Annotated in this window: 52 protein-coding genes and 2 pseudogenes (1 of these 54 running past the window's edge); 24 read left to right on the top strand and 30 right to left on the bottom strand. The window is 50.3% G+C overall.

All coding sequences use genetic code 11. The features are described 5' to 3' along the window. From D9734_RS15695 to D9734_RS15710, 4 genes and pseudogenes are all read right to left on the bottom strand, one after another. Positions 1-1,532, bottom strand: a pseudogene (locus D9734_RS15695) (autotransporter domain-containing protein); the annotation flags it as partial. Positions 1,533-2,018: 486 nt separating this feature from the next. Next, entirely contained in the window at positions 2,019-2,342 is a 324-nt protein-coding gene (locus tag D9734_RS15700) for a YdbL family protein (RefSeq protein ID WP_130208906.1), read from the bottom strand. A gap of 7 nt (positions 2,343-2,349) precedes the next feature. Then, positions 2,350-2,535, bottom strand: a complete 186-nt coding sequence (locus tag D9734_RS15705; RefSeq protein ID WP_000706310.1) for a YnbE family lipoprotein — start codon at positions 2,533-2,535, stop codon at positions 2,350-2,352. Beyond that, positions 2,532-5,171 carry a YdbH family protein gene (locus D9734_RS15710; RefSeq protein WP_130208749.1) on the bottom strand — a complete coding sequence of 880 codons (2,640 nt, stop codon included), beginning with the start codon at positions 5,169-5,171 and terminating at the stop codon, positions 2,532-2,534. Before D9734_RS15710 ends, D9734_RS15705 begins: the two co-directional genes overlap by 4 nt. 207 nt (positions 5,172-5,378) lie before the next feature. Here D9734_RS15710 and ldhA point away from each other — a divergent pair, with 207 nt between their 5' ends. Further along, complete coding sequence (ldhA, locus tag D9734_RS15715; protein ID WP_064527367.1) at positions 5,379-6,368, top strand: D-lactate dehydrogenase; 990 nt, start codon at positions 5,379-5,381, stop codon at positions 6,366-6,368. Between the two features lie 141 nt (positions 6,369-6,509). After that, complete coding sequence (hslJ, locus tag D9734_RS15720; protein WP_130208751.1) at positions 6,510-6,932, top strand: heat shock protein HslJ; 423 nt, start codon at positions 6,510-6,512, stop codon at positions 6,930-6,932. On the opposite strand, the gene D9734_RS15725 is transcribed toward hslJ, so the two are convergent. After that, the gene (locus tag D9734_RS15725; protein WP_130208753.1) at positions 6,929-7,195 is read right to left on the bottom strand and encodes a DUF333 domain-containing protein; all 267 of its coding nucleotides are present in this window, start codon (positions 7,193-7,195) and stop codon (positions 6,929-6,931) included. The two genes, hslJ and D9734_RS15725, sit on opposite strands and share 4 nt — an antisense overlap. 272 nt (positions 7,196-7,467) lie before the next feature. Here D9734_RS15725 and nifJ point away from each other — a divergent pair, with 272 nt between their 5' ends. From nifJ to ttcA, 4 genes are all read left to right on the top strand, one after another. Beyond that, a complete protein-coding gene (gene nifJ / locus D9734_RS15730; protein ID WP_130208755.1) occupies positions 7,468-10,992 on the top strand; it encodes a pyruvate:ferredoxin (flavodoxin) oxidoreductase in 3,525 nt (1,174 codons plus the stop codon). Positions 10,993-11,357: 365 nt separating this feature from the next. Continuing rightward, positions 11,358-12,476: a porin OmpC gene (ompC, locus tag D9734_RS15735; protein ID WP_130208757.1), complete on the top strand. Its 1,119-nt coding sequence runs from the start codon at positions 11,358-11,360 to the stop codon at positions 12,474-12,476. Positions 12,477-12,615: 139 nt separating this feature from the next. After that, positions 12,616-13,050: a universal stress protein UspF gene (gene uspF / locus D9734_RS15740; RefSeq protein ID WP_130208759.1), complete on the top strand. Its 435-nt coding sequence runs from the start codon at positions 12,616-12,618 to the stop codon at positions 13,048-13,050. Between the two features lie 175 nt (positions 13,051-13,225). Then, on the top strand, positions 13,226-14,161 hold the full coding sequence (gene ttcA / locus D9734_RS15745; RefSeq protein WP_130208761.1) for a tRNA 2-thiocytidine(32) synthetase TtcA: 936 nt from the start codon (positions 13,226-13,228) through the stop codon (positions 14,159-14,161). A gap of 118 nt (positions 14,162-14,279) precedes the next feature. Here the strand turns inward: ttcA and dbpA are convergent, their stop codons facing one another. The 3 genes from dbpA to zntB form a co-directional block, all read right to left on the bottom strand. Next, complete coding sequence (gene dbpA, locus D9734_RS15750; RefSeq protein ID WP_130208763.1) at positions 14,280-15,653, bottom strand: ATP-dependent RNA helicase DbpA; 1,374 nt, start codon at positions 15,651-15,653, stop codon at positions 14,280-14,282. 29 nt (positions 15,654-15,682) lie between these two features. After that, entirely contained in the window at positions 15,683-15,856 is a 174-nt protein-coding gene (ynaL, locus tag D9734_RS23750; RefSeq protein ID WP_276320420.1) for a protein YnaL, read from the bottom strand. A gap of 274 nt (positions 15,857-16,130) precedes the next feature. After that, complete coding sequence (gene zntB, locus D9734_RS15755; protein ID WP_130208765.1) at positions 16,131-17,114, bottom strand: zinc transporter ZntB; 984 nt, start codon at positions 17,112-17,114, stop codon at positions 16,131-16,133. 256 nt (positions 17,115-17,370) lie between these two features. Here zntB and D9734_RS15760 point away from each other — a divergent pair, with 256 nt between their 5' ends. Continuing rightward, positions 17,371-18,603, top strand: a complete 1,233-nt coding sequence (locus tag D9734_RS15760) for a sensor domain-containing diguanylate cyclase (RefSeq protein ID WP_130208767.1) — start codon at positions 17,371-17,373, stop codon at positions 18,601-18,603. A gap of 30 nt (positions 18,604-18,633) precedes the next feature. On the opposite strand, the gene smrA is transcribed toward D9734_RS15760, so the two are convergent. Continuing rightward, the gene (smrA, locus tag D9734_RS15765) at positions 18,634-19,197 is read right to left on the bottom strand and encodes a DNA endonuclease SmrA (RefSeq protein WP_130208769.1); all 564 of its coding nucleotides are present in this window, start codon (positions 19,195-19,197) and stop codon (positions 18,634-18,636) included. A 654-nt stretch (positions 19,198-19,851) separates the two neighbouring features. On the opposite strand from smrA, the pseudogene D9734_RS23370 reads away from it, so the two are divergent. From D9734_RS23370 to uspE, 4 genes and pseudogenes are all read left to right on the top strand, one after another. Then, positions 19,852-19,964, top strand: a pseudogene (locus D9734_RS23370) (AbgT family transporter); the annotation flags it as partial. Between the two features lie 39 nt (positions 19,965-20,003). After that, the gene (gene ogt / locus D9734_RS15770) at positions 20,004-20,519 is read left to right on the top strand and encodes a methylated-DNA--[protein]-cysteine S-methyltransferase (RefSeq protein ID WP_130208908.1); all 516 of its coding nucleotides are present in this window, start codon (positions 20,004-20,006) and stop codon (positions 20,517-20,519) included. A 194-nt stretch (positions 20,520-20,713) separates the two neighbouring features. Beyond that, on the top strand, positions 20,714-21,466 hold the full coding sequence (gene fnr, locus D9734_RS15775) for a fumarate/nitrate reduction transcriptional regulator Fnr (protein WP_000611911.1): 753 nt from the start codon (positions 20,714-20,716) through the stop codon (positions 21,464-21,466). A gap of 150 nt (positions 21,467-21,616) precedes the next feature. Continuing rightward, positions 21,617-22,567: a universal stress protein UspE gene (gene uspE / locus D9734_RS15780; RefSeq protein ID WP_130208771.1), complete on the top strand. Its 951-nt coding sequence runs from the start codon at positions 21,617-21,619 to the stop codon at positions 22,565-22,567. A 50-nt stretch (positions 22,568-22,617) separates the two neighbouring features. Here the strand turns inward: uspE and D9734_RS15785 are convergent, their stop codons facing one another. Then, positions 22,618-22,875, bottom strand: a complete 258-nt coding sequence (locus D9734_RS15785) for a DUF2534 family protein (RefSeq protein WP_130208773.1) — start codon at positions 22,873-22,875, stop codon at positions 22,618-22,620. A gap of 243 nt (positions 22,876-23,118) precedes the next feature. Between D9734_RS15785 and ynaI the strand changes: the two genes are divergently transcribed. Further along, positions 23,119-24,150 (top strand): low conductance mechanosensitive channel YnaI, encoded by a 1,032-nt coding sequence (ynaI, locus tag D9734_RS15790; protein ID WP_130208775.1) that lies wholly within the window; start codon positions 23,119-23,121, stop codon positions 24,148-24,150. Positions 24,151-24,207: 57 nt separating this feature from the next. On the opposite strand, the gene D9734_RS15795 is transcribed toward ynaI, so the two are convergent. The 3 genes from D9734_RS15795 to mppA all read right to left on the bottom strand — a co-directional run bounded on the left by D9734_RS15795 (position 24,208) and on the right by mppA (position 29,017). Beyond that, positions 24,208-26,133 (bottom strand): GH25 family lysozyme, encoded by a 1,926-nt coding sequence (locus D9734_RS15795; RefSeq protein ID WP_130208777.1) that lies wholly within the window; start codon positions 26,131-26,133, stop codon positions 24,208-24,210. A gap of 3 nt (positions 26,134-26,136) precedes the next feature. Then, positions 26,137-27,123: a GH25 family lysozyme gene (locus D9734_RS15800; protein ID WP_130208779.1), complete on the bottom strand. Its 987-nt coding sequence runs from the start codon at positions 27,121-27,123 to the stop codon at positions 26,137-26,139. A 280-nt stretch (positions 27,124-27,403) separates the two neighbouring features. Beyond that, positions 27,404-29,017 carry a murein tripeptide ABC transporter substrate-binding protein MppA gene (gene mppA, locus D9734_RS15805; protein WP_130208781.1) on the bottom strand — a complete coding sequence of 538 codons (1,614 nt, stop codon included), beginning with the start codon at positions 29,015-29,017 and terminating at the stop codon, positions 27,404-27,406. 182 nt (positions 29,018-29,199) lie between these two features. Here mppA and mpaA point away from each other — a divergent pair, with 182 nt between their 5' ends. Then, a complete protein-coding gene (mpaA, locus tag D9734_RS15810; RefSeq protein WP_130208783.1) occupies positions 29,200-29,928 on the top strand; it encodes a murein tripeptide amidase MpaA in 729 nt (242 codons plus the stop codon). On the opposite strand, the gene ycjG is transcribed toward mpaA, so the two are convergent. Continuing rightward, entirely contained in the window at positions 29,903-30,868 is a 966-nt protein-coding gene (ycjG, locus tag D9734_RS15815) for an L-Ala-D/L-Glu epimerase (RefSeq protein ID WP_130208785.1), read from the bottom strand. The genes mpaA and ycjG overlap by 26 nt on opposite strands. Before the next feature lie 118 nt (positions 30,869-30,986). Between ycjG and tpx the strand changes: the two genes are divergently transcribed. Next, a complete protein-coding gene (gene tpx, locus D9734_RS15820) occupies positions 30,987-31,493 on the top strand; it encodes a thiol peroxidase (RefSeq protein WP_064527317.1) in 507 nt (168 codons plus the stop codon). A 44-nt stretch (positions 31,494-31,537) separates the two neighbouring features. Here the strand turns inward: tpx and tyrR are convergent, their stop codons facing one another. The 8 genes from tyrR to pspA form a co-directional block, all read right to left on the bottom strand. Then, positions 31,538-33,079: a transcriptional regulator TyrR gene (gene tyrR / locus D9734_RS15825; RefSeq protein ID WP_130208787.1), complete on the bottom strand. Its 1,542-nt coding sequence runs from the start codon at positions 33,077-33,079 to the stop codon at positions 31,538-31,540. Between the two features lie 146 nt (positions 33,080-33,225). After that, positions 33,226-34,287: a YcjF family protein gene (locus tag D9734_RS15830; protein WP_130208789.1), complete on the bottom strand. Its 1,062-nt coding sequence runs from the start codon at positions 34,285-34,287 to the stop codon at positions 33,226-33,228. Then, positions 34,284-35,681, bottom strand: a complete 1,398-nt coding sequence (locus tag D9734_RS15835) for a YcjX family protein (RefSeq protein WP_130208791.1) — start codon at positions 35,679-35,681, stop codon at positions 34,284-34,286. Before D9734_RS15835 ends, D9734_RS15830 begins: the two co-directional genes overlap by 4 nt. A gap of 118 nt (positions 35,682-35,799) precedes the next feature. After that, on the bottom strand, positions 35,800-36,114 hold the full coding sequence (gene pspE / locus D9734_RS15840) for a thiosulfate sulfurtransferase PspE (RefSeq protein ID WP_064527288.1): 315 nt from the start codon (positions 36,112-36,114) through the stop codon (positions 35,800-35,802). 74 nt (positions 36,115-36,188) lie between these two features. Beyond that, entirely contained in the window at positions 36,189-36,410 is a 222-nt protein-coding gene (gene pspD / locus D9734_RS15845; RefSeq protein ID WP_096839698.1) for a phage shock protein PspD, read from the bottom strand. A gap of 8 nt (positions 36,411-36,418) precedes the next feature. After that, entirely contained in the window at positions 36,419-36,778 is a 360-nt protein-coding gene (pspC, locus tag D9734_RS15850; RefSeq protein ID WP_130208793.1) for an envelope stress response membrane protein PspC, read from the bottom strand. Next, the gene (pspB, locus tag D9734_RS15855) at positions 36,778-37,002 is read right to left on the bottom strand and encodes an envelope stress response membrane protein PspB (protein ID WP_001274965.1); all 225 of its coding nucleotides are present in this window, start codon (positions 37,000-37,002) and stop codon (positions 36,778-36,780) included. Before pspB ends, pspC begins: the two co-directional genes overlap by 1 nt. A 53-nt stretch (positions 37,003-37,055) precedes the next feature. Beyond that, positions 37,056-37,724, bottom strand: a complete 669-nt coding sequence (gene pspA / locus D9734_RS15860) for a phage shock protein PspA (protein WP_000511019.1) — start codon at positions 37,722-37,724, stop codon at positions 37,056-37,058. A gap of 166 nt (positions 37,725-37,890) precedes the next feature. On the opposite strand from pspA, the gene pspF reads away from it, so the two are divergent. Continuing rightward, positions 37,891-38,868: a phage shock protein operon transcriptional activator gene (pspF, locus tag D9734_RS15865; protein ID WP_130208795.1), complete on the top strand. Its 978-nt coding sequence runs from the start codon at positions 37,891-37,893 to the stop codon at positions 38,866-38,868. A gap of 131 nt (positions 38,869-38,999) precedes the next feature. Here the strand turns inward: pspF and puuE are convergent, their stop codons facing one another. The 5 genes from puuE to puuD form a co-directional block, all read right to left on the bottom strand. Beyond that, entirely contained in the window at positions 39,000-40,265 is a 1,266-nt protein-coding gene (gene puuE, locus D9734_RS15870) for a 4-aminobutyrate transaminase (RefSeq protein WP_130208797.1), read from the bottom strand. A gap of 37 nt (positions 40,266-40,302) precedes the next feature. After that, positions 40,303-41,583, bottom strand: coding sequence for a gamma-glutamylputrescine oxidase (puuB, locus tag D9734_RS15875; RefSeq protein ID WP_130208799.1), 1,281 nt, complete (start codon positions 41,581-41,583; stop codon positions 40,303-40,305). 1 nt (position 41,584) lies between these two features. Beyond that, complete coding sequence (puuC, locus tag D9734_RS15880; protein ID WP_130208801.1) at positions 41,585-43,072, bottom strand: aldehyde dehydrogenase PuuC; 1,488 nt, start codon at positions 43,070-43,072, stop codon at positions 41,585-41,587. 164 nt (positions 43,073-43,236) lie between these two features. Next, positions 43,237-43,794, bottom strand: a complete 558-nt coding sequence (gene puuR, locus D9734_RS15885) for an HTH-type transcriptional regulator PuuR (RefSeq protein WP_001278727.1) — start codon at positions 43,792-43,794, stop codon at positions 43,237-43,239. Positions 43,795-43,819: 25 nt separating this feature from the next. Next, entirely contained in the window at positions 43,820-44,584 is a 765-nt protein-coding gene (puuD, locus tag D9734_RS15890; protein ID WP_130208803.1) for a gamma-glutamyl-gamma-aminobutyrate hydrolase, read from the bottom strand. 211 nt (positions 44,585-44,795) lie between these two features. On the opposite strand from puuD, the gene puuA reads away from it, so the two are divergent. The 9 genes from puuA (at position 44,796) to sapF (ending at position 53,877) form a co-directional block, all read left to right on the top strand. Then, a complete protein-coding gene (gene puuA, locus D9734_RS15895; RefSeq protein ID WP_130208805.1) occupies positions 44,796-46,214 on the top strand; it encodes a glutamate-putrescine ligase in 1,419 nt (472 codons plus the stop codon). A 148-nt stretch (positions 46,215-46,362) separates the two neighbouring features. Then, positions 46,363-46,527, top strand: a complete 165-nt coding sequence (locus tag D9734_RS15900) for a hypothetical protein (protein WP_130208911.1) — start codon at positions 46,363-46,365, stop codon at positions 46,525-46,527. Further along, a complete protein-coding gene (gene puuP / locus D9734_RS15905) occupies positions 46,517-47,902 on the top strand; it encodes a putrescine/proton symporter PuuP (protein ID WP_130208807.1) in 1,386 nt (461 codons plus the stop codon). Before D9734_RS15900 ends, puuP begins: the two co-directional genes overlap by 11 nt. Before the next feature lie 134 nt (positions 47,903-48,036). Then, positions 48,037-48,282, top strand: coding sequence for a YmjA family protein (locus D9734_RS15910; RefSeq protein WP_130208809.1), 246 nt, complete (start codon positions 48,037-48,039; stop codon positions 48,280-48,282). A gap of 312 nt (positions 48,283-48,594) precedes the next feature. Further along, a complete protein-coding gene (sapA, locus tag D9734_RS15915; protein ID WP_130208811.1) occupies positions 48,595-50,238 on the top strand; it encodes an ABC transporter substrate-binding protein SapA in 1,644 nt (547 codons plus the stop codon). Further along, positions 50,235-51,200, top strand: coding sequence for a putrescine export ABC transporter permease SapB (gene sapB, locus D9734_RS15920; protein WP_064527260.1), 966 nt, complete (start codon positions 50,235-50,237; stop codon positions 51,198-51,200). Before sapA ends, sapB begins: the two co-directional genes overlap by 4 nt. Next, positions 51,187-52,077, top strand: a complete 891-nt coding sequence (gene sapC / locus D9734_RS15925; protein ID WP_130208813.1) for a peptide ABC transporter permease SapC — start codon at positions 51,187-51,189, stop codon at positions 52,075-52,077. The genes sapB and sapC overlap by 14 nt, the downstream gene beginning before the upstream one ends. Next, positions 52,077-53,069, top strand: coding sequence for a peptide ABC transporter ATP-binding protein SapD (gene sapD, locus D9734_RS15930; RefSeq protein ID WP_001128856.1), 993 nt, complete (start codon positions 52,077-52,079; stop codon positions 53,067-53,069). The genes sapC and sapD overlap by 1 nt, the downstream gene beginning before the upstream one ends. A 1-nt stretch (position 53,070) precedes the next feature. After that, complete coding sequence (gene sapF / locus D9734_RS15935; RefSeq protein WP_000573415.1) at positions 53,071-53,877, top strand: peptide ABC transporter ATP-binding protein SapF; 807 nt, start codon at positions 53,071-53,073, stop codon at positions 53,875-53,877. Between the two features lie 52 nt (positions 53,878-53,929). On the opposite strand, the gene D9734_RS15940 is transcribed toward sapF, so the two are convergent. The 3 genes in view from D9734_RS15940 to D9734_RS15950 are tightly spaced (at most 8 nt apart) and all read right to left on the bottom strand, a layout consistent with a single transcriptional unit that may run on beyond the window. Further along, the gene (locus tag D9734_RS15940; RefSeq protein WP_130208815.1) at positions 53,930-55,093 is read right to left on the bottom strand and encodes a multidrug effflux MFS transporter; all 1,164 of its coding nucleotides are present in this window, start codon (positions 55,091-55,093) and stop codon (positions 53,930-53,932) included. A gap of 8 nt (positions 55,094-55,101) precedes the next feature. Beyond that, on the bottom strand, positions 55,102-56,475 hold the full coding sequence (locus D9734_RS15945; RefSeq protein ID WP_130208817.1) for a TolC family protein: 1,374 nt from the start codon (positions 56,473-56,475) through the stop codon (positions 55,102-55,104). Positions 56,476-56,478: 3 nt separating this feature from the next. Next, positions 56,479-57,671: the 3' portion of an efflux RND transporter permease subunit gene (locus D9734_RS15950; protein ID WP_165383291.1), read on the bottom strand. Its footprint extends 1,915 nt past the window's final position; the window shows 1,193 of its 3,108 coding nt (coding positions 1,916-3,108); the start codon falls outside the window, past its right edge — the gene reads right to left on this strand; its stop codon occupies positions 56,479-56,481.

Here is a 57,671-nt window from a genome sequence, read left to right on the forward strand (position 1 = left end):
CCGGTGCCGCCGTTGCTGATGGTGCTGTCGCCTTCGTTATTAACAACCGCCTGGTCGCCGTCGATCTGAATGCCGATGGACTCCGGATCGGTCACGGTCATGGTGCCGTTATTGTCCACCGTCGCGCTGTCGCCGGTGATATCAATCCCGTGACCACCGCCGCTGACATCCAGATCGCCGTCCTGAATAACTTTTCCGTTATTGCCGTTGATTTCCGTGCCGGTGGAGTCTTTACCGTCAACGGTGGTTTTGCCGCCGTTATTCGCCGTGGCGTCGTCACCGTTAATTTGCGTACCGGTGCCGCCGTTGCTGATGGTGCTGTCGCCTTCGTTATTAACAACCGCCTGGTCGCCGTCGATCTGAATGCCGATGGACTCCGGATCGGTCACGGTCATGGTGCCGTTATTGTCCACCGTCGCGCTGTCGCCGGTGATATCAATCCCGTGACCACCGCCGCTGACATCCAGATCGCCGTCCTGAATAACGGTGCCATTATTACCGTTGATTTCCGTGCCAGTGGCATCGTTGCCATCAACGGTGGTTTTGCCGCCGTTATTCGCCGTGGCGTCGTCACCGTTAATTTGCGTACCGGTGCCACCGTTGCTGATGGTGCTGTCGCCTTCGTTATTAACAACCGCCTGGTCGCCGTCGATCTGAATGCCGATAGATTCCGGGTCAGTGACGGTCATGGTGCCGGTATTGTCCACCGTCGCGCTGTCGCCGGTGATATCAATCCCGTGACCGCCGCCGCTGACATCCAGATCGCCGTCCTGAATAACTTTCCCGTTATTGCCGTTGATTTCCGTGCCAGTGGCATCTTTATCGTCAACGGTGGTTTTGCCGTTGTTATTTATTGTGGCATTATCACCCGTAATTATGAGTTCACCATTGTGATTATATTGCCACGTTATTGCGCCATCTGGGCTCACCCCTTCAAGGGCTACGGTATTATTTGCTTCATCAATCTGCCAAAGATTAATCGTTGCCTTACGCCCATTGCTATCTTGCAGAGAAATAGTCCCGTCAGCATTTTCGCTGTAAGTAAAAACGGTATCGCGAATCGTTAACGTTTTTGCTGTTTTATCGAAGATAACGTCATTATTGAACGAAATGGGTTTGGGGGGCGTAGGGGGATCATCTTGACCATCGTCCGGGATTATATCATCTCCGCCAGGCGTTGGCGGAACGGGAGTCTCGTCGGAATCATCATCGGGTGGTGTTGGCGGTACAGGGGCATTGTTGCGATGATGATGATTACCATCGTCGTTTAGTTCGACGACAGCCAGCGCGGTGATTAACGCAAAGGCACCAGAGGCAACCCACGGCATAAGGTTTTGTTGTACTTGTGGAGAACATTCGGGAGGGATTTGCTTTAACGCTTCCGGAGTCAGCTTGTCAGGGTCTGCCGGACAAGTCACATTGGTATTTTTCTTTTCGCCTGTGGCCGTTTCTGTCTCTGTAATATCAGCCGCCCAACCCTGACCACTCAGAGCTAATGCAATACAGGCTGATAATAGGGTTTTCCTTTGCATAATAAATCCTTCTGACAAATATAAAGAATGCCAGGATTTATAAAAATTGTTGAAATCAACAACCTTTACAAATACCTGACCATGAAACATTCAAAAAACATATGCAAGGCATTCTATATTGCTATTTGAACATTATTCAATCTATTTTGTCAGTATCGACTAATTATAGTTTCAATGAATATTTAAATCATAAAAAGATAATTTTTATATATAATTAAAAACCATCTCAATGATGATAAAGATCTCGATATTAAATTCACAAAAAGAATATTATAAGCTCTCAATATTGATTGAGATGATTTATTTAATGGGAAGCAATTCACTATAGTTGCGAACGCATCTCCTTTAAGACATTCATCTTTTTCTCAGAAATGTCGGTGTAATCGATGTTCTCCTTTTCAGCGACACAGTGCACTATGATCTTGTGAACTAATACCCTATTTTTCACCGACTACTACCAAATGGTGTTTGAACTACAGTTGTATGTTATTTCCGTACCCACATACCATTTATGCCCTGCACGTATTCACCGTGTTTTGCCTTTTCCACCAGCTTCGTCCCTGCCAGATTCGCCACTTCCTCCAATGGGATATTATGGCTTTCAGCGAGCTTCTGATAACTCTCTTTCCGTGCCTGGTTGATATTTGCTACCAGCTCGCGTGTTTCCGGATCAGTGCTTATAGCCGCAAGGTAGCCATTATGCCTTTCACCTACCCGCCCCTGACTTCTGGCTTCATTCAGGGTTAATGCCATCGCACTACTGCTCAGCAGACCAATAATCCATACTGCTATGAGTAATGTTCTATTCATCATTACCTCAAAAAAGATCGCTACGGGTTTTGAGCAAATCTTCAACATCTTTGTCCGCCTTGATGATGATCTCGTGCTCAATTTTAACGTTCATATTAATGGTGATTGGCTCTTTCGGTGCAGCCACTTCAATGCGCGGCGTACAGCCAACCAACATAAAAGAGGACGCGAACGCGGCTATCACTATTTTCATTGTTTTTCCTCACACTCTTTTCCTGATGGGCAGCCAGTTTCCGGGAGTCGGGCATTCTGTTCCAGCCATGCCTGGAGATTATCGCCAAAGCGTAAACTGCGCCACAGCGTGAAAATATTCTCTTCATGGCTGTAATTGAGATTTACCGTACCGGTTTTACCATCGACGCGACTATTACCACTGATCGTCGCCTGCATGGTTAACACGCCGAGATTATCTAAATTAATTTTTGTCGATGAACGGCTAATTTCCATATAGCGCAACCAGTTGATGGCAGTTCCTGCGGTCATATTGTCTTTTGCCACTGCATCGGCGGTGTCTTTATCCAGGCGCAAAGTCATGGGACCTGCGTTTGCCAGCCAGCCATCTTTCACAATCCATTTTTCATTGTTAAGCCATAGCGGCAATGCACCACTAAATGCCCCTGACATCGCGAATTGCTTCGGATTGACGGCGCTAACCAGTTCACTGGAAGAGAGATTATTCAGTCGCAACAGCGCCGGATCGTGTTGCGGCATACGTAATTGTTTCATCAGCACGTTACCGCCCAAAACATCAACACTCACATCGGTCAGTAACAAGGGTTCATCTTCGGTCCACGGATAACGGCCCTGAAGATCGGCAGAGATATTTTTTGCCGTCACCAGGTTAACCACTTCAGCAATACGTAATGACACAGGCCGCCGCGTTCCCAGGTGCCACGCACCGTCGGCAAAACGAAATGGCAAAACAAAGTCGACACCGTTGACCTGGTTGTCTGGCATCCACGCGCTGCCACCTTTCAACACGCCATGCCCACCCGCACGGAAGCCCTGCTCAGGCGCAGCAGAAAATGCCACCTGGGCATACAACTCGCCATCGCGTAAGTTCATCTTCCAGTCTGGTGGCACCAGCGGCTGGAATACGGTCAGTGATTGTTTAGGCCACCAGGCGTTGCCGCGCAGGCGAATACCGTCCCAGCGACCATTCACCCGTACCGGACCAATCTCACCAGCATGTAAATCCCCTTTGAAGAGGAAATACGTCGGATCGCGCCCATCGACACTAAATTTTAACGTTGATGGCGGTAACACACTGCCGCCCGTGAAAAGTGTTTGTCCTGCATCCAGCGAAAGCGCGCCACTAAAAGACGGATTCTGGGCGTCGCGCACCCAGACAACGGGTTTATCAAGAATTAAGCGCGGTGTTTCCACGGTCATCGTGCCATATTGCAACTGATCGAACCCGGTTGAGAGATCGGTCAGCGTAATCGTGCTGTCCTGCCACTCACCTTTTCCTGCAACATCCCAGGTGGCGTGCATTGGGGTAAAACTGCCCTTGCCCCAGTAACGCCACTGCCAGCGGCCAGCGTCAGGAAGAAAATCATTCGCCAGTCCATCCATATGCAGCACAAAGTCGCCCAATTCATTTTCATGAGCCTGCAAAATAGCCTGCAAGCGCCCGTCAACGCCACGTTGAGTGACTTTTACCCCTGCTAAAGGCCAACGGATTTCATCGATGTCCAGCGAATCGATGACTCTCCCCTTTGAACGTAATAACGCTCCCGGTTCAAAGGCCAGCGTTGGGTCAGCCAGACTTCCGCTTAAGTAAGCAGGTAAGCGAGCATATAAAATGAGATCTGCCTGCTTCGCTTCACCGGTCAGTTGCAGCGGCATCTGACTGTTATCCATGCTTAATTTTCCTGGGCCGAAATTAAGCACCGCGTTACCCTTACCCGCTTGCCCCTGGGTCAGCACACTCAGTCGACCACTCACCAACGCGTTCTCAAGGCCTGCCTGCCAGTTGTCGACTTTGATACCCAGCCGCCCACTCAGGGGAAAACCTTCATACGGCCAGCTCCAGCGACCATCGCTAACGGTCAACTGTTGACGGGTAATTTCCCACGGCAAATCGAGCAACGGATCGCCGTTATCTCGAGCCATTACAATCAATTGCCCACTATTTTCCTGCCACTCCAACTCGGCATCCACCAGTGACGGTTCCTGTGGCAGGTTCAACGTTGCTGTAGCATGACCACTTACCGGAAGCCCATCCGGCACAAGCGGCATGGTAAATTCTCCCACCAGTTTTACTGGCGGCTGATTTGCAAAGGCGGCAACATCCAGTTCACTGATCGTGAGTTGCTGCCCTTTAAGTTGGCCTTGAAATTTAACTTTTTCGCCCTGATAACGCAGTTGCTGGATATCGGAGGTCAACGATAGAGAGAGTTTTCCCTGCCATTCCTGCCAGGGTGAAAAAATCAGTTTATCAATATTGATCCAGGTGTTAGGCAGCATGGATTGCCACTGCGCAAGAGTTTTCGGTGCGGCTGGCGAGGGTTCTTCCTGTGGCAATTTCGCCAGGCAAGTGGAGTCAAGTTCTACTGTACCGACGTTCAATAACCAGCGACTGGGATGCGAAAGGCTGGCATCGGTGATATGTGCCAACTGGCAATCCGCCACCAAATAACGGAGATCGGGAATAATTAAACCTTTACGCGTAATGCGTGGGCTTTCATCCAATGCAATGCGTGTACCGAGCGGTAGCCAGATACCCGCCAGCGTGGGAACCCACAGCCCGAGCGTCATCAGCAGCGTCAACGGCACAAGAATAATCAGTAATAGCAGCGCGAGAACGGCTTTATATTTACCCAACATGGGTAGTTAATATCCTGATTTAGCGAAAAATTAAGCAGTCAATACAGGTATTGTGGCATGTTTAACCGTTCAGTTGAAGGTTGCGCCTACACTAAGCATAGATGTTCCTGGAATTTTCAATATCGCCATAACTTTCAATTAAATTTTAAATTTTGTAAAATATTTTTAGTAGCTTAAATGTGATTCAACATCACTGGAGAAAGTCTTATGAAACTCGCCGTATATAGCACAAAACAGTACGACAAAAAGTACCTGCAACAGGTGAACGAGTCCTTTGGCTTTGAGCTGGAATTTTTTGACTTTCTGCTGACGGAAAAAACGGCAAAAACCGCCAACGGTTGCGAAGCAGTATGTATTTTCGTAAACGACGACGGCAGCCGTCCGGTGCTGGAGGAGCTGAAAAAGCACGGCGTTAAGTATATCGCCCTGCGCTGTGCCGGTTTCAATAACGTCGACCTCGACGCGGCAAAAGAGCTGGGGTTCAAAGTGGTGCGTGTCCCGGCTTACGATCCGGAAGCCGTCGCTGAACATGCGATTGGTATGATGATGACGCTGAACCGTCGTATTCACCGCGCGTATCAGCGTACCCGTGACGCCAACTTCTCTCTGGAGGGGCTTACTGGTTTTACTATGTACGGTAAAACGGCGGGGGTGATTGGCACCGGTAAAATCGGTGTGGCAATGCTGCGTATACTGAAAGGTTTTGGTATGCGCCTGTTGGCATTCGATCCGTATCCAAGTGCAGCAGCGCTGGAACTCGGCGTGGAATATGTCGATCTGCCGACCTTATTCTCTGAATCAGACGTTATCTCCCTGCACTGCCCGCTGACGCCGGAGAACTACCACCTGCTGAATGAAGCGGCGTTCGATCAGATGAAAAATGGCGTAATGATCATCAACACCAGCCGTGGTGCGCTGATTGATTCACAAGCCGCGATTGAAGCACTGAAAAACCAGAAAATTGGCTCGCTGGGAATGGACGTGTATGAGAATGAACGCGATCTGTTCTTTGAAGATAAATCCAACGATGTGATTCAGGATGATGTTTTCCGTCGTCTGTCAGCCTGCCATAACGTACTGTTCACCGGACACCAGGCGTTCCTGACGGCAGAAGCCCTGACCAGTATTTCCCAGACAACGCTGCAAAATTTGAGCAATCTGGAAAAAGGCGAACCCTGCCCGAACGAACTGGTTTAATTTTGCGGCTCCCCTGCAAGTCAGGGGAGCTTATTCAGATAATCCCCAAAGATCTTTCATCCACTATCCTTAAAATACGTTTGAAGGACGGATAAGGCGCGTCGCGTTGCATCCGGCATATACCTTAAGTTGAGAACCACAATGAAGAAAGTTGCCGCGCTAGTCGCGCTAAGCCTGCTGATGGCGGGATGTGTAAGTAATGACAAAATTGCTGTAACGCCAGAACAGTTACAGCATCACCGTTTCGTACTGGAAAGTGTAAATGGTCAACCTGTTGCCAGCGAGAAAAACCCGCCAGAAATCAGCTTTGGTGAAAAGATGATGATTTCTGGCAACATGTGCAACCGCTTTAGCGGCGAAGGTAAACTTTCGGACGGGGAACTAAAAGTTAAAGGACTGGCAATGACTCGTATGATGTGTGCCAATCCACAGCTTAACGAACTCGATAACACCATCCGCGAAATGCTGAAAGAAGGTGCGCAAGTGGATCTGACCGCGAATCAGTTAACGCTGGCGACCGCAAAACAGACATTAACGTATAAGCTGGCGGATTTAATGAATTAATAATTGCCACAACTTCCGGCGGCAAGCGACTGTTCGCTACAGCGTTTGCCGTTGGGCAATGCACACATCCCGATCGCTGTACCATCCAGTTGACGGGCAACGGAAAGCGAACCGCCAATCATCGCACAATTTGCCTCTCCGCTACTCGACATTGACGCTTTTAAACCTGGGGCCACATGCGCCGCGGTCGCCTGCTGAACAGGTTCACTACTACACGCCGACAACAATAAAACAGCAGCCCCTACGTACAACATTACTCGCATCTTTACTTCCTCAAATCTTTAAGTCCAACGACACCGCCGTAATAATAGGCAGCTCAGGCGGCTACGTCGAGAACTGTATTGTGAATTGCAACGTATTGTTACTATTTTGTGGCTATTTTTTTGTACCGGATTTGATCAAAACATTCATTACGCTGATATAGAGAACACAAAAGCGAAAATGCAGCAGAAAGCCATTTGCTAAAATTAAAAGATTACTACTGGGCGCGCAGCTTTTTCGTGCGCCCCTCATTTGCGCAATGTAAGGGTGTCGTATGATCACAATTGACGGAAATGGCGCGGTAGCTTCGGTGGCATTTCGCACCAGTGAAGTTATCGCCATTTACCCTATTACCCCGAGTTCCACGATGGCTGAACAGGCTGATGCCTGGGCCGGAAACGGCCTGAAGAACGTATGGGGAGATACACCTCGTGTGGTTGAAATGCAGTCAGAAGCTGGCGCTATCGCAACTGTGCATGGTGCTTTGCAAACAGGCGCTCTTTCGACATCATTTACATCGTCGCAAGGTTTACTGCTGATGATCCCGACGCTGTATAAACTGGCAGGTGAGCTGACGCCGTTTGTACTGCATGTGGCAGCGCGTACTGTGGCCACTCATGCGCTCTCTATTTTTGGCGATCATTCAGATGTGATGGCGGTACGTCAGACTGGCTGCGCCATGCTGTGTGCAGCAAACGTGCAGGAAGCCCAAGACTTTGCTCTCATTTCGCACATCGCAACACTGAAAAGCCGCGTGCCATTTATTCATTTCTTTGATGGTTTCCGCACTTCCCACGAAATCAACAAAATTGTCCCACTGGCCGACGACACTATTCTTGAGCTAATGCCCCAGGCAGAAATTGATGCTCATCGCATTCGCGCACTTAACCCGGAACATCCGGTAATCCGCGGTACGTCGGCTAATCCGGACACTTACTTCCAGTCACGTGAGGCCACTAACCCGTGGTACAACGCGGTCTATGACCATGTTGAACAGGCGATGGCTGATTTCGCTGCCGCGACAGGTCGCCAGTATCAGCCGTTTGAGTATTATGGTCATCCGCAAGCGGAACGGGTAATTATCCTGATGGGGTCGGCCATCGGCACCTGTGAAGAAGTCGTGGACGAATTGCTGACCCGTGGCGAAAAAGTGGGCGTACTAAAAGTGCGACTTTACCGCCCTTTCTCCGCCAGACACTTACTGCAAGCATTGCCGAACTCTGTACGTACTGTGGCGGTGCTGGATCGCACCAAAGAGCCTGGTGCGCAGGCAGAACCCCTGTATCTGGATGTAATGACGGCGCTGGCTGAAGCCTTTAATAATGGCGAGCGCGAAACACTGCCACGCGTCATTGGCGGGCGCTATGGTCTTTCATCCAAAGAATTTGGCCCAGACTGTGTACTGGCGGTATTCGCCGAACTCAACGCAGCTAAACCGAAAGCTCGCTTTACGGTTGGTATTTACGATGATGTGACTAATCTGTCACTGCCGTTGCCGGAAAACACCCTGCCAAATTCAGCGAAACTGGAAGCACTCTTTTACGGGCTGGGTAGCGACGGCAGCGTTTCCGCAACTAAAAACAATATCAAAATTATCGGTAACTCCACGCCGTGGTATGCCCAGGGCTATTTTGTTTACGACTCTAAAAAAGCGGGTGGCCTGACGGTTTCCCATCTGCGCGTAAGCGAGCAGCCCATCCGTTCCGCGTATTTGATTTCGCAAGCTGATTTTGTTGGCTGCCACCAGTTGCAGTTTATCGACAAATATCAAATGGCCGAGCGTTTAAAACCTGGTGGCATTTTCCTGCTTAACACACCGTACAGCGCCGATGAAGTGTGGTCGCGGCTGCCGCAAGAAGTTCAGGCTGTGTTGAATCAGAAAAAAGCGCGCTTCTATGTGATTAACGCGGCGAAAATCGCCCGCGAATGTGGCCTGGCGGCCCGTATTAATACCGTCATGCAGATGGCTTTTTTCCACCTGACGCAAATTTTGCCTGGCGATAGCGCCCTCGCAGAATTGCAGGGCGCCATTGCCAAAAGTTACAGCAGCAAAGGCCAGGATCTGGTGGAACGCAACTGGCAAGCTCTGGCGCTGGCGCGCGAGTCCGTTGAAGAAGTACCACTGCAACCGGTAAATCCGCAAAGTGCCAACCGTCCACCAGTGGTATCTGATGCCGCACCTGATTTTGTCAAAACGGTTACCGCTGCGATGCTCGCCGGACTTGGCGACGCCCTCCCCGTTTCGGCGCTGCCGCCAGACGGCACCTGGCCGATGGGCACTACTCGCTGGGAAAAACGCAACATTGCCGAAGAGATCCCTATCTGGAAAGAGGAACTCTGTACTCAATGTAACCACTGCGTCGCGGCTTGCCCACACTCCGCCATTCGCGCGAAAGTCGTACCGCCCGAAGCGATGGAAAACGCTCCGACCAGCCTGCATTCACTGGATGTGAAATCTCGTGATATGCGCGGGCAGAAATATGTGTTGCAGGTCGCACCGGAAGACTGCACCGGTTGTAACCTGTGCGTAGAAGTTTGCCCGGCGAAAGACCGACAAAATCCAGAGATCAAAGCCATCAATATGATGTCGCGTCTGGAACATGTGGAAGAAGAGAAAATCAATTACGACTTCTTCCTGAATTTACCAGAAATCGACCGTAGCAAACTGGAACGTATTGATATTCGTACTTCGCAGTTGATCACTCCGCTGTTTGAATATTCTGGCGCTTGCTCCGGTTGTGGTGAGACGCCGTATATCAAATTGCTCACTCAGCTCTATGGCGATCGGATGTTGATTGCCAACGCTACTGGTTGTTCTTCTATTTACGGCGGCAACCTGCCCTCCACGCCATATACCACTGATGCCAACGGTCGTGGACCGGCATGGGCGAACTCGCTATTTGAAGATAATGCCGAATTCGGCCTTGGTTTCCGCCTGACAGTCGATCAACACCGTGTCCGCGTGCTGCGTCTGCTGGATCAATTTGCTGATAAAATCCCTGCTGAGTTACTGACTGCGTTGAAATCAGACGCCACGCCAGACGTTCGTCGCGAACAAGTCGCTGCTCTGCGCCAGCAACTCAAAGATGTGGCTGAAGCGCATGAACTGCTGCGTGACGCAGATGCACTGGTGGAGAAATCAATCTGGCTGATTGGTGGTGACGGCTGGGCTTACGACATCGGCTTTGGCGGTCTGGATCATGTGTTGAGTCTGACGGAAAACGTCAACATCCTGGTGCTGGATACGCAATGCTATTCCAATACCGGTGGTCAGGCATCGAAAGCCACCCCGCTTGGCGCGGTAACTAAGTTTGGTGAACATGGCAAACGCAAAGCACGCAAAGATCTTGGTGTTAGCATGATGATGTACGGTCATGTTTATGTCGCGCAGATTTCTCTTGGCGCACAACTCAACCAGACGGTGAAAGCGATACAGGAAGCAGAAGCGTATCCGGGGCCATCGCTGATTATTGCTTACAGCCCATGTGAAGAGCACGGTTATGACCTAGCATTAAGTCACGACCAGATGCGTCAACTCACCGCAACTGGCTTCTGGCCGCTGTATCGCTTTGACCCGCGTCGAACCGATGAAGGTAAACTGCCGCTGGCGCTGGATTCCCGCCCGCCTTCAGAAGCTCTGGAAGAAACGCTTCTTCATGAGCAACGTTTCCGCCGTCTGAACACGCAACAGCCGGAAGTGGCCGAACAGTTATGGAAAGATGCCGCCGCTGATTTGCAAAAACGTTATGACTTCCTGGCACAAATGGCCGGAAAGGTGGAAAAAAATAGCACCGAGTAACCTTTCTGGATAACTATTATCCAATTCAAAAAAAAGCCCGAACGAAAGTTCGGGCTTGTCTTTTTATTCGTTGGAAAAACATTAGTAATGCAATGGCCCAACCGAAAATAAAATCTGTGACAATAAAGGCATATAACCCGCGCAGAATAACCCATGCTTTATTAAATGTATAATTTTTATTTTGCATGATTCCCCAAAAACACATTCATCAAACTTATTACTATTTCCAAAGAATTATTTGATTAAGGTTTTACTTAAGGCGTAACAAATGATATTTATCTGCTAACTGAACTTCTCCTTTATGATGTTTTCATTCCCCAAACAGGGGAAATTAAGGCAAATAAAATAACTAAAGGATTTATTCAATGAAAAGCAAAGTACTGGCGCTCTTAATCCCTGCCCTGCTCGCCGCAGGTGCTGCACATGCAGCAGAAATTTATAATAAAGACGGCAATAAATTAGACCTGTACGGCAAAGTCGATGGCCTGCATTATTTTTCTGATAATGCGAATAGTGATGGCGATCAAACTTATGTACGTTTTGGTTTTAAAGGCGAAACTCAAATTACCGATCAACTGGTCGGTTATGGTCAATGGGAATATAACGTTCAGGCTAATGGCTCTGAAAATGATAAAGGCGACTCCTGGACTCGTCTGGCATTTGCCGGTCTGAAATTTGGTGACTTCGGTTCATTTGACTATGGCCGTAATTATGGTGTGATGTACGACATCGAAGGCTGGACAGATATGCTGCCTGAATTCGGTGGCGACTCTTATACCAAAGCCGATAACTATATGACCGGTCGTGCAAACGGCGTCGCTACCTACCGTAACACCGATTTCTTCGGTCTGGTTGATGGCCTGAACTTTGCTGTGCAGTATCAGGGAGCGAACGAAAACCAGGTTAGTCATGAGCAAGAAGGTACGGCAAACGGCGGCAGTCGTAATATTAAGAATGCCAATGGCGACGGTTTCGGTATCTCCTCTACCTACGACTTAGGTATGGGGGTGAGCATTGGTGCTGCGTATACCAGTTCTGATCGTACCAACCAACAGGCTGAATTCTCTACTGCAAAAGGCGATAAGGCTGACGCATGGACGGCAGGGGCAAAATACGATGCTAACAATATCTACCTTGCAACCATGTACTCTGAAACCCGTAACATGACGCCTTACGGCAATTCAGCAAATACGATTGCCAACAAAACCCAGAACTTTGAAGTTACTGCCCAGTATCAGTTTGATTTTGGCCTGCGTCCGGCTGTCTCCTTCCTGATGTCTAAAGGCAACGATTTAGTCGGTACTGATGGCGATAAAGATCTGGTTAAATACGCCGACGTTGGCGCAACATATTATTTCAACAAAAACATGTCCACCTATGTTGATTATAAAATCAACCTACTTGATGATGATGACAGCTTCTACGCTGCGAACGGTATCTCTACCGATGATATCGTTGCTTTAGGTCTGGTATACCAGTTTTAATCTTGCCTGCCCGCCGTTTGGCGGGCATTTTCTTCATATTTCTCCTCCCTTGATCTAAATTAAAAATGTGAACTCCGTCATTACACAAAATGAGTCATCTGGCGTTACACTTTATGCGGATACTAAAACAGGAGGTTTTATGAACAGAACGATTCTTGTCCCTATCGATATTTCAGATTCAGAATTAACTCAACGTGTGATTAGCCACGTTGAGGCAGAGGCAAAGATTGATGATGCAGAGGTTCATTTCCTGACGGTAATACCTTCGCTACCCTACTATGCCTCTCTGGGATTAGCGTATTCCGCAGAGTTACCGGCAATGGATGACCTGAAAGCGGAAGCCAAATCGCAACTGGAAAAAGTCATTAAAAAATTCAAACTGCCGACTGACAGAGTGCATGTCCATGTTGAAGAAGGTTCGCCAAAAGACCGTATTCTGGAAATGGCGAAAAAAATCCCTGCTCACATGATAATCATTGCTTCTCATCGACCGGATATCACCACCTACCTACTCGGCTCTAACGCTGCTGCCGTAGTACGTCACGCAGGGTGCTCAGTGCTGGTCGTGCGCTAACACTAACGCCCGCAGACCGCTGCGGGCTTTTTGATTCATTTCGCAAATGTGCTGACATTTTCCCCTCTAATCCGTACCATACACGCCACAGTTTTTATATCAGATTTCTTATGCTGGGCGTTCCGGCATGACGCATACTTTTCTGATGCCATATAACGAATTGAGTCGCTATTAAATGTCGCAAAATCAAGAAATTAGTAAGAAAGAACAATACAATCTCAACAAATTGCAAAAACGTCTGCGTCGTAACGTGGGCGAAGCCATTGCTGACTTCAATATGATTGAAGATGGCGACCGCATTATGGTTTGCCTCTCCGGGGGCAAAGACAGCTATACCATGCTGGAGATCCTGCGTAATTTGCAGCAAAGCGCGCCAATCAATTTCTCGCTGGTTGCCGTTAACCTCGACCAGAAACAGCCTGGTTTCCCGGAACACGTCCTGCCGGAGTATCTCGATAAGCTGGGCGTTGAGTATAAGATTGTTGAAGAGAATACTTACGGGATCGTAAAAGAGAAAATCCCTGAAGGAAAAACTACCTGCTCGCTCTGCTCTCGTCTGCGTCGCGGTATCCTTTATCGCACCGCAACAGAACTGGGTGCCACGAAAATCGCACTGGGTCACCACCGCGACGATATCCTGCAAACACTGTTCTTAAATATGTTCTACGGTGGCAAGATGAAGGGGATGCCGCCGAAACTGATGAGCGATGATGGCAAACATATCGTGATTCGTCCGCTGGCCTACTGCCGCGAAAAAGATATTCAGCGTTTTGCCGATGCGAAAGCGTTCCCGATTATTCCGTGCAACCTGTGCGGCTCGCAGCCTAACCTGCAACGTCAGGTGATTGCCGATATGCTCCGTGACTGGGATAAGCGTTATCCGGGACGTATCGAGACAATGTTCAGCGCGATGCAAAATGTAGTGCCGTCTCATCTGTGCGATACCAGTCTGTTCGATTTCAAAGGCATTACCCACGGTTCAGAAGTGGTTAACGGCGGTGATCTGGCGTTTGATCGCGAAGAGCTGCCACTACAACCGACGGGCTGGCAGCCTGAAGAAGACGAAAATCAGCTGGATGAACTGCGGCTGAATGTGGTTGAAGTGAAATAATCAGGATAACGCCCGATGCGTAAGATTATCGGGCTACTCTTATGCATGCCGGATAAGACGCGGCCAGCGTCGCATCCGGCGAGATGTTTAGCCTTGCATCAGGCAATTCAACATTTCGTTATTTTAATAACCGTACCCGGCAAGTTTTTCCTTTAATCTTGCCGCCCTGTAACTGCTTCCATGTCTTATGAGCAACAGCCTGTCGCACAGCGACATAGACATGCGCTGGGTGCACGGTGATTTTGCCAATATCTGCGCCATCCAGCCCGATATCTCCTGTCAGCGCGCCTAATACATCACCGGGACGCATTTTGGCTTTTTTCCCACCATCGATACACAACGTTGCCATTTCTGCCTCCAGCGACACAATGTCCCTGCTGGCTGGTAACGTTTGCCAGTTAAGTTTCATCTGCAACATGTCGGCAATGATATTAGCGCGCTGTGCTTCTTCTGGCGCACAGAAACTGATTGCCAGACCGCTATTCCCGGCACGCGCCGTACGCCCGATACGATGCACATGAACTTCAGGATCCCACGCCAGCTCAAAGTTCACCACCAGCTCAAGCGATTTAATATCCAGACCACGCGCAGCGACATCGGTCGCTACCAGCACACGAGCGCTACCGTTGGCAAAACGAACCAACGTCTGGTCGCGATCGCGCTGTTCCAGATCGCCATGTAACGACAATGCACTTTGCCCCACTTCATTCAGTGCGTCACACACAGCCTGGCAATCTTTTTTGGTGTTACAAAACACCACACAAGACGCTGGCTGATGCAAACTTAATAACCGTTGCAACAACGGAATTTTGCCCTTGCTGGATGTCTCATAAAATTGTTGTTCAATAGGCGGAAGAGCATCTGTTGTGTCTATTTCAATCGCCAGGGGATCTCGTTGTACACGACCGCTTATCGCGGCGATCGCTTCCGGCCAGGTGGCAGAGAAGAGAAGCGTCTGGCGAGAAGCTGGCGCAAAACCGATGACTTCATCAATTGCGTCGCTAAACCCCATATCTAGCATACGGTCGGCTTCATCCATGACCAACGTATTCAACGCATCTAACGAAACAGTGCCTTTTTGCAGGTGATCCAGCAAACGCCCCGGCGTTGCCACGATGATATGCGGCGCGTGTTGCAGTGAATCGCGCTGAATACCAAACGGCTGACCGCCGCATAAGGTCAAGATCTTGGTATTTGGTAGGAAACGCGCCAGCCGACGTAACTCCCCTGCGACTTGATCCGCCAGTTCACGAGTCGGACACAGCACTAAAGCCTGAGTCTGAAACAGCGACGCATCAATTTGCTGTAACAACCCAAGGCCAAATGCCGCGGTTTTTCCGCTGCCGGTTTTCGCCTGCACGCGAACATCTTTTCCAGCAAGGATCGCCGGAAGTGCGGCGGCCTGCACCGGTGTCATGGTTAAGTAACCCAACTCATTAAGGTTAGTGAGCTGGGCGGGAGGCAAAACGTTCAGGGTAGAAAAAGCGGTCACAATCTATTCTCGTGGTCATCAGCGCAAAGTTAGCAGGCGCGTATCCTCGCAGATCTACGCTCACGTTGCGACAATTTAATCGGTTCTTCATCGGGCGGCGGGTCGGGCATAGGTTGTGGACGAGGGATTGGCTCGGGGACTGGGACGGGATCGCCAGGAATCGGTTCAGGGACAGGAATTTGCAAATAAATGAGTGTCATCATATTTCCCTTTGGTCATTGGGTAGACTCTTAAAGGGTAGACGTTGACAGATAACAGACAAAAAAAAGCCGACTTATCTAAGTCGGCGTCGTACGAATCAATTGTGCTATGCAGTAATTCAAAAAAGGAAGTAAGACAATATGGAGCGCAACGCCCATCGCTTGACGTTGCATTCACCTGCGTGGAAGATATTGCCCTGATTGGGTAGAGAGTTTATTGACCTCGCTCAAACTTTACGGCGTTTTTGTATACAGAAACCCGGGGAAATTGCTTTTGTTACAACCATTTACTACGATGCAACCATAAAGCAACACCACCAATAAGAACAACTAACAGAATACAAAAAAGCGAAAAACCAAATTGCCATCCTCCACCTGGAATACCGCCGAGGTTAACGCCAAATAACCCGGTTAAAAATGTACTGGGTAAAAAGACCATTGCCATCAATGACATTGTGTAAGTACGGCGGGCTAAATTTTCCTGCATCACTTGGGCGATTTCGTCCGCCATCACGCCAGTTCTCGCAATGCACGCGTCAATCTCATCCAGACCGCGCCCAAGACGGTCAGCAATATCCTGCATTCGGCGCCGTTGATCGTCATTCATCCAGGGCAGGCGCTCACTGGCAAGACGAGCATAAACATCTCGCTGCGGCGCCATATAGCGACGCATAACAATGAGTTGTTTTCGTAGTAGTGCCAGGAAACCGCGCGGCGGAATTTGTTGATCAAGTAAATTATCTTCCAGGTCGATAATTTTATCGTGCAGTTGCTCTATAAACTCATTGGAGTGATCGGTTAATGCATCACACACATCCACCAGCCAGCCTCCGCAATCAGTCGGGCCGGTACCCTCTTCCAGATCGCTAACTACATCGTCTAACGCCAGTACTTTACGTTGTCGGGTCGAGACAATGAACCGACCGTCCATATAAACACGCATGGCGACCAGCTGGTCGGGACGTTCATCAGTACTGCCATTAATGCAGCGCAACGTAATCAACGTCCCTTCACCAAGACGGCTGACTCTGGGTCGCGTGCTTTCCCCTGCCAGCGCGTCACGCACGTTATTTGGTAGCAATGGTGTCGTTGCCAGCCACTGCGCGCTGTCATGGTGCACATAATTAAGGTGGAGCCAGCAGGGATGCTCTTCATCTATCTCATCTGTATTTTCCAGCGGTTTAACGCCGCCTTTACCATCCAACATCCAGGCAAATACTGCATCCGGTACATTTATGTCCGCTCCCTTAATCGTTTCCACAGTGCCTCCATTATCAATGCTTTATTTTGTAGTCTAGTCTTCTGGTCATCTTACGCAACATCTCCTCACCCCATTACCCTGAAATGATTAATAAAATCCTGTCAAAACTAAATACAGAAAGCAAAATACTTTTCATGATTAGAAAAGGGGTAAAGTGTTAAATAGCGTCTATCATTATCAGAATTATCTGATCATTCGTGGTGGCATTTTTGCGATCAGATAACAATAGAAAATTGATAAAAATAACGGGATTTCAATGACTACGCACAACTTCAATACCCTGGACTTATTAACCAGTCCTGTCTGGATCGTTTCCCCCTTCGAGGAACGGTTAATTTATGCCAATAGCGCTGCGCAACTGTTGATGCAAGAACTCACTTTTAGTCAGCTACGAACCGGCCTCTATTCCGTCTCCTCCCAAAACGAACTGCCAAAATATCTCGTAGACCTGCATAACCAACTCGATATTGTAGAAATTCTCACGGTCAAGCGTAATGGTGAAGAGACAGCACTAAGCTGTCGGTTAACCCTCAAAGAGATTGGTGATTCTGGGGAAGTGATTATATTTGAAGGGATGGAGACACCCGCAAGTCTGGGCTTAAAAGCCAGCCGATCTGCAAATTATCAGCGTAAAAAACAAGGGTTTTATGCGCGTTTTTTTCTGACTAATTCCGCGCCAATGCTGTTGATAGATCCCTCGCGTGATGGCCAAATTGTCGACGCCAATGTGGCCGCACTCAATTTCTATGGCTATAACCATGAAACAATCTGTCAGAAACACACCTGGGAAATTAATATTCTTGGGCGTCGCGTGATGCCTGTCATGCATGAAATTTCGCGTTTACCCGGCGGACATAAACCTCTTAACTTTGTCCATAAGCTGGCAGATGGTTCCACTCGCCATGTGCAAACTTATGCCGGGCCAATTGAGATTTATGGCGACAAGTTAATGTTATGCATCGTGCATGACATTACCGAGCAAAAAAGGCTGGAACAACAACTGGAACACGCGGCTCACCATGACGCGTTGACGGGGTTACTTAACCGCCGACAATTTTATCACATCACCGAGCAAGGCCAGATGCAGCATCTCGCAATCGCTCAGGATTACAGTTTGCTGCTTATCGACACCGATCGTTTTAAGCATATTAATGACCTGTACGGTCACCAGAAAGGTGATGAAGTTTTATGCACTCTGGCACGTACACTCGAAAGCTGCGCTCGCAAAGGCGATATGGTGTTTCGATGGGGAGGTGAAGAGTTCGTCTTGTTATTACCCAGAACTCCGCTGGATACCGCAATTTCTCTCGCTGAAACTATCCGATTGAGCGTGGCAAAAGTGAGTATTTCTGGCTTACCGCGTTTTACGGTCAGCATTGGCGTGGCACATCACGAAGGCAATGAAGGCATCGATGAACTGTTTAAACGCGTAGATGATGCGTTGTATCGGGCGAAAAATGACGGACGCAACCGCGTACTGGCGGCTTGATATTTTCAATAGCGCGGAAGCGTCAATGAATTATCGACTGCGTTTAGCGTGACGCTCCCAGTTTTCTTGTTTCGCCTGCGCTGTTTTACGCAGTGCAACGTAACACGCCCCGCTGCCGCCATGATGCGGTAGCGCGGTGCAATAAGCCTGTACATCATCAAACTCTGTCAGCCAACGTGCGACATAACTACGGACAATGTTGGCGTGAGACTTATCTTCTCTGCCTTTGCCGTGAATAATAAGTACATTACGCAAACCATCCGCCCGCGCCTGATGAATAAAACTAAACACCATTTTGCGGCACTCTTCCACCGACTGGCGAAGTAAATTCAGGCTAGCCTGTTGCGGATATTTGCCGCTGCGTAGCTTATCGATCACCCCATGTTGCAAACCTTCCCGACGAAATTCCAGGGGCTGATTTAGCGGGATGATGTCGAGAAATCCTGTGGTGAGGAAATTATCAAGTTGCAGCGTGTCTATACGCTGTGGCGCGCGTTGGTTACGCACAGGATGCCAGTGGACATCAGTAGCGCGTTTCAGTGGTTGGACATCTTCCATGGCGTCAAGAAACAGCGATTTGTCGTCAAGGTTCATGTAACCTCCTATGTACCTTCGCACGTCGTGATCCAGACGAGTTAATTTTTCATACATCTGATGCTTGCTGTATCGTTCACTTCACAAGTTGAAGCAACATCTTGCTCCATACAGGCTAGTGTCCCCGCAGGCGGGGCATTTTATACCAGCCTGGTTGCAGTATCGAACAGTTTAAGCCGGGAGTGAGCCTGCACAGGCCCTAATTAAGGCGATTTGTCCATCACAGCAACCAATATATGATGACGGTAATTTGTTGCACTTCGCCTGAAATATACTTCAGCAAATCACTCTGCAATATGTTTAAACGCCGAACAGGTTAATCATCCGCTAAATTCACCAGTCGATTAACGATGCATGATTATTCAATCACGAGATGAACGTTTTAACTTATATTTTCGTGAAATCTGTCACTGAAGAAAATTGGCAACTGATGGGCAAAACCGTTATAACACTGTCACCGGCTGACAGGAAGCAGGCCGGATTCAAGACGCGGATGCACTGCTGTGTGTACTGTAGAGTCTGGCGGATGTCGACAGGCTCTATTTTTTTATTCATTTGTTTGCATTGCAGAAAACCACATTCTCGTTGGTGTCGGGAGAAGTAACGAAGCGGCAGACGCATTTAGCCCGGAAATCCACCTCAGCGCTATCGATCAAACCGGAAACTAATCCAGGTACCTACTATTCATTAGTCGTACCGTACCCTCTTATCTTCTTGTGGTATGGCTGCTAATGTTGCTTGCATGGTATCTTGTCGGTCTGCTGATTAGTCGTGGGTTTACCCACATTTATCTTAAGAGAGAACGGATGCTGAGATTACTTGAAGAAAAAATTGCCACGCCACTGGGTCCTCTGTGGGTTATTTGCGATGAACAATTTCGTCTGCGGGCGGTTGAGTGGGAAGAGTATAGCGATCGCATGGTGCAATTGCTGGACATCCATTATCGCAAAGAAGGTTATGAGCGTATTTCCGCCACCAATCCCGGCGGGTTAAGCGATAAACTTCGTGATTATTTTGCCGGTAATCTAAGCATTATTGATTCCCTACCCACTGCCACCGGCGGTACGCCATTTCAACGGGAAGTATGGAAAACGCTACGCACTATCCCGTGTGGACAGGTAATGCATTACGGTCAACTGGCAGAACAACTAGGCCGCCCAGGGGCCGCGCGTGCCGTCGGCGCAGCCAACGGTGCAAACCCGATCAGTATTGTGGTGCCTTGTCACCGGGTCATTGGCCGAAACGGCACGATGACAGGATATGCAGGCGGAGTGCAGCGAAAAGAGTGGCTATTGCGCCATGAAGGTTATCTTTTACTGTAAACATTAAGCAATTTGTGCCTGCGCGTTCACAGTTTTACGTAAAGTCACCCTTAACAATCTAAGGTTTTTCAATTAGATAGACATAAATTTACATCTATTATCGGAATTCTCCGCTGTTAAGGTTTGCTTAGACTTACTTGCTCCCTAAAAAGATGTTAAAATTGACAAATATCAATTACGGCTTGAGCAGACCTATGATCCCGGAAAAGCGAATTATACGGCGCATTCAGTCTGGCGGTTGTGCTATCCATTGCCAGGATTGCAGCATCAGTCAGCTTTGCATCCCGTTCACACTCAACGAACATGAGCTTGATCAGCTTGATAATATCATTGAGCGAAAGAAGCCTATTCAGAAAGGCCAGACGCTGTTTAAGGCTGGTGATGAACTTAAATCGCTTTATGCCATCCGCTCCGGTACGATTAAAAGTTATACCATTACAGAGCAAGGCGACGAGCAAATCACTGGCTTTCATTTAGCAGGCGATCTGGTGGGTTTCGACGCCATAGGCAGCGGTCATCATCCAAGCTTCGCCCAGGCGCTGGAAACCTCGATGGTGTGTGAAATACCGTTCGAAACGCTGGACGATCTGTCCGGTAAAATGCCAAATTTGCGCCAACAAATGATGCGTCTGATGAGCGGCGAAATTAAAGGCGATCAGGACATGATCCTGCTGTTGTCGAAGAAAAATGCCGAAGAACGTCTGGCTGCATTTATCTATAATCTGTCCCGTCGTTTTGCCCAACGCGGCTTCTCCCCTCGTGAATTCCGCCTGACGATGACTCGTGGCGATATCGGTAACTATCTGGGCCTGACAGTTGAAACCATCAGCCGTCTGCTGGGGCGCTTCCAGAAAAGCGGCATGCTGGCAGTCAAAGGTAAATATATCACCATCGAAAATAACGATGCGCTGGCCCAACTAGCCGGTCATACACGCAACGTCGCCTGATTTTTCCGCATAACTCACTATCCTTCTGTCATATCATTAAATTTTTCTCATTTATTGATCTGGCAGAAGGTTCATCACTGTTTCATTCACCAGATCTAGGTTACTCTTTTAATACAAACTGCATTGACAGTTGTTGTAAGGAGACTCTGTATGGCTATGTATCAGAACATGCTTGTTGTTATCGATCCTAATCAGGACGATCAACCCGCATTACGGCGAGCTGTTTATTTGCATCAACGGATTGGTGGCAAAATTAAAGCCTTTTTGCCTATTTATGACTTCTCATACGAGATGACTACCCTACTCTCCCCGGATGAGCGGACCGCCATGCGTCAGGGCGTCATTAGTCAGCGTACTGCGTGGATCCACGAGCAGGCGAAATATTATCTTAACGCTGGCGTTCCCATTGAAATTAAAGTGGTCTGGCATAACCGTCCTTTCGAAGCCATCATTCAGGAAGTACTTAGCGGTGGGCACGATCTGGTGCTAAAAATGGCGCACCAACATGACCGCCTGGAAGCGGTGATTTTTACGCCAACAGATTGGCACCTGTTACGCAAATGCCCGAGCCCGGTGTGGATGGTGAAAGACCAGCCGTGGCCGGAAGGGGGTAAGGCGCTGGTGGCGGTGAATCTCGCCAGCGAAGAGCCGTATCATAATGCGCTCAATGAAAAATTGGTGAAAGAGACGATCGAACTGGCGGACCAGGTCAACCACACCGAGGTACATCTGGTTGGTGCTTATCCAGTAACCCCCATCAATATTGCGATTGAACTGCCGGAATTTGATCCAAGCGTTTATAACGATGCTATTCGCGGGCAACATTTACTGGCGATGAAAGCCCTGCGGCAGAAATTCAGCATTGACGAGAAAATGACGCATGTCGAAAAAGGTCTACCGGAAGAAGTGATTCCCGATTTAGCGGAGCATTTACAGGCAGGGATTGTGGTTCTGGGAACCGTAGGACGCACTGGTATTTCTGCGGCATTCCTTGGCAATACGGCGGAACAAGTGATTGATCATCTTCGCTGCGACCTGCTGGTGATTAAACCCGACCAATACCAGACACCTGTCGAACTGGATGACGAAGACGACGATTAATCGTTCGTCACTTACTTTCAAGGCCCGAAGTTACGGGCCTTTTCTTTTACTTACTTTTCCTCTCCACCGAGGAAATAAATACCCAGCGGGATTGCCAGTAACACGGTAAAGACCAGACTATAGACAAAAATCATCGATGACTGAATCACATACATGGATGTCGTCCATTCGGACAGCGGGATATTGTATTGTTCAATAACACCACCGATAGTCGCGCGAGTCACTACCGACGCCGCAATAATGAAAACCGCCAACAAACCTATGAGAAACTTTCTCCCTTTCGCTGACTTCAGTTTCGCCATGATCATAATATAATCCTTTTGCAGATAAACCCTTTGTTACTTGTGTGTAACAATACCATGACATTTTGGTGTTGTCTGCCCTGAAAGCAATAGATTGTCGCGTAACATATCATCAACTCGTTGATAAATTAGCTAATGTTGCTACTTCCTTCCCTGCCTATTGATGATATGCATGAATTATCGCGATAAAATAACCCCGCCAGGGGTTTCCGGCATGACGTCAACAATCTGGAGGAGCCTAATAAAACAATGATCGCTGAACTGTTTACAAATAATGCGCTTAATCTGGTCATTATTTTCGGTAGCTGCGCAGCATTGATTCTTATGAGCTTTTGGTTTCGCCGTGGAAATCATAAAAGAAAAGGATTCTTATTCCACGCAGTGCAATTTTTAATCTACACCATAATTATCAGTGCTGTTGGTAGCATCATTAATTATGTCATCGAAAACTACAAACTCAAATTTATCACACCGGACGCCGTTGATTTTATCTGTACGTCACTGATAGCCCTTATCCTGACGGTTAAGTTATTCCTTCTAATCAATCAGTTTGAACGGAAGCAGATTAAAAAAGGCCGCGATATTACCAGTGCACGGATTATGTCGCGGATCATCAAAATCAGCATCATCGTCGTCATTGTTCTGCTCTATGGCGAACATTTCGGCATGAGCCTTTCAGGCTTGCTGACTTTTGGTGGTATTGGTGGCCTTGCAGTAGGTATGGCCGGTAAGGATATTCTGAGCAACTTCTTTTCCGGCATTATGCTCTATTTTGATCGCCCCTTTAGTATTGGCGACTGGATCCGTTCTCCTGACAGAAATATCGAAGGAACGGTGGCAGAAATTGGCTGGCGAATGACTAAAATCACCACATTTGATCATCGTCCGCTGTACGTGCCGAACTCACTGTTTTCATCTATCAGCGTTGAAAACCCCGGTCGAATGACCAACCGTCGTATTACTACGACCATTGGTTTACGTTATGAAGATGCGGCTAAAGTGGGCGCTATTGTCGAAGCGGTACGCGAAATGCTTACAAATCATCCCGCCATCGACCAGCAGCAAACCCTATTGGTTTATTTCAACCAGTTTGCCGATTCGTCGCTAAATATTATGGTTTATTGTTTTACTAAAACCACGGTTTGGGCCGAATGGCTTGCCGCCCAGCAGGACGTATATTTGAAAATTATCGATATTGTACAGTCGCATGGCGCGGATTTTGCCTTCCCCAGCCAGACGTTGTATATGGAGAATAACACACTACCAGAACAGGTGAAGTAATAACCTGCAGAAACTGGATGGCGATATGCTTATTCGCCATCCAGTCTTATTTATTATTCAATTAACAGCAGCCAGCGCGACATTATTCTCGCCAGCTTTAAACTGAACATATTGTTCCTCAGTACCAAAGAAAACTTCAGACTCCGTACTGTGACCGATCCCCGGCACCGTTTCATTCCCTGAATATTGCCAAAGCGTCCAGGGATTGCGTCCTTCAAGCTTCACACCAGCTTGTCCCCAATACCCCATCCACACCATATACTGCTCGAATCGGCTATCCATGAAATGTGACAGGTTATTATGATTTCCATAAAATATGGGTGTTTTGTGATAATTTTGGTAGATTAAATCGGCAAAACGCAAAATATCATTACGTGCATTAGCCATTCCCGATTTTTTAAAGCAGTTTAGTTGAGTTGTATCTTCACCTTCAGGATTTACCAATAAAATGCCGGGCGGTAACATTTTCGGCTCTGCGGGCAGGAGACTTTTTGCCGTTTCCAATTGCGCCTCAGGTGTGCGGCAGAAATCAAATTTGAAATAACCTCCACGGTCAAATTTGGAATCAGCTAATTGTTTCCAGTGAGACTTAAATGATGAATCGGGACCTCTCCAGCCAACCACTCTCGCATACACAAAACGCGCAGACGATTTTTTCTGGAATAATTTCCAGTCTATTTCGCCATCGTTAGAAGAAATATCTTGCCCGTGAATCGGGTAAATTTCCGGCGTTTTAAAAATACGAATGTCAGGATGGTTGGGAATTGCACTTACGGGGCCATAAGGAATCTCAATCGATTTATTATCATTTTCCTGATTATCTGCGGGGACAGGGGCTGACTTATCAATCGAGAATGAGGCTACATCAATATTCGTAAACTCCCCTGCTTTACCCGCAGCCATCTGAGTCTTATTATCCAGACGACTTGCCGCAGGTTCATTGATGAAGAAGAATCCCCCTGGACCCGCTGGCATTTCTGTTGCACCTATCCAGGCATCGCTTAAATGTAATCCCTTACCTTGTTCATCCAGTTTTTCATTAATATCTGAATATTGATCATTAACATAGATAAATAAACTCAACGTTCTGGTTATTCCTGCGTAGTATTCCTTTTTTCCATCTACTTTTACCATATACGACTTACCAAAACGTTCGTCGGCAACGCCATTCGTTACTCCTTTGATAATTGTATCGAAAAAGACACTGCCGCGCTTTGCCTCCAGTGAGTAAACCTCTGTTTTATCATCACCGGCAGCTATTGCATAGGCACCAGGATTACTGTACGAGTTAGAATTACCCGCGCCGATAGTCATGCCATACAAGCCAGAACCAAAGCAGGCATTGACTAAAGTCAGAACATGGAAATAACGCTTTGCCAGAATATTAAGTTGTGTGTTCAGAGCTGGCATTTCATACATGCCTTTTGAACCATCAATATCCGTAGCGTTGCTCAATACAAATGCAGGTGCTTTATCAGAATTACCATTTTGAGTGCCAAAACGACCATGGCCTGAATAAGCAATTAACAAGCGAGCTTTCTTATCAAACATCATCCCTCTGGCAGGTAAATATTCCTTTAAAAAATAATTAATATTATCTAATGAAGCTTCCTGATCTCTCAATAAAATAACCTCATCAAACTTCTGTCCGTTGATCAGAAAATCAGCCATTCTTTGGCCATCCACCGCGGCTGCCGGAATATCTGCATGTAATAGTGGATATTTTGAAATTGCAATAATCAACCCGATGGAGCGCGTTTTCGCTGCATCCTGATCGGGTATTTTTAACGCATCACTGATCCGGATATCCAGTTTCCCTGGGTTCTCTGGCCCATAGTGGACAAAAAAATGACAATATTCATCAGGGACCATTGCACCATTTTTGCAAATGTCATCTGCGCGGGCATCAGTCATTCCCAGTGATATTCCTGCAATTAACAGCCCCAGGACCGTTTTACATAAATTTGGCCATCGCCTGTTCATGATTTAAAACTCCTGCACACCCAGAGTGGAATAAAACTCAGCGGTCGGGCCCTTGTATATACTGGCATCGAATTTCTGACTTGATCCCAAATTAAGCTGCGCAGCATCGGTAAACTGCCAGATTGCCCATTTTGTCTGGTTAATTGAACGCGGCGTTTCGCTGGCCTGTGCCTGATTAGAATAATCAGCCAGCCACAGATTATGTTCTGCAACCTGGGCAAAACTTTTTTCTCCGCCGACGGCATCTTTCCACCACGCCCGCGCAGTGTAGATAACCGGTTTACGCCCTAAATCGGCTTCTACCTGCGCGGTGAATGCCTTGATCATCGTGATTATTTCAGTGGGTTTACGCTTCTGCCAGCGGTCCTTACCTGTTGATGAATCTACATCCCACTCAACATCCACCGCCGGTGGCATATCTGTCGCCCTTAACCCGCCATTGGCTTTAATAACTTTAACAAACGTCATTGCCTGCTTGCGTCCCCACAATTCCGCGTCGTCTGCCGGTGTGCCACTGGAAAGAAAGTGGTAGGCCCCACGGTGAAGTTTGATCCCTCGCTCAGTATCCCCAGCCCGCTGCCAAAAACCGGCGAATTCAGGATCAACATAACGCGTTCCTTGACTGGACTTCATATACAAGAACACAGACTTATTTTTTGCCAACAGTTCGATCGGGAAGTTTTTACCGTTATGATGGCTGATATCCACACCAAATAAAGAACTGGGTCGTGGTTGATTCAATACCGAATCGTAAGCGACATCAGCCGGAAATTTAAAATATTTTTTTACCGCAAAGGAATCAAACTCTTTATCACGAGATGGATCCGATTCCAGTATTTTTACAAACAATTCTTGTCGTGAGAGATCATTCGTTAAGTTTTCCAGCCCCAACGACGTGGCATCGGGCAGTGATTCTGCGGCCAGACTTAAAGAAGGATAATGAAGGAGTAATAACGAGATAACTAAAGGCATAGCTAAGGATTTTTTCATTTTACCACCCCATTTTAGCTGTGTGTCTGTTTGCGAATGAAAATTTTCACAAGGAACGCAATACGTCTTGCGTTGTAAAGAAAAGTAAAGCACAGCTTATATTGGGAGTATGTAATACACCTTTTAAATAAAATATTTGATTATTATTTATGCTGAACATTGGCAGAAAAATTCAAATAATTATCTTGGGTGTGATTTTTATAGGGGGGATTTTAAAAAAGAAGGTATTTTATCGGGGTTGTTAAATCTGGCGCGCATAAACGCGCCAGATGACATCATATTAATGCTTCACAATATACATTGTGCGACTATACGCCACATCTTCCGGGTTATTAATTGGATAACCTTTCAACCACGGTTTGATTAATCTCCCATTGGTATACTGGTAAATCGGTGCAATAGGCGCTTGTTCTATGAGAATTTTCTCTGCCGCGTTGTAATCGGCATTGCGCGCTTTAACGGTATTTTCAGTCGATGCCTGGGCCAGCACTTTATCGTATGCCGGATTATTAAACCCTGAAATATTTCCCGAGTGCGTTGACGTTAACAGCGTCAGGAAGGTAGACGGTTCATTATAGTCCCCTACCCATGATGCGCGGATAACGTCAAAATTACCGGTGTTACGGCTATCGATATAGGTTTTCCATTCCTGATTTTGCAATTTGACGTCCACACCAAGATTCTTTTTCCACATCGACGCTACGGCAATCGCAATTTTCTGATGGTTTTCTGAAGTGTTATACAACAGCGTCAGCTTCAGCGGTTTTTGCGGACCATAACCGGCTGCGCTCAACAAAGTTTTTGCCTGCGCATTCAGTTCTTCCTGACTCATTTGTTCAAACGGCGAAGGCTCCGGCGTAAATCCGGCAGTAACATCTGGCGTAAAATGCCATGCTGGTTTTTCACCGGTGCCTAATACTTTTTCCGTCATCAGGCGGCGGTCAATCGTCATACTTAATGCCAAACGAACGCGTTGATCTGCCGTCGGACCTTTTTGCGTATTGAAGGCATAATAATAAGTCCCCAGCTGCGGCGGTGTATAAACCTGCCCTGGAATATCCTTCAACAGCTTTTGATACATATTTTTCGGGAAGGACTCAGTGATATCAATATCACCTGCAAGATAACGTTTCGTGGCAGCGGACTCCTGGTTAATCGGCAGGAAAGTCACTTTTTGCAGTACCGTTTTTGCGTTATCCCAATAATGGGTATTCGGTACAACCACCAGCTTTTCATTCACTACGCGTTCTTTAAGCACATATGCGCCGTTGCCGATAAGTTTCCCTGGTTTTGTCCAATCTTTACCGCTTTCAACGTTGGCTTTTTGCACCGGGAAGAAGGCAAAGTTGGCCGTCAAATTAACAAACCACGGCAATGGCTTATCAAGCTGGATTTTCAGGGTATGGGCATCAACGGCAGTGACGCCAAGTTGGTCAGGCGTGGCTTTACCATCAATAATCGCCTGAGCATTGTTTACCCCCGCCAGCGCGGCAAACCAGGCAAATGGGGACAACGTTTTCGGGTCTACCAGACGTTGCCAGCTATAGACAAAATCCTGCGCGGTAACCGGTGTGCCATCTGCCCATTTAGCATCATCGCGCAGGGTAAAGGTCCAGATACGGTTGTCATTGCTTTTCCACTGGGTGGCGACGCCGGGGACAATATCCCCTTTTTCATTCTGATTCACGAGTCCTTCAAACAAATCGCGAATCACCTGAATCTCTGGCAAACCAACCGCTTTCGCGGGATCCAATGATGCAGGCTCATCCTTAATATGACGCACCAGCTCCTGCTTGTCTGCCAGTACTGTGCCGCTCGGAACATCAGCAGCATACGAAAGAGAAATGCTGCTGACTAACAGCGCACAACAAGTTACTGAAACAGAGTGCTTCATAAGTTACCCTCAAACCGACGTTAATATTGATGCGTAATTATTTGTTTCTCCTTAAAGAAATGCAAATAACTTCCGGCAAAAAAGTGATAAAAGATCGATAACATATCGTTGTCGAAAAGGATTTGATAATCCACAAAATTTGCACAACACTGCCTGTAATACTTCTATTGTCAGAGACGATTATGACCGTGACTCGCCCACGCGCCGAACGGGGCGCTTTCCCCCCAGGAACTGAACATTACGGACGTTCATTATTGGGTGCGCCGCTGCTCTGGTTTCCCGCCCATGCCGCCAGCAGCGAAAGTGGTTTGATTCTTGCTGGTACCCACGGCGATGAGAATTCTTCCGTCGTCGCCCTCTCCTGCGCATTACGCACATTAACACCGTCTTTGCGCCGCCATCATGTGGTGCTGTGTGTGAATCCCGACGGTTGCCAGTTGGGTCTACGTGCCAATGCTAATGGTGTGGATTTAAACCGAAACTTTCCCGCGGCGAACTGGAAGGAAGGTGAAACGGTTTATCGCTGGAACAGTGCCGCCGAAGAGCGCGACGTTGTCTTGCTGACCGGAGATAAACCCGGCTCCGAACCTGAAACCCAGGCGTTATGCCAACTCATTCACCGCATTCAGCCCGCCTGGGTCGTCTCGTTCCACGATCCGCTGGCGTGTATTGAAGATCCCAGACACAGCGAATTAGGTGAATGGCTGGCCCAGGCATTTGAATTGCCGCTGGTAACCAGCGTCGGCTACGACACCCCCGGATCCTTTGGCAGTTGGTGTGCAGACCTGAACTTGCACTGTATCACTGCTGAGTTTCCCCCCATCTCCGCCGATGAAGCCAGCGAAAAATATCTTTTTGCGATGGCGAATTTACTGCACTGGCATCCTAAAGATGCAATTCGCCGGTCGTAAACTGAAGAGCCGGTTCCACATCCACCGCCAGCCAGGTCGGCCCGTCGAGATCGGCGAAGCTGACCTGCGGCGCCAGCGGTAATGCTGCGCTAATGGCGCGTGAGGTGCATAACATGCAGCCCAACATCAGGCTGAAACCTTGTGCACGCGCTTCTGTTGCCAGCGCCAACGCTTCCGTCAGGCCGCCGGTTTTATCAAGCTTGATATTAACCATCTCATAGCGCCCTTTCAGCGCCTTAAGGTTGCTGCGGGTATGACAACTTTCGTCCGCGCAAATAGGCAATGGATGGATAAAATTCTCCAGCGCCGCATCGTCCTGAGCCGGGAGAGGTTGCTCCAGCATTGCGACGCCTAAATCGGCCAGCAACTGGCATCGAGCCGCCAGTCCTTCCGCACGCCAGGATTCATTAGCATCAACAATTAACGTCGCATCCGGCACTGCCGCGCGAATCGCCACCATCCGCTCGCTGATAAGATGATTATCCAGCTTCACTTTTAGCAGCTTAGCCCCAGCCTGCCATAGTGCTGCGGCACTGCCTGCCATCTGATCCGGCGTACCGATCACTACCGTCTGCGCAGTGGTGATCGTTTCAGGAAGAGAGATACCGGTAAGTACAGCCAGCGTCTGCTGCTGTTGTCTTGCGGCCAGATCCCACAGCGCACAATCCAGCGCATTACGCGCTGCACCGGCAGGCAGAACTTTTTGCAACTCTGCGCGCGTCAGCCCTTTTTCCAGTTGTGGGACCACGCTCATTATTTGCGCCATGACTGAGGCATCACTTTCGCCATAGCGCGGATAAGGCGTACATTCGCCCGTACCTTTGACGCCATCTTCTTCCAGTTCAACCACCACCACGCGCGCTTCACTGCGGCTTCCTCGCGCAATAACAAACGGGGTATGTAACGGCCAGGCTTCCTCAAATACCTTAACGGTTCTCATCTTTACTCCTTGTTGCCGCGGTGGTCTGCGGATTAAGCGCAAATAGCGATTGCTGTGTTATTGACAGTTAGCATAAACTAGGCGTGACGTTAACTATATGTAAACAGGAAAGATAATCATGTCACAAATCGTTCATTTCCAGGGCAACCCGGTTACAGTCGCCAATTCCATCCCGCAAGCGGGTAGCAAAGCGCAGACTTTTACTCTCGTGGCAAAAGATCTGTCTGACGTCACCCTCGGTCAGTTTGCGGGCAAACGCAAAGTGCTGAACATTTTCCCGAGCATTGATACCGGTGTTTGCGCCGCATCAGTACGTAAGTTTAACCAACTGGCAACCGAAATCGACAACACGGTTGTGCTGTGCATCTCCGCCGATCTGCCGTTTGCTCAGTCTCGTTTCTGCGGCGCGGAAGGTCTGAACAACGTTATCACTCTCTCCACTTTCCGTAACGCTGAATTCCTGCAAGCTTACGGCGTTGAGATCGCTGAAGGCCCACTGAAAGGTCTGGCGGCTCGTGCGGTTGTCGTTATTGATGAAAATGATAATGTGATCTTCAGTCAGTTGGTCAATGAAATCACCACTGAGCCGGATTACGAAGCAGCTCTCGCGGTACTGAAAGCGTAAATTATTATGCCTGATGGTATTGCGCCATCAGGCATTTATCCCACTTATTCTTCGCTCTTCTTCTGACTCAATCCATATTCCCGCAGTTTATTGGCAATCGCGGTGTGTGAAACGCCCAAACGTTTTGCCAGTTTGCGCGTACTGGGGTAATTGCGATAAAGCTGGGTTAATACCGAACGTTCAAAACGGCTGGTGATTTCGTCCAGCGAACCTTCCATTGCATCTTCACCAACGGCCACAGTTGCAGCGTCATAATCCGGCAGCAAAATATCCTGCGGACGCAGTTCATAACCTTCCAGTTGCGTCAGTGCGCGGTAAATGGCGTTTTTCAACTGCCGCACGTTACCCGGCCATGCATAACGTGTAAGCACGGTATTTAGATCTGCAGCTAATTTCGGACGCGGCACGCCCTGCTCGTCAGCAAATCGGGCAACAAATAGCTCGGTTAACGGCATGATGTCCTGCGGACAGTCCCGCAGCGGCGGCAGATTTAACGTCAGCACGTTCAAACGATAATAGAGATCTTCGCGGAACATGCCTTTTTGCACCAGCTCAACCAGATTCTTCTGCGTCGCGCAAATTACCCGCACATCCACATGCACTTCGTGGTCTTCCCCAACGCGACGGAAAGTGCCATCGTTGAGAAAACGCAATAATTTTGCCTGCATTCGCGGCGACATCTCGCCAATCTCATCCAGCAAAACCGAGCCGCCGTTCGCCTGTTCGAAGAATCCTTTTTTCCCCTCTGGCGCATGCCCGAACAGTTCACTCTCTACAGCATCTTCTGGAATAGAAGCACAGTTCAGCGCCAGATAAGGTTTGCTCGCACGCGGGCTTGCCTGATGGCAAGCGTAAGCAAAGAGATCTTTACCCGTGCCGGTATCACCCGTGATCAGCAGCGGCGCGCTTAACATTGCTAACTTTTGCGCCTGCTCTACCGCATGCTTCATTTTAGGACTGATGGCGACAATCTGACTGAAAGCGCTGACATCCTGGGCAGCCACATTTTGCAACTGACGGCCCATACGGATTGTTGAGCGCAGCATCACTACCGCACCGGTCAGGACATGTTGGTCGTTTTCATCCTGAAGATAGACAGGCGTTATCTCCATCAGGAAATTTTGTCCATTAATCACTACATGTTCGTTATGTGAATCCTGCGGGTCGCTCTCAAGCCAACGTAAAAAATTAAATCCGTTAATCAATTGCGCAGCGGTATGATTGCGTAAGCGATCCAGTTTTTGCCCGAATAGCTGACAGCTCGCCGGGTTTGCCATGTCCACCTTGCTTTTCATATCGACAGAAAGCACGGGTTCAGGCAATGCTTCAAGCAATGCGCTCAACGCCTGATGTTCTCGCTCGGAAGGCATCCACGGCACAGTGCGCACATCGGTAACGCCCGCAATACGGCGTATTTCCGCCATCAAACTGCTGAAACTGTCAAAGTCCAGTTCGGCAAAATTCAGGTAAATCCGCCCGATTGGGTCAATCTCAATACCGCGTAAATCGATGCCTCTTAGCACCAGTAGGTCGAGCAATTCGCGGGTCAGACCGAGTCGGTCTTCACAAAAGACTTCCAGACGCATGGGAACCTTCACATGAAAAAGAACAATAAATATGATGATATGACACTATTCGAGTGGCAGGAAGGTTTCTGTCAACAAACATTGACACAACGATGGATAAACGGGCACTTCGGCGTAAAGGTATCCGATCAGTGCCCGAAAGTGCACTATTTTTCGCCGGACGTTTTGCTCTTTTGTAACGTCTCTTTTACCTGACCGATGAGCTGACGACGGAAATCACCCAAACGTGGTTTGTCATTGTCAATCCACGGCAGCGGGCGGCAAAGTTCCATAGCTTTGATCCCCAGTCGTGCGGTCAGTAAACCGGCACCTATTCCCTGAGCGGCGCGAGTAGACAAGCGCGCGGCGAGATCCTGCGACATCCAGTCCATCCCCACTTCACGTACCAGTTCGCTGGCACCCGCGAAAGCGATATTCAGCAAGACCAGTTTAAACAGGCGCAGGCGGCTGTAATACCCCAGTTCAATGCCATACAGCGTGGCGATGCGATTAATCAGGCGCAAATTACGCCAGGCGATAAACGCCATGTCCACCAGCGCCAGCGGGCTGACCGCAATCATCAACGTCGATTCCGCCGCTGATCGGCTGATTTCGCGCCGCGCCTGGGCATCTAAAACCGGCTGGACCAGATGAGCATACAGGCTGACCACTTCACGATCGTTCTGCGTTTCATGGATTGAGGCATACCAGCGCTGCAGCGCCGGATGAGACTGATCAATACCCGCCTGCTGCGCCAGTTTTTCGCAAAACGCGCGCCCTTTCCCGGTGCCGTGACTGTGTAACAAATCGCGCGCTTCATCGCGTTCATGAGCACGCTGGCGCAAGCGCCATAAGCGCCGCCACTCTGTCACTACAGACCCTACGCCTGCACCAATAATCAATGCTCCTGCGGCACAACCACCCAGCGCCACCCAGTCCTGAGTTTGCCAGGCGTTCATCGTCCACTGCACACCCTGACCAACAACGCTTGCGCCAAACAGCGCCAGCCCGCCCATCACCATTTTGCGCCACAGACTGCGTTTCGGACGTAACGCTGCATCCATTACCGCTTCGACTTGCCCCTCTTCTTCCTGTGCTTCTTCGAGCGTTGCCGGGGCAAAATTTTGCGCCTGATTTTCGTCAAAGGTCTGCTGCGCCCTGAATTTTGGATTCTGATCGACCTCCAGCGGACCGTCGAAATCAATACGTGGTTTTAACGGCTCGGTCATCGCAATTTATCTCCTATTAAAAATTCCAGCGCAGCATCAAGACGAATATGCGGCAGCGGTTTGTCGACATCCATCACCTGCGGACGAAACGCCTCAAACTGGAAGCCTTGCTTATCCCAGAACGCCTGACCAGGCAAACGTGCGGGAACTTCGCCAGGATAAACAGTGAGCGGTGCGCCATCGCTGAGTCGATTACCGCGCAGCGCCGGGATTTTCTCACCGTTAACATCAATAATGCCGCTGGTGGTCGCCTGAACTGACGCCAGCCCCAGGCAGTCCATGCTGATCCCTTCGAACGCCGCATTTTGCCAGGCATCCTGAATCAGTTGTTGCAGTAATGAAACCATATTGGCGTGCTGATCGATGGTCACATGGTCCGCTTTAGTAGCAGCAAACAACAGTTTGTCGATTACCGGCGAGAACAAGCGCCGGAACAGGGTACGCTGCCCGTAGTGGAAACTTTGCATCAGCTGCGTCAGCGCCAGACGCATATCATTAAATGCCTGTGGCCCACTGTTGAGAGGTTGCAGGCAATCCACCAGCACAATCTGGCGGTCAAAGCGCAGAAAATGATTCTTATAGAACCCTTTCACCACCTTCTCACAGTAATAATTAAACCGCTCGCGCAGCATTCCGGCGTTGGTGTGTTTATCGGCCTGCGCCAGTTTGGACTCGCCCCAGGCATCGACATCAGGCCACGGGAAGAATTGCAGCGCGGGCGCTCCTGCCATATCGCCAGGCAAAACAAAGCGCCCTGGCTGAATAAAGTGCAGCCCCTGCTGTTTACACTGGTGGAGATAATCGGTCCACGCGGCGGCAATATCCGCCAGTCGGTTTTCGTCGGCAGGCGCTAACGGATCCAGCCCTTCGCACATCATTCGCCATTTCGCCGACCATTCGCCGCGCTGACCATTGAGTAAGCCCGTCATCTGCCGCGACCAACTTAAGTAATCCTGCGCCAGCATCGGCAAGTCGAGCAGCCATTCGCCGGGATAATCCACAATTTCCAGATACAGCGTGGAGGTGTCTTTGAAGTGACGCAGCAGTGAATCATTCGATTTAAAACGTAGCGCCAGGCGGATTTCACTGACGCCGCGCGTTGGCGTCGGCCAGGCGGGAGGATCGCCATATAACTGCGCCAGCCCTTCATCATAGGTGAAGCGCGGAATACCAAAGTCACGCTGGGGAATGCGTTTTACGCCCAGCAGGCGCTCTTCACGCACCGCGCTTAATAGCGGCAAGCGTGCTCCGGCATGAATATTGAGCAACTGATTAACCATCGCGGTGATAAACGCTGTTTTGCCGCTGCGGCTAAGTCCAGTTACAGCGAGGCGCAGATGTCTGTCGACACCCCGATTCACCAGCGCATTAAGTTCATTTTTAAGTCGCTTCATTGCTGTCCTGTGCCAGAAAGCCGTAGAAAGGATTAGATACTGGAGATAATAATGTGGGTTAATTTTGATTTATCAAATGAATAAGCGGCGTTATTTACACCGCTCAGGCAATAATTTGTTAACCTTTGACCTTCGGCATTTCGATGTCTTTCAGTCCACCGACGTTCTCAACGTGGGTATATCCCATCTCGTTGAGGATCTCTTTTGCCTGCCCGGACTGGCGTCCGGCGTTGCAATACACTTTCACGGTGTCGTTTTTATCCGGAACGGCGGTGGCTATGCGCTCTTTCACTTCCTTTAGGGGAATATTGATGGCCCCCTGAACGTGCTCTTGCTGATACTGCTCTGGAACACGAACATCTATCCAGTGTTCAGCGGCGAAAACAGGCAGTGAAAACACCAGAGTCAGAGCAAGTAAGCCTTTTTTAAACATATAAATATCCTTCTATGGATGAAAATTGCCATCCATTATACGCCTGAGATCTAACAATTTTTGCGGAACTCCCCTCACCTTTTATAACGCTGCGCCAGTTTATTGGCAGCCCGACTTAATAGCGGTTCCAGCGCCACAGCCAGCAACATTTTCAGCGGTCGGCGAGCAACTGATTTTATCGCCCAACCAGCCACACCCGCCGGGCCATAGCGCAGTGCGGTAAGAAGTACCAGCTTGCCTGCTAATTTGAAACCAGGCTTCATCTTTTGCCCGGCCTGTTGCCAGCGAGTATTCATAACTTTCCTCACAGTTGACGGAAACGGCTACGTAGCGTGAAGGTGTCGGAAGTGACATAACGTTCCATCTCGCGTAAACGCGTTTCACTGGCCGCCAGTTCACGGTCGACTTCATCCAGCAATTCGCTGCTGGAAGGTTGTTGTTCACCAAACGCCATGTTGTCAGGCATTGGATCAAGCGCAAATGACAAAATGATGTAAGCAACCAGGGTAAACAGCGCCAGGCCGAAGAAAATCGACAGCACCACCAGAATACGTACCAGTTTTACCGGTACATCAAAATAGTTAGCAATCCCGGCACAGACCCCGCGTACCATGCCCTGTTGTGGAATGCGCCATAATTTTTTATTGAGATTAATACCCGCCATTAGCGATCCCTCCAGTTCGGATGTTCAGCATCAAGAATGGATTCCAGCGCCTGAATACGCTCGCGCATCCGTTTTGCTTCATCAGCCAGTTGCGCTAATCGCTGTTGTTCGCTTTGCGAAAGCTCTCCACGACTGGAGCGGTTGCTGTAATGCAGCCATAACCAAATCGGTAAAACAAACAGCACAAAGATGGTTAACGGAATAGCCAGAAATAGCGCGCTCATAAGGACTCCTTAAGGGATGAGCGGCGGCGTGTTCGGACGCCGCCTGGATGTTATTATTGATTGTCTTGCTTCATTTTGGCTTTTAATTGTGCCAGTTGCTCGCTGATTGCATCATCAGCTTTCAGCTCGGCAAACTGATCATCCAGCGATTTTTGTTTGCCGAAACTGTGGCTTTCCGCTTCTGCTTCCATCTGGTCGATACGGCGCTCGAAAGATTCGAAACGGGCCATCGCTTCATCCAGTTTGCCACTGTCCAACTGACGACGCACATCGCGCGACGAGTTTGCGGCCTGATGACGCAACATCAATGCCTGCTGGCGAGCACGAGTTTCGCTCAATTTGTTTTCCAGCTCGCCAATCTCTTTCTTCATACGCACCAGCGTATCGTCCACCAGCGTCACTTCATGTTCCAGGGACTTAATCAGATCGGTCAGTTTCTGTTTTTCAATTAACGCCGCACGCGCCAGGTCTTCTCTATCTTTCAGCAGTGCCAGTTCGGCTTTTTCCTGCCACTCAACTTCACGCGCCGACGCTTGTTCAATACGGCGAGTCAGCTGTTTCTTTTCCGCCAGCGCACGTGCCGAAGTAGAACGCACTTCAACCAGCGTGTCTTCCATTTCCTGGATCATCAGACGCACCAGTTTCTGCGGATCTTCCGCTTTCTCTAACAGAGCGTTGATGTTGGCATTCACGATGTCGGCAAAGCGAGAAAAAATACCCATAATGTTGTCCTCTTGATTTCTTCGTTCAGGATTGTCCTGCTGAACTGTTAATACAATTTGCGTGCCAATTTTTTATCTTTTTGATTTATAAAGATCTGATTGAAGAATCAACAGCAACATGCCAGGATGAATTAGCGAATTACACTAACAAGTGGCGAATTTCATCATGGCAGAATACAAAGATAACTTACTCGGTGAGGCGAACAGCTTTCTCGAAGTTTTAGAGCAGGTTTCGCATCTCGCACCGCTGGACAAACCGGTGCTCATCATCGGCGAGCGCGGAACAGGTAAAGAGCTGATCGCCAGCCGTCTGCATTATCTCTCCTCTCGTTGGCAAGGGCCGTTTATTTCCCTTAACTGCGCGGCGTTAAATGAAAATCTGCTGGATTCCGAACTATTTGGTCACGAAGCGGGGGCGTTTACCGGTGCGCAAAAACGTCATCCAGGGAGATTTGAACGTGCCGACGGCGGTACGCTATTTCTTGATGAACTCGCTACAGCACCGATGATGGTGCAGGAAAAATTATTGCGCGTGATTGAGTATGGTGAACTGGAGCGCGTTGGCGGCAGCCAGCCATTGCAGGTGAATGTGCGGTTGGTATGCGCGACGAATGCCGATCTTCCGGCGATGGTCAATGAAGGTACTTTTCGCGCTGACCTGCTCGACCGGCTGGCTTTTGATGTTGTGCAACTGCCACCACTGCGCGAACGCGAAAGCGACATTATGTTGATGGCAGAACATTTTGCCATCCAGATGTGTCGGGAAATCAAACTGCCTCTGTTCCCGGGTTTTACCGAGCGCGCCAGAGAAACGTTGCTGAATTATCGCTGGCCGGGAAATATTCGTGAATTGAAAAACGTGGTGGAACGTTCGGTGTATCGCCACGGCACCAGCGATTATCCGCTTGATGACATCATTATTGATCCCTTTAAACGGCGTCCACCTGAAGAAGCCATCGCCGTTTCAGAAACCACCTTGCTTCCGACGCTGCCGCTGGATTTACGTGAGTTTCAGATGCAGCAGGAAAAAGAGTTGCTGCAACTCAGTTTGCAACAGGGGAAATATAACCAGAAGCGCGCGGCTGAATTGCTGGGGTTAACCTATCATCAGTTCCGCGCGTTGTTGAAAAAGCACCAGATTTAGCGAAGTTGGGCAATACAACTTGCCGGATATGGCGTGAACGCCTTATTCGGCCTACATAATCAATACGTCATTTGTAGGCCTGATAAGCGCGGCGCATCAGGCATTATTGCGTTGGCCTTCGCTTCTACGTATTAATCTCTCAGCGCATCCTGCAAAATTTTCATTGCCGCATCGAATTGCGCATCCGGGATGGTCAGCGGATACAGGAAACGAATCACGTTGCCGTATGCGCCACAGGTCAGGAGTAGCAGCCCCTGCGCCAGCGCACGTTGCTGGATTTTCTGCGCAATCTCCGCTGACGGTTCGCCCGTTTGCGGATCGTTAAACTCTGCTGCAATCATCGACCCCAGACCACGTACTGCCGCGATCGCAGGAACGTTTTCTTTGGCCTCAATAAGCGTGTTTGTCAGGCGCTGGCCCAGTTGATTCGCGCGTTCGCAAAGTGATTCTTTGTCGATAATGTTGAGCACCGCGTGCGCGGCAGCCACCGCCAGCGGGTTCCCGGCGTAGGTACCGCCAAGCCCGCCCGGCGCGGGGGCGTCCATAATATTCGCGTTACCGACCACGCCTGAAAGCGGCATACCGCCCGCCAGGCTTTTCGCCATCGTCATTAAATCCGGCTTATCGGCGTAATGATCCATGGCAAACAATTTACCTGTACGCGCAAAACCGCTTTGCACTTCATCGGCAATCATCACGATGCCGTGTTCGTCGCACAAGCGGCGAATGGCAGAAACCAGCTCTTTTGGCGCCACGTTGAAGCCGCCCTCGCCCTGCACCGGTTCGAAAATAATCGCCGCCACCTGCTTCGCTTCAATGTCCGATTTAAACAAGCGTTCGATGGCGTCAAGGGAATCTTGCATCGAAATGCCATGCAGTTCTGACGGATACGGCACGTGATACACCGAACCGGGGAACGGGCCGAAACCGATTTTGTACGGCGCGACCTTTCCAGTTAATGCCATAGTCATATACGTACGACCATGGAAGCCGCCGCTAAACGCAATCACGCCAGGGCGTCCGGTATGGGCGCGGGCAATTTTCACCGCGTTCTCAACCGCTTCCGCACCGGTGGTGAAGAACGCGGTTTTAGCCTGCCCGCTCACCGGGGCCAGGGCGTTGATTTTCTCCGCCAGGGTGACGTAGCTTTCGTATGGCACGATCTGATACGCCGTGTGGGTAAACTGTTGCAGTTGCTGTTCCACTGCCGCCACCAGTTCAGGATGGCGATGTCCGGTGTTCAGCACCGCGATGCCTGCGGCGAAATCGATATATTCGTTGCCTTCAACATCCTTCAGCGTGGCATTTTCAGCCGACTGGGCGAAGAAGTTACACATCACGCCAACCCCGCGCGGAGTGGCAGAAAGACGACGCTGATGGAATTCATTGTTGCTCATGTTTCACACCTTTTGACTCTTCACGGTTAATCGGAAATTAAACACCCAGACGATCGCGCAGGCTGTAATAAGCCGCGCCCATCGCGGTAAACGGCACGCGCAGCGTACGCCCGCCGGGGAACGGGTAATGCGGCAGATTGGCGAAGGCGTCGAAACGCTCGGCGTCACCGCGCAGCAGTTCGGCAATCAAACGCCCAGCGAGATGGGTACAGGTGACACCGTGGCCGCTATAGCCCTGCATGTAATAGATGTTGGTATCGAGGCGACCAAACTGCGGCATGCGCGACAGGGTCAGCAGGAAGTTGCCCGTCCAGCGGTAGTCGATTTTGACGCCCTTCAGCTGCGGGAAGGTTTTCAGCAGTTTCGGCACCACAAGACGCTCAACGTCATCCGGGTCGCGCGCGCCGTAGACCACGCCGCCGCCGTACAGCAGGCGGTTGTCGGCGGTAAGACGGTAGTAATCAAGCAGATAATTACAGTCTTCAACGCAGTAGTTTTTCGGGATCAGCGAACGGGCTAACTCATCGGAAAGCCGCTCGGTGGTGATCACCTGAGTGCCGCACGGCATGCTGCGTTTCGCCAGTTCCGGCTCCACTTTATCGCCCAGGTACGCATTCCCGGCGACAATCACATACTTCGCCGTCACCTGGCCTTTGGCAGTGCGCACCACCGCTGGCGTGGTGTGCTGGATCTGCGTCACCGCAGAAAGCTCATACACACGCCCGCCGTTGAGACGAATGGCATCGGCTTCACCAATGGCGAGGTTCAGGGGGTGAATATGCCCGCCGCTGTGATCCAGCAGCGCGCCGGTATAGCGATCGCTGGCGACTTCACGACGAATGGCGTTGGCATCCAGCAGCTCCAGCTGTTTATTGCCGTAACGTTCCCAGTTCTCTTTCTGCTCTTCCAGAGTCGCGAGCTGTTTATCATTCATCGCCACAAACAGGCCGCCGGGGCGGTAGTCGCAGTCAATCTGATAACGTTTGATACGTTCGCGGATGATCTCACCACCCTCAAACATCATGCTGCCAAGCATACGGGCGGTGTCCATGCCGTAGCTTTTTTCGATAACGTCGATGTCGCGGCTGTAGGAGTTCACAAGCTGCCCGCCGTTGCGCCCGCTGGCGCCAAAGCCGATACGTGAGGCTTCGAGAACCACCACGTCAAAGCCCGCTTCTGCCAGATGCAGCGCGGAGGAAAGCCCGGTATAGCCGCCGCCGACCACGCAAACATCACAGGTGATTGACTCATTCAGTATGTCGAATGGCGCGTATTTATTCGCACTGGCGGCGTAGTAACTGCTGGTATGTTCGGTCATTTCAGGCCTCCAGGCTTATCCAGATGGTTTTAAGTTCGGTGAATTTTTCCAGCGCGTGCAGGGATTTGTCGCGACCATTGCCGCTCTGCTTATAGCCGCCAAACGGCACGGTCATATCGCCGTCGTTGTAGTTATTGACGAAGACGGAACCAGCTTTCAGGCGGCGGCTCATGCGGTGCGCACGGGAGAGATCGCGCGTCCATACCGCCGCGCCGAGCCCGTACTGGCTGTCATTAGCAAGCTGTAGCGCCTGATCTTCTGATGTGAAACGCGTGACCACCAGCACCGGGCCGAAAATCTCTTCGCGACTTAAGGACGCATTCGGGTCCACATCCACAAAGATGGTCGGGCCGATGGCCGCTGCCAGTTCGGCGTTGCGTCCATCCAGCAGCAGTTGCCCTTTGCCTTCGCCTTCACGAATAAAGCTATGCACCGAGTCGGCGTGAGCGCTGTCGATTAAGGTGCCCATGGTGGTCGCGGGATCAAGCGGGTGGCCCGGCTGCCAGTTTTGCGCCTGCTGTTTTAACAGGGCTAAGAATTCATCGGCGATGCTCTCTTCCAGCAACAAACGCGTTCCGGCGATGCACACCTGGCCCTGGTTGTAGAAGATACCTGCGGCCGTTGCGCTCGCCGCTTTTTGCAAATCCGGGCAGTCGGCGAAAACGATGTTGGCGCTTTTGCCACCCGCTTCCAGCCAGACGCGTTTCATGTTGCTGTCGCCAGCATCTTTCAGCAGCTGTTTCCCGGTGCGGGTTGAACCAGTAAAGGCAATGGCGTCGATATCGTTATGACGAGACAGCGCCTGGCCCGCTTCATGACCAAACCCCGTCACCAAGTTCAGCACGCCATCCGGCAGACCTGCTTCTTTCGCCAGCCCCGCGAGACGAATCGCACTGAGCGGTGATTTTTCAGATGGTTTTAGAATCACGCTGTTCCCTGCCGCCAGCGCTGGGCCAAGCTTCCAGCAAGTCAGCAGCAGCGGAAAGTTCCACGGTACAATGGCAGCAATAACGCCGACCGGTTCACGCACGATCATCGCCAGCTCATGGCTACTGGTGGTCGCCACTTCGCCATACACTTTGTCGATCGCTTCGGCGTACCAGCGAATGGCGCGCGCCGCGCCGGGAATATCATCACGCAGGCTGTGACGAATCGGTTTGCCGGTGTCGAGAGTTTCCAGCAGTGCCAGCTCTTCGGCGTTGGCTTCCATTAAGTCGGCGAGTTTATTCAGCACCGCTTTACGTTTTGCCGGGGCGGCCTGCGACCAGTCGCCGCGTTCAAATACGCCGCGTGCTGCGCTCACCGCACGGTCGATATCGGCGCTCTTGCCGCGCGCGATATTCGCCAGCGGTGCCTGGGTGACCGGATCAACGGTTTCAAAGGTTTCATTTTCCGCCGCAGCGGTATATTCACCGTTAATAAATAAGCGGGTTTCAATGGCGAGACTTAACGCTTTATCCTGCCAGTAAGCCAGATGATGAAAATTCATTATGACTCCTGTTTCACGTCTATCAGATATATGCAGTTTGTGAACGTCAGGGCGCAGAGATCCCCAGGCGATGAGCCCGTTTATTTCTGGCGACATTCTTTATAGATTGCCTTTATAGCTAGCCGGGTGGCGTTTCGCTTACCCGGCCTACAAAAGCAAAAAGATTAAAACGTGGTGGGCGTATGGGCGCTGATAATTCGGCAAATGCCTGCCGACGTATTACTGAAACTGTGCGGGATGCCGGTATTAATGGCATAACTTTGCCCCGCGACGAGATGATAATCCTGACCATTAATGGTCAGAACAATTTCACCTTCCAGTACAGTGCCTATTTCCTCACCCTGATGCTTAATTCTTTCCCCAGTGGTTGTGCCCGGCTGGTACGTTTCAAAGATCATCGCCAGCGTGCGATTCGGGTTACCGTTATGCACCAGCTTCATCGACACACCCTGACTGCCCATTTCAATTAAGTCGTCCTGATTAATGACGACCTGCGGTTCATCAGGTTTTTCCGGCTCGGAAAAGAATTCCGAGAGTGACAGACCATACACCTTCAGCAGCTTTTGCAGCGTACTGATGGCAGGGCTGACTTTATCTTGTTCTATCGTACTGATAGCACTGTGAGTCAGCCCGGAGAGTTCGGCGGCACGACGTTGTGAAAGCCCCTGCTGCTGGCGGATTTCTGACAAGCGTTTTCCTGGCGCCAGTCCCTCATCACTCATATTTGCATTTCCTTAACTGTAGTGGTCAGAGTCGCTGTTTTTCAGCGATATGGTTCTGACAAGCGGTGATAAAGCCCTCGAACAATATACGCGAAAGCGCGTACTCGCTACTGTTCCATTCCGGGTGCCACTGTACGCCCAGCGCGAAAGGATGATTGATGACGCTCACCGCCTCAACCAGGCCATCCGGCGAGCGAGCTTCAACACGCAACTGCGGGCTAACGACCTTCGCCCCTTGTCCATGCAGAGAGTTTACCCAAAAGTTGCTACATTCAGGTAACAATGCAGACAGTAATCCCCCCTCTTCAACCTGAACTTCGTGCGACGGCGCATATTGCTGCTCCACCGGCAGTTCGGGATCTTCACGATGTTCCAACAATTCAGACTGTTCGCACAGTTTGCGATGCAACGACCCACCGGTTGCTACCACCAGTTCCTGTAACCCCCGGCAGATGGCGAAAATGGGGATGCGCCTTTCGAGTGCGGCATTAATTAACGCCATGCTCAGAAGATCACGCCCGGGATCGGCGTCAGGCTCATCGCCGTTTTCACCATATAGGTGCGGCTGCACATTGCTGGGACTACCTGGAAGATAAATGCCATCGAGTTTCGGCAGCAGTTCTTCAAGTAATGACGGTTCCGCCAGCGCATGTGGCAGCGCAATCGGTAAACCGCCCGCGTGGACGATGGCATTCAGGTACTTTTCTTGCAGAGTCTGGGTCGTATGACCCTTAAGCCTGTTCCTGCACATTACGACACCGATAACCGGATTGTTCATTATATTTTCCATGCTCAATCTCACAAAGTGGACTAAATTATCGCCATTACTGCGGTTTAAATGACCTTTATGTTCAATATTTTTTCAATCTAGCAGTGGGTTTTCATTTTTGCAAACTCAATTTAACATTTGACAAACATTTAGTTTGCATACAGATTCGAATGGTGGTCATTATATTTTACGCTTTGCTAACGAGCGGAAAACAAACCAAAGGCGAAGAATCATGGAAACCAATATCGTTGAAGTAGAGAACTTTGTTCAGCAGTCAGAAGAGAGGCGGGGTAGCGCCTTTACGCAGGAAGTGAAACGCTACCTGGAGCGCTACCCGAATACACAATATGTTGATGTTTTACTTACTGATTTGAATGGTTGCTTCCGTGGGAAACGCATTCCTGTTTCAAGTCTGCAGAAGCTGGAGAAAGGGTGTTATTTCCCGGCCTCGGTGTTTGCAATGGATATTCTGGGCAATGTAGTAGAAGAAGCGGGCCTGGGTCAGGAAATGGGTGAACCAGATCGTACTTGTGTGCCAATACTCGGTACCTTAACCCCTTCTGCTGCCGATCCAGAGTTTATCGGTCAGATACTCCTGACCATGGTCGATGAAGATGGCGCTCCCTTTGACGTTGAGCCGCGGAACGTACTTAACCGTCTGTGGCAGCAGCTACGCCAGCGCGGATTGTTCCCGGTTGTAGCGGTAGAGCTGGAGTTCTATTTACTGGATCGCCAGCGCGACGCTGAAGGGTATCTGCAACCGCCCTGCGCGCCCGGCACCGATGACCGCAATACACAAAGTCAGGTTTACTCGGTTGATAACCTCAACCACTTCGCCGATGTGCTCAATGATATTGATGAACTGGCGCAGTTACAGTTAATTCCCGCCGACGGTGCGGTCGCCGAAGCCTCGCCGGGTCAGTTTGAAATCAACCTTTACCATACCGATAACGTGCTGGAAGCCTGCGATGATGCGCTGGCGCTAAAACGCCTGGTGCGCCTGATGGCAGAAAAGCATAAGATGCACGCCACTTTTATGGCGAAGCCGTATGAAGAGCACGCGGGCAGCGGGATGCATATCCATATCAGTATGCAAAATAATCGTGGCGAGAACGTGCTTTCTGACGCAGAAGGCGAAGATTCGCCGCTGCTGAAAAAGATGCTCGCCGGGATGATCGACCTGATGCCGTCATCAATGGCGCTGCTGGCGCCGAACGTGAATTCCTATCGCCGCTTCCAGCCAGGCATGTATGTGCCAACGCAGGCGTCGTGGGGCCATAACAACCGCACCGTCGCCCTGCGTATTCCGTGCGGCGATCGTCATAATCACCGCGTGGAATATCGCGTGGCGGGTGCCGATGCCAACCCATATCTGGTGATGGCGGCGATTTTTGCCGGTATTTTGCATGGCCTTGATAACGAACTGCCGTTGCAGGAAGAAGTAGAAGGCAACGGGCTGGAGCAGGAAGGCTTACCCTTCCCGATTCGCCAGAGCGATGCCCTGTGGGAGTTTATCGAGAACGATCATTTGCGCCGCTATTTAGGCGAGCGTTTTTGCCATGTGTATCACGCCTGTAAAAATGATGAGTTGTTGCAGTTTGAGCGCCTCATCACAGAAACAGAAATTGAGTGGATGTTGAAAAACGCATAGTACCCCTTGCGGGGTTGTTTCATCGGCCTGAGCGGAGCCAGGCCTGACATTTGCTGGTAATCCAGACATTTCCCGGATGTCGCGTTATGGAGCGCAGGCGGCAACGGGCTTCCGTTAACGATTAAGACTGTGACGAGGAAATGAGATGATGCCGATGATTAAATCCCCGCATGGCGAGGGAGGCTGCGTGTGCGCCCTTCCTGCGACTGACTGGACTCCGCCCCCTTTGCTTCCCTTGCTAAACAGGTTTGATTTCAGGTCGACACGACCGCAAACCTTATTACGCAGGGGAGGCAACAATTATGGCTATTAATTCACCACTGAATATTGCTGCGCAACCCGGCAAAACCCGTCTGCGAAAATCACTGAAGTTGTGGCAGGTGGTGATGATGGGTCTGGCCTATCTCACGCCAATGACCGTGTTCGATACGTTTGGCATCGTTTCCGGTATTAGCAACGGTCACGTTCCGGCATCTTATTTGCTGGCGCTGGCAGGCGTGCTGTTTACCGCTATCAGCTACGGCAAACTGGTTCGCCAGTTCCCGGAGGCAGGTTCGGCCTATACCTACGCGCAAAAGTCGATTAACCCGCACGTCGGTTTTATGGTCGGCTGGTCATCGCTGCTGGATTATCTCTTTTTGCCGATGATCAACGTCTTGTTGGCGAAGATCTATCTCTCCGCCCTCTTCCCGGAAGTGCCACCGTGGGTGTGGGTGGTGACGTTCGTCGCCATCTTAACTGCCGCGAACCTGAAGAGCGTCAACCTGGTGGCTAACTTCAATACCCTGTTTGTGCTGGTGCAAATCTCCATCATGGTGGTGTTTATCTTCCTGGTGGTTCAGGGACTGCATAAAGGTGAAGGCGTTGGCACCGTCTGGTCACTTCAGCCGTTTATCAGCGAGAACGCGCACTTGATCCCGATTATTACCGGGGCGACGATTGTCTGTTTCTCGTTCCTCGGTTTCGATGCGGTGACCACGCTTTCGGAAGAGACGCCGGACGCCGCACGCGTGATCCCGAAAGCCATCTTCCTGACGGCGGTCTACGGTGGCGTTATCTTTATTGCGGCGTCGTTCTTTATGCAGCTGTTCTTCCCCGATATCAGCCGCTTTAAAGACCCGGATGCCGCGCTGCCGGAAATTGCGCTGTACGTCGGCGGCAAGCTGTTCCAGTCGATTTTCCTCTGCACCACGTTTGTGAACACGTTAGCGTCTGGCCTGGCTTCACATGCCAGCGTGTCGCGTCTGCTGTATGTGATGGGGCGTGACAATGTGTTTCCGGAGCGCGTGTTTGGCTATGTGCATCCGAAATGGCGGACTCCGGCGCTGAACGTCATTATGGTCGGGATTGTCGCGATGTCGGCGCTGTTCTTCGATTTAGTTACCGCCACAGCGTTAATTAACTTCGGCGCGTTGGTAGCGTTTACCTTCGTTAACCTGTCGGTGTTCAACCACTTCTGGCGGCGCAAAGGAATGAATAAAAGCTGGAAGGAACACTTCCACTATTTATTAATGCCGCTGGTTGGCGCGCTGACGGTGGGCGTGCTGTGGATTAACCTCGAAGCCACCTCGCTGACGCTGGGTCTGGTATGGGCTTCGTTAGGCGGCGCATATTTGTGGTATCTGATCCGCCGCTATCGCAAAGTGCCGTTGTATGATGGTGACAGAACGCCGGTGAGCGAAACGTAATATCCAGGATACACGGCGCATTATCCTGCCTGAGGGTAATGCGCCACGCCATTAACTATAAAAAGATGTATGACCCGGATCACGAGTGCTATCATCCGCCCTTATGCTTAGCGCATTAACTCCAGGGGCAAACAATGAACCACGATATCCCATTAAAATATTTCGATATTGCCGATGAATACGCAACTGAATGCGCAGAACCTGTCGCAGACGCAGAACGCACACCGCTGGCCCATTACTTCCAGTTACTACTCACCCGTTTGATGAACAATGAAGAGATCAGCGAAGAAGCCCAGCATGACATGGCCGCTGAAGCGGGGATTAATCCCGCGCGCATTGATGAAATCGCAGAGTTTTTGAATCAATGGGGTAATGAATAATTATTTAATTGCAGACGCTCGGTCAGTATCGTTGCCCGGATAAATCGTTCACGGCGCATCCGGCTATAAATGACACGCACCGCAGCCTGCTTTAATGGGTTTCTCACGATCGTCCCGCTCTGCTCTTCGCTAAGTTGTTCTGTGAGTTATAGTTATAGAGAAATCACGGGTACGAATGTTGAACAGATGGCGACGCCACCTGTTCAACGACCAACCACACGGCCCTCATTACGACCCCTGAACACAAACGGTAATGGCAAATGTCATTAAATATTAGTAAGATAGCCTCTTTACATAAAATCCCTTAATATTATGCGCCAGGTATTATCGTCTCTTTTGGTGATTGCTGGACTTGTGAGTGGTCAGGCAATAGCCGCGCCTGAATCCCCCCCGCATGCTGATATCCGCGACAGCGGTTTTGTCTATTGCGTCAGCGGGCAAGTCAACACCTTTAACCCATCCAAAGCGAGCAGTGGGTTAATTGTCGATACCCTTGCCGCCCAGTTTTATGATCGACTGCTGGATGTCGATCCGTATACCTATCGCCTGATGCCAGAACTTGCCGAAAGCTGGGAAGTGCTCGACAACGGCGCAACCTATCGCTTCCACCTGCGTCGCGATGTCCCGTTTCAAAAAACCGCCTGGTTTACTCCCACTCGCAAAATGAATGCCGATGATGTGGTGTTTACCTTCCAACGGATTTTTGACCGCAATAATCCGTGGCATAACGTCAACGGCAGTAACTTCCCCTATTTCGACAGTCTGCAATTTGCCGATAACGTTAAAAGTGTCCGCAAGCTGGATAATCACACCGTTGAGTTCCGTCTCGCCCAGCCGGATGCATCCTTCTTATGGCACCTGGCGACCCACTATGCGTCGGTAATGTCTGCCGAATACGCCCAGAAATTAGAGAAAGAAGATCGCCAGGAACAACTCGACCGTCAACCGGTCGGCACCGGACCGTATCAATTGTCGGAATACCGCGCCGGGCAATATATTCGCTTACAACGTCACGATGAGTTCTGGCGTGGCAAACCGTTGATGCCGCAGGTGGTGGTGGATTTAGGCTCCGGCGGTACAGGACGATTGTCGAAACTCTTGACCGGTGAATGTGACGTTCTGGCCTGGCCTGCCGCCAGCCAGTTATCCATTTTGCGCGACGACCCGCGTTTGCGTTTAACGCTACGCCCGGGGATGAACGTCGCCTATCTGGCGTTTAACACCGCCAAACCGCCGCTAAATAATCCGGCTGTCCGCCATGCGCTGGCGTTGGCTATCAATAACCAGCGCCTGATGCAATCCATCTATTATGGTACGGCTGAAACTGCGGCCTCTATTTTACCGCGCGCCTCGTGGGCTTATGACAACGAGGCTAAAATTACTGAATACAACCCAGCGAAATCGCGCGAACAACTGAAAGCGTTGGGGCTGGAAAACTTAACGCTGAAACTGTGGGTACCGACACGATCGCAGGCATGGAACCCCAGTCCGCTGAAAACTGCCGAACTGATTCAGGCGGATATGGCGCAGGTTGGCGTGAAAGTGGTGATTGTGCCGGTAGAAGGTCGTTTTCAGGAGGCGCGGTTGATGGATATGAGCCATGATCTGACGTTATCTGGTTGGGCGACGGACAGTAACGACCCGGACAGTTTCTTCCGTCCGTTACTGAGCTGCGCGGCTATTCACTCGCAAACCAACCTTGCCCACTGGTGCGATCCGAAATTCGACAGCGTGTTGCGTAATGCCCTCTCCTCGCAGCAACTGGCGGCGCGTATTGAAGCTTATGATGAAGCGCAAAGCATTCTGGCGCAGGAACTACCCATTCTGCCGCTGGCCTCATCACTGCGCTTGCAGGCCTACCGTTACGATATTAAAGGTCTGGTACTGAGCCCGTTCGGTAACGCCTCCTTCGCGGGGGTGTATCGCGAGAAGCAAGAAGAGGTGAAAAAACCATGATTATCTTCACCTTACGTCGTATTTTGTTATTAATCGTCACCTTATTCCTGCTGACCTTTGTTGGCTTCAGTTTGAGCTATTTCACGCCACACGCGCCGTTACAAGGCGCTTCACTGTGGAATGCCTGGGTGTTCTGGTTTAATGGACTGATCCACTGGGATTTTGGTGTTTCCAGCATTAACGGCCAGCCTATTGCCGAACAGTTAAAAGAAGTCTTTCCGGCAACGATGGAGTTGTGCATCCTCGCCTTCGGTTTTGCGCTGATTGTCGGGATCCCGGTGGGCATGATTGCCGGGATTACACGCCATAAATGGCAGGATAACTTGATCAACGCCATCGCCTTGCTGGGCTTTTCCATCCCGGTGTTCTGGCTGGCGCTTCTGTTGACGCTGTTTTGTTCACTCACGCTAGGTTGGCTGCCCGTTTCAGGGCGTTTCGATCTGCTCTATGAAGTGAAACCGATTACCGGCTTTGCGTTAATTGATGCCTGGCTTTCGGACTCACCGTGGCGGGACGAAATGATCATGAGCGCACTTCGCCATATGGTGCTACCGGTGATTACCCTGTCGGTTGCGCCAACAACTGAAGTGATCCGATTGATGCGTATCAGCACCATCGAAGTCTATGACCAAAACTATGTGAAAGCGGCGGCGACTCGCGGTTTGTCGCGCTTTACTATTTTGCGTCGCCACGTGCTGCATAACGCGTTACCTCCGGTTATTCCTCGCCTGGGCTTGCAGTTTTCCACCATGCTGACGCTGGCGATGATCACCGAAATGGTTTTTAGCTGGCCGGGTTTAGGGCGCTGGTTAATTAACGCCATCCGCCAGCAGGATTACGCAGCCATTTCCGCCGGAGTGATGGTGTGCGGTTCATTGGTCATTATTATTAACGTGATATCTGATATTTTGGGTGCCATGGCTAACCCTCTGAAACATAAGGAATGGTATGCCTTACGATAGCGTATACAGCGAAAAGCGCCCGCCGGGCACGCTGCGTACTGCCTGGCGCAAATTCTATGGAGACGCCGCTGCGATGGTCGGCCTGTACGGCTGCGCGGGGCTGGCGGTGCTGTGTATTTTTGGTAGCTGGTTTGCGCCTTACGGCATCGACCAGCAATTTCTTGGTTATCAATTGTTGCCGCCGTCATGGTCACGCTATGGCGAAGTCTCGTTCTTCCTTGGGACCGACGACCTGGGGCGCGACGTTTTAAGCCGTTTATTGAGTGGCGCAGCACCTACCGTGGGGGGCGCATTTGTGGTGACGCTCGCCGCGACGATTTGTGGTCTGGTACTTGGCACCTTCGCCGGTGCAACGCACGGTCTGCGGTCAGCGGTGCTAAACCATATTCTGGATACTTTGCTGGCGATTCCGTCCCTGCTGTTGGCGATTATCGTAGTAGCATTTGCCGGACCGAGTTTATCGCACGCCATGTTTGCCGTCTGGTTGGCACTGCTGCCGCGTATGGTACGTTCGATTTACAGCATGGTTCATGACGAACTGGAAAAAGAGTACGTTATCGCCGCCCGTCTGGATGGCGCAACGACGCTGAATATTCTCTGGTTTGCGGTGATGCCTAACATCACCGCCGGACTGGTCACCGAGATCACTCGCGCATTGTCGATGGCAATTCTCGATATCGCCGCGCTGGGCTTTCTTGACCTCGGCGCACAACTGCCCTCGCCTGAATGGGGCGCGATGCTTGGTGATGCGCTGGAACTGATTTATGTCGCCCCGTGGACCGTAATGCTGCCAGGTGCGGCAATTATGATTAGCGTGTTGTTGGTTAACCTCCTTGGCGATGGCGTTCGTCGTGCGATTATTGCGGGGGTGGAATAATGCCATTATTGGATATTCGTAACCTGACTATTGAATTTAAAACCGGTGATGAATGGGTTAAAGCCGTCGACCGCGTGAGTATGACCTTAACCGAAGGTGAAATTCGCGGTCTTGTTGGCGAATCCGGCTCCGGCAAAAGTTTGATTGCGAAAGCGATTTGTGGGGTGAATAAAGATAACTGGCGTGTTACCGCTGACCGAATGCGTTTTGATGATATCGATTTGCTGCGTCTCTCCGCACGCGAACGGCGCAAACTGGTTGGACACAACGTGTCGATGATTTTCCAGGAACCGCAATCGTGTCTTGATCCATCGGAACGTGTGGGTCGCCAGTTGATGCAGAACATCCCGGCCTGGACCTATAAAGGCCGTTGGTGGCAGCGTTTTGGCTGGCGCAAACGCCGCGCCATTGAGTTGCTACACCGCGTGGGGATTAAAGATCATAAAGATGCGATGCGCAGTTTCCCTTACGAGTTGACCGAAGGTGAATGCCAGAAAGTGATGATAGCCATTGCACTGGCGAATCAACCGCGTCTACTGATTGCCGACGAACCGACCAACTCGATGGAGCCAACAACGCAGGCGCAAATTTTCCGCCTGTTGACGCGTCTCAACCAAAACAGCAACACCACCATTTTGCTTATCAGTCATGACTTACAAATGCTTAGCCAATGGGCGGATAAAATTAACGTGCTTTATTGTGGCCAGACAGTGGAATCCGCGCCAAGTAAGGAGCTGGTGACAATGCCGCATCATCCTTACACCCAGGCGCTGATACGCGCGATACCGGACTTTGGCAGTGCGATGCCGCATAAAAGCCGCCTCAATACCCTGCCGGGCGCAATCCCACTGCTGGAACAATTACCGATTGGTTGTCGTCTGGGACCGCGTTGCCCTTATGCACAACGAGAATGCATTGTAACGCCGCGTCTGACGGGAGCGAAAAATCATCTCTATGCCTGTCATTTCCCGCTGAACATGGAGAAAGAGTGAGATGATAGAAACTCTGCTCGAAGTGCGTAATTTAAGCAAAACGTTCCGCTACAGGACCGGCTGGTTTCGCCGTCAGACAGTCGAAGCGGTAAAACCATTGAGCTTTACGCTGCGTGAACGCCAGACACTGGCGATTATTGGTGAGAACGGTTCCGGTAAATCGACGCTGGCAAAGATGCTGGCAGGAATGATTGAGCCAACCAGCGGCGAGTTATTGATTGACGATCATCCTCTGCATTTTGGCGATTATTCCTTCCGAAGCCAGCGTATTCGCATGATATTTCAGGATCCGTCGACTTCATTGAATCCACGTCAACGTATTTCGCAGATCCTTGATTTTCCACTGCGTTTGAACACAGACCTGGAACCGGAACAGCGCCGCAAACAGATTATTGAAACAATGCGTATGGTCGGGCTGCTGCCGGATCACGTCAGTTACTATCCGCATATGTTGGCCCCCGGGCAAAAACAGCGTCTTGGTCTGGCGCGCGCGCTGATATTGCGCCCAAAAGTGATTATTGCCGATGAAGCCCTCGCCTCGCTGGATATGTCGATGCGTTCGCAGCTAATTAACCTGATGCTGGAGTTACAAGAGAAACAGGGTATTTCTTATATTTATGTTACCCAGCATATCGGGATGATGAAGCACATCAGCGACCAGGTGCTGGTCATGCATCAGGGAGAAGTTGTCGAACGCGGTAGCACTGCGGATGTGTTGGCATCGCCGCTGCACGAACTCACCAAACGGCTAATTTCCGGCCACTTTGGCGAAGCATTGACGGCGGATGCGTGGCGTAAAGATCGTTAGTATTCGGTACCTCATTCTGACAGGGTAAATCCCCGTCAGAATGAGGTATTCATTACTTTTGATTGTCGATTCTGGTGAGAGCAACCAGCAATGCCAGCGTATAACACACCATAATTGCCAGGCTCATTTTTAACAGCGTTTCCCCACCAAGCCCCGACAATGGCGCGGCTATACCGCCGAAGACAAACATGCTCATCCCCATCAACGCAGACGCCGTTCCAGATTCCTGCGTCCCTACTGCACTCATAGCCTCTGCCCCGCCAACAGTGCCGATGCCGCTACAAAATGCGATGGTGAAAAATAATGCCACCAGTGCCGGAATGGGTAACTGCAACCATGCGCATAAGACCGTGAGCAATGCACACAAAATTGCCGCTATCAGGCCACCTCTCAACAATTTCATCGCGTTAACTCGTCGCGCCAGGCGCGAGAAGATCCATGAAGCGATGATAAGTCCGATGCCGTTAAGGCCAAACACCAGGCTAAATTGCATTGGACTAAAGCCAAATTCCTTCTGCAACACGAACGACGAAGAGCCGATGTACGCAAACAAGCCTGCTAGCATAAAACTTTGAATCAGGCAAAGGCGCGTAAAACGGCGGTTCTGCACCACGCTTCGTCCGGTTAATAGCAATGAAGAGCCCCTTTTATTTTCTGGCAATGTCTCATTGATAAATAACAGGCAGCCCAGCAACAGTACGGTGCTAATTTCAGCCATCACCCAGAATAAAGTGCGCCAGTCAAACGTGCTGACAATATAACCGCCCAGCACTGGCGACAACACCGGAGCCAGGCCATTCACCGTCATTAGCAGCGCAAAGAACTGGGTCAGCGTTACTCCCTGATATTTGTCACGAGCAATAGAACGAGAGAGCACCGAACCACCTGCCCCCGCGATCCCTTGAATAAAACGCCAGACCACCAGCCAGTAAATATTGTTCGTTGTCGCGCACAAAATGGAAGAAATAATAAACAATAGCAACGACAAGACTAACGGACGTTTACGCCCTATTTTGTCGCTCAGAGGACCAAATAACAGTTGTCCGACGCCAAGACCGATCAGTGATGCGGTCAGCGTTAATTGCGTTATGGTCGAGGTTGCCGCCAGTTGCTCTGACATCTCCGGCAAAGCAGGCAAATAAAGATCGGTACACATCGGGCCGATACCGGCTAAAAGACCAAGAATCAATGCCCATGAAAGAGAGACTCTAGCCATACTATTCCTTACTTGAGTGATGACATGCCGCCGCCCAGCGACTGCCAGATCGTGATCCGGTTTGTAAAATCAGTCAGTTGCAATGCCAGCAGCTCCTGCTGTGCGCTCCACAAGCTGCGCTGTGCCGTCAACACGGTCAGGTAATCACCAACACCCGCCTGATAGCGACGCAGGCCAACATCGACCGTTTGTTGTTCAGCTTTAACATACTGGCGCTGTGCATCCAGTTGCTCTTCAAGCGTGGTCCGCCGCGCCAGTGCGTTAGCGACATCTTTAAACGCGCTCTGAACGGTTTTCTCATAGGTGGCAATGAGTCCACGCTTTTGTGCTTCTGCGTAACGAAGCTGCGCCAGATTACTACCGCCGGTGAACAGTGGTAATGTGACCGATGGCGCAAATGACCAGATCTGCATTCCGTGGCTGAACAGCGATGACAATGCGTCACTGCCAACACCAGCGCTGGCAGTCAGCGAAATCGTCGGGAAAAAGTTAGCCCGCGCGGCGCCAATATCAGCATTGGCGCTCTTCAGATTATGTTCCGCTTCCTGGATATCCGGGCGACGCAGCAGAACGTCAGATGACACTCCCGCAGGAACCAGGCTTATCATCTGTTCCGGCAGGCTTTCCAGTGTTCCCGGTAGCAGATTTTCCGCAAGCGTTGTACCGGCCAGTAAGTTCAGAGCATTTTTATCCTGCATCACTTGTGTCTGATAGCTGGCAACGCTGGCGCGCGCTTGCTGATAAACACTCATCGCCTCACTGACATCTGTCGCTGCCGCCGTGCCAACCTGTTGCTGGCGCTGGATAATTTTTAATGAGTTTTCTGCACTGGCCATCGTTTCTTTTGCCAGGGCCAGATTGCTGTTATCAGCCGCCAGGGTCAGCCAGGCGGTGCTGATTTCAGCAATCAGCGTTAAACGGGTGTTCTGGGCTGTAAATTCACTGGCAAGCCAGGTTTCCCGCGCCGCCCGAGATAAACTCTGATTACGACCAAACAGATCTAACGTATAACTGGACACCGTGCCGTCAGCCTCGGCAGTGGTTCCCGTACCCTTCGCCAGCGAACGACTGCGGGTCGAACTTAAGGCCGCATTCACCCTCGGGAATAACGACGCATTAGTTTGCCCATAGAGCGCCCGTGCGGAGTCAATATCAGCTATCGCTTTTTGCACATCGCGGTTACTGTTCAGAGCAATGGTCACCACCTGCTGCAATCGGGGATCATGGATCACCTGCTGCCAGTCATGGCTGATTGCCTTTCCCTGGCCCTGTGCTCCCGGCAAGGTCGCCGGGATTGGGGATTCAGGCGTGCTGTAGTGAGGATCGAGCGAGACACATCCCGCACTCAACAGCACCAGAAAAATAAGAGAACGACGCAACATAACTTACTCCTGACTGCGCGGTTTACCGGCAAACAAACGTTTCACCAGTACAAAAAACAGAGGAACAAAGAAAATAGCCAGCAACGTAGCGGTCAGCGTACCGCCAATAATGCCCGTACCAATGGCGATACGGCTGTTCGCACCTGCGCCGGTCGCCATCGCCAGCGGCATTACCCCCGCAATAAACGCCAGCGAGGTCATGATGATTGGACGTAAACGAGTCTGCGCCGCGCGTAATGCCGCCCGACTCAGGGAATGGCCCTCAGCAACTGCCGCTTCAGCAAATTCAACAATCAGAATGGCGTTTTTCGACGACAAGCCGATAGTGGTTAATAGCGCCACCTGGAAGTAAACATCGTTGTTTAAATCACGCATCCAGGCCGCCAGCGCCGCGCCAAGAAGCCCCAGTGGGATCACCAAAATGACCGAGAACGGAACTGACCAGCTTTCGTACAGGGCTGCAAGACAGAGGAAAACCACCAGAATAGAGACTGCGTACAGACTTAATGCCTGACCACTGGCCAGTTTCTCCTGCAATGACAAACCACTCCAGGCCCAGGTCGTTCCCGCAGGAAGACTGTTTGCCAGTTTCTCCATTTTTGTCATTGCATCGCCGGAACTAAAGCCAGTCGCGTTTTCGCCCTGAATTTCATAAGCCGCAGAACCGTTGTAGCGAACTAGTTTTTCCGGGCCATAGATCCAACGTGTAGTGGCAAAAGCAGAGAACGGCGTCATGGCGTTATCGCTACCGCGCACAAACCATTTCCCTAAATCTGACGGCGCGGAACGAAATTCACTGTCGCCCTGAATGTAGACTTTCTTCACACGACCACGGTCAATAAAGTCATTCACATAAGTACCGCCCCACGCGCTGGCCAGCGTGTTGGTGACATCGCTTAAGCTCAACCCCAGCGATACGGCTTTATTGTTATCGATATCTACCTGCAATTGCGGCATTTGCGGCAGGTCATTGGCGCGCACAGAAATCAATTCAGGGCTTTGATTAGCCTGTTCAATCAACTGATTACGCATTTTAAGTAAGGTTTCACGGTCAGTCGCACCACTTGCCATTAATTCAAACGTAAAGCCATTGCTTTGCCCCAGTCCGTCAACGGCTGGCGGCGTCATGGCAAATACCGTGGCATCACGAATTGTGCCCAACTCTTTGGTTGCCCGTAAGGCGATAGCCTGGGCGG

Origin of the sequence: Escherichia sp. E14S1 (assembly GCF_004211995.1) — a bacterium.
Taxonomy (GTDB): domain Bacteria; phylum Pseudomonadota; class Gammaproteobacteria; order Enterobacterales; family Enterobacteriaceae; genus Escherichia.

Excerpts from the sequence above, each read along its gene's own strand:
- D9734_RS15945 (WP_130208817.1), bottom strand. The coding sequence starts at position 56,475 with ATGTTGCGTCGTTCTCTTATTTTTCTGGTGCTGTTGAGTGCGGGATGT.
- D9734_RS15785 (WP_130208773.1), bottom strand. The coding sequence starts at position 22,875 with ATGATCATGGCGAAACTGAAGTCAGCGAAAGGGAGAAAGTTTCTCATA.
- tpx (WP_064527317.1), top strand. The coding sequence starts at position 30,987 with ATGTCACAAATCGTTCATTTCCAGGGCAACCCGGTTACAGTCGCCAAT.
- D9734_RS15835 (WP_130208791.1), bottom strand. The coding sequence starts at position 35,681 with ATGAAGCGACTTAAAAATGAACTTAATGCGCTGGTGAATCGGGGTGTC.
- smrA (WP_130208769.1), bottom strand. The coding sequence starts at position 19,197 with ATGAACCTTGACGACAAATCGCTGTTTCTTGACGCCATGGAAGATGTC.
- ompC (WP_130208757.1), top strand. The coding sequence starts at position 11,358 with ATGAAAAGCAAAGTACTGGCGCTCTTAATCCCTGCCCTGCTCGCCGCA.
- D9734_RS15700 (WP_130208906.1), bottom strand. The coding sequence starts at position 2,342 with ATGAATAGAACATTACTCATAGCAGTATGGATTATTGGTCTGCTGAGC.
- D9734_RS15900 (WP_130208911.1), top strand. The coding sequence starts at position 46,363 with ATGCCGATGATTAAATCCCCGCATGGCGAGGGAGGCTGCGTGTGCGCC.
- D9734_RS15710 (WP_130208749.1), bottom strand. The coding sequence starts at position 5,171 with ATGTTGGGTAAATATAAAGCCGTTCTCGCGCTGCTATTACTGATTATT.
- ynaL (WP_276320420.1), bottom strand. The coding sequence starts at position 15,856 with ATGATGACACTCATTTATTTGCAAATTCCTGTCCCTGAACCGATTCCT.
- hslJ (WP_130208751.1), top strand. The coding sequence starts at position 6,510 with ATGAAGAAAGTTGCCGCGCTAGTCGCGCTAAGCCTGCTGATGGCGGGA.
- D9734_RS15910 (WP_130208809.1), top strand. The coding sequence starts at position 48,037 with ATGAACCACGATATCCCATTAAAATATTTCGATATTGCCGATGAATAC.
- uspF (WP_130208759.1), top strand. The coding sequence starts at position 12,616 with ATGAACAGAACGATTCTTGTCCCTATCGATATTTCAGATTCAGAATTA.
- puuA (WP_130208805.1), top strand. The coding sequence starts at position 44,796 with ATGGAAACCAATATCGTTGAAGTAGAGAACTTTGTTCAGCAGTCAGAA.
- puuR (WP_001278727.1), bottom strand. The coding sequence starts at position 43,794 with ATGAGTGATGAGGGACTGGCGCCAGGAAAACGCTTGTCAGAAATCCGC.
- pspB (WP_001274965.1), bottom strand. The coding sequence starts at position 37,002 with ATGAGCGCGCTATTTCTGGCTATTCCGTTAACCATCTTTGTGCTGTTT.
- sapF (WP_000573415.1), top strand. The coding sequence starts at position 53,071 with ATGATAGAAACTCTGCTCGAAGTGCGTAATTTAAGCAAAACGTTCCGC.
- sapC (WP_130208813.1), top strand. The coding sequence starts at position 51,187 with ATGCCTTACGATAGCGTATACAGCGAAAAGCGCCCGCCGGGCACGCTG.
- puuP (WP_130208807.1), top strand. The coding sequence starts at position 46,517 with ATGGCTATTAATTCACCACTGAATATTGCTGCGCAACCCGGCAAAACC.
- puuB (WP_130208799.1), bottom strand. The coding sequence starts at position 41,583 with ATGACCGAACATACCAGCAGTTACTACGCCGCCAGTGCGAATAAATAC.
- D9734_RS15940 (WP_130208815.1), bottom strand. The coding sequence starts at position 55,093 with ATGGCTAGAGTCTCTCTTTCATGGGCATTGATTCTTGGTCTTTTAGCC.
- ynaI (WP_130208775.1), top strand. The coding sequence starts at position 23,119 with ATGATCGCTGAACTGTTTACAAATAATGCGCTTAATCTGGTCATTATT.
- ycjG (WP_130208785.1), bottom strand. The coding sequence starts at position 30,868 with ATGAGAACCGTTAAGGTATTTGAGGAAGCCTGGCCGTTACATACCCCG.
- D9734_RS15800 (WP_130208779.1), bottom strand. The coding sequence starts at position 27,123 with ATGAAAAAATCCTTAGCTATGCCTTTAGTTATCTCGTTATTACTCCTT.
- pspA (WP_000511019.1), bottom strand. The coding sequence starts at position 37,724 with ATGGGTATTTTTTCTCGCTTTGCCGACATCGTGAATGCCAACATCAAC.
- ldhA (WP_064527367.1), top strand. The coding sequence starts at position 5,379 with ATGAAACTCGCCGTATATAGCACAAAACAGTACGACAAAAAGTACCTG.
- nifJ (WP_130208755.1), top strand. The coding sequence starts at position 7,468 with ATGATCACAATTGACGGAAATGGCGCGGTAGCTTCGGTGGCATTTCGC.
- pspE (WP_064527288.1), bottom strand. The coding sequence starts at position 36,114 with ATGTTTAAAAAAGGCTTACTTGCTCTGACTCTGGTGTTTTCACTGCCT.
- ttcA (WP_130208761.1), top strand. The coding sequence starts at position 13,226 with ATGTCGCAAAATCAAGAAATTAGTAAGAAAGAACAATACAATCTCAAC.
- fnr (WP_000611911.1), top strand. The coding sequence starts at position 20,714 with ATGATCCCGGAAAAGCGAATTATACGGCGCATTCAGTCTGGCGGTTGT.
- pspC (WP_130208793.1), bottom strand. The coding sequence starts at position 36,778 with ATGGCGGGTATTAATCTCAATAAAAAATTATGGCGCATTCCACAACAG.
- puuE (WP_130208797.1), bottom strand. The coding sequence starts at position 40,265 with ATGAGCAACAATGAATTCCATCAGCGTCGTCTTTCTGCCACTCCGCGC.
- pspD (WP_096839698.1), bottom strand. The coding sequence starts at position 36,410 with ATGAATACTCGCTGGCAACAGGCCGGGCAAAAGATGAAGCCTGGTTTC.
- D9734_RS15795 (WP_130208777.1), bottom strand. The coding sequence starts at position 26,133 with ATGAACAGGCGATGGCCAAATTTATGTAAAACGGTCCTGGGGCTGTTA.
- D9734_RS15830 (WP_130208789.1), bottom strand. The coding sequence starts at position 34,287 with ATGACCGAGCCGTTAAAACCACGTATTGATTTCGACGGTCCGCTGGAG.
- D9734_RS15725 (WP_130208753.1), bottom strand. The coding sequence starts at position 7,195 with ATGCGAGTAATGTTGTACGTAGGGGCTGCTGTTTTATTGTTGTCGGCG.
- D9734_RS15705 (WP_000706310.1), bottom strand. The coding sequence starts at position 2,535 with ATGAAAATAGTGATAGCCGCGTTCGCGTCCTCTTTTATGTTGGTTGGC.
- tyrR (WP_130208787.1), bottom strand. The coding sequence starts at position 33,079 with ATGCGTCTGGAAGTCTTTTGTGAAGACCGACTCGGTCTGACCCGCGAA.
- mpaA (WP_130208783.1), top strand. The coding sequence starts at position 29,200 with ATGACCGTGACTCGCCCACGCGCCGAACGGGGCGCTTTCCCCCCAGGA.
- sapD (WP_001128856.1), top strand. The coding sequence starts at position 52,077 with ATGCCATTATTGGATATTCGTAACCTGACTATTGAATTTAAAACCGGT.
- puuD (WP_130208803.1), bottom strand. The coding sequence starts at position 44,584 with ATGGAAAATATAATGAACAATCCGGTTATCGGTGTCGTAATGTGCAGG.
- sapA (WP_130208811.1), top strand. The coding sequence starts at position 48,595 with ATGCGCCAGGTATTATCGTCTCTTTTGGTGATTGCTGGACTTGTGAGT.
- ogt (WP_130208908.1), top strand. The coding sequence starts at position 20,004 with ATGCTGAGATTACTTGAAGAAAAAATTGCCACGCCACTGGGTCCTCTG.
- uspE (WP_130208771.1), top strand. The coding sequence starts at position 21,617 with ATGGCTATGTATCAGAACATGCTTGTTGTTATCGATCCTAATCAGGAC.
- D9734_RS15760 (WP_130208767.1), top strand. The coding sequence starts at position 17,371 with ATGACTACGCACAACTTCAATACCCTGGACTTATTAACCAGTCCTGTC.
- mppA (WP_130208781.1), bottom strand. The coding sequence starts at position 29,017 with ATGAAGCACTCTGTTTCAGTAACTTGTTGTGCGCTGTTAGTCAGCAGC.
- pspF (WP_130208795.1), top strand. The coding sequence starts at position 37,891 with ATGGCAGAATACAAAGATAACTTACTCGGTGAGGCGAACAGCTTTCTC.
- sapB (WP_064527260.1), top strand. The coding sequence starts at position 50,235 with ATGATTATCTTCACCTTACGTCGTATTTTGTTATTAATCGTCACCTTA.
- puuC (WP_130208801.1), bottom strand. The coding sequence starts at position 43,072 with ATGAATTTTCATCATCTGGCTTACTGGCAGGATAAAGCGTTAAGTCTC.